This window comes from Thermomonospora cellulosilytica (assembly GCF_014138835.1).
In the GTDB taxonomy this organism is placed as follows: domain Bacteria; phylum Actinomycetota; class Actinomycetes; order Streptosporangiales; family Streptosporangiaceae; genus Thermomonospora; species Thermomonospora amylolytica.
This window is the reverse complement of sequence record NZ_JACJII010000001.1, coordinates 3,733,804-3,791,474: the sequence shown is the minus strand read 5'-3', so window position 1 is coordinate 3,791,474 and position 57,671 is coordinate 3,733,804. Positions and strand designations below refer to the sequence as shown.

The 57,671-nt window shown below is 74.1% G+C and carries 48 protein-coding genes (2 of these 48 only partly in view); 18 read left to right on the top strand and 30 right to left on the bottom strand.

All coding sequences use genetic code 11. The annotated features are described in order from the left end of the window. The 3 genes from HNR21_RS17875 to HNR21_RS34725 form a co-directional block, all read left to right on the top strand. Positions 1-624: the 3' portion of a hypothetical protein gene (locus tag HNR21_RS17875; RefSeq protein ID WP_119731100.1), read on the top strand. The gene continues 27 nt to the left of window position 1, outside the view; the window shows 624 of its 651 coding nt (coding positions 28-651); the start codon falls outside the window, past its left edge; its stop codon occupies positions 622-624. Continuing rightward, positions 621-3,773 carry a coiled-coil domain-containing protein gene (locus tag HNR21_RS17870; protein ID WP_312881080.1) on the top strand — a complete coding sequence of 1,051 codons (3,153 nt, stop codon included), beginning with the start codon at positions 621-623 and terminating at the stop codon, positions 3,771-3,773. The genes HNR21_RS17875 and HNR21_RS17870 overlap by 4 nt, the downstream gene beginning before the upstream one ends. 213 nt (positions 3,774-3,986) lie before the next feature. Further along, the gene (locus tag HNR21_RS34725; protein WP_220500200.1) at positions 3,987-5,822 is read left to right on the top strand and encodes a serine/threonine-protein kinase; all 1,836 of its coding nucleotides are present in this window, start codon (positions 3,987-3,989) and stop codon (positions 5,820-5,822) included. 248 nt (positions 5,823-6,070) lie between these two features. Here the strand turns inward: HNR21_RS34725 and HNR21_RS17860 are convergent, their stop codons facing one another. The 4 genes from HNR21_RS17860 to HNR21_RS17845 form a co-directional block, all read right to left on the bottom strand. Beyond that, a complete protein-coding gene (locus tag HNR21_RS17860; RefSeq protein WP_182706081.1) occupies positions 6,071-6,907 on the bottom strand; it encodes an ATP-binding cassette domain-containing protein in 837 nt (278 codons plus the stop codon). After that, positions 6,904-7,947 carry an ABC transporter permease gene (locus HNR21_RS17855; RefSeq protein ID WP_182706080.1) on the bottom strand — a complete coding sequence of 348 codons (1,044 nt, stop codon included), beginning with the start codon at positions 7,945-7,947 and terminating at the stop codon, positions 6,904-6,906. The genes HNR21_RS17860 and HNR21_RS17855 overlap by 4 nt, the downstream gene beginning before the upstream one ends. Beyond that, positions 7,944-8,933: a sugar ABC transporter substrate-binding protein gene (locus HNR21_RS17850; protein ID WP_182706079.1), complete on the bottom strand. Its 990-nt coding sequence runs from the start codon at positions 8,931-8,933 to the stop codon at positions 7,944-7,946. The genes HNR21_RS17855 and HNR21_RS17850 overlap by 4 nt, the downstream gene beginning before the upstream one ends. A gap of 148 nt (positions 8,934-9,081) precedes the next feature. Then, positions 9,082-9,939, bottom strand: coding sequence for an NAD(P)-dependent oxidoreductase (locus HNR21_RS17845; protein ID WP_182706078.1), 858 nt, complete (start codon positions 9,937-9,939; stop codon positions 9,082-9,084). Positions 9,940-10,123: 184 nt separating this feature from the next. On the opposite strand from HNR21_RS17845, the gene HNR21_RS17840 reads away from it, so the two are divergent. After that, positions 10,124-10,678: a VanZ family protein gene (locus HNR21_RS17840; RefSeq protein WP_233358788.1), complete on the top strand. Its 555-nt coding sequence runs from the start codon at positions 10,124-10,126 to the stop codon at positions 10,676-10,678. Here HNR21_RS17840 and HNR21_RS17835 read toward each other — a convergent pair. The 9 genes from HNR21_RS17835 to HNR21_RS17795 form a co-directional block, all read right to left on the bottom strand. Continuing rightward, the gene (locus HNR21_RS17835; protein ID WP_182706076.1) at positions 10,615-11,109 is read right to left on the bottom strand and encodes a nitroreductase family deazaflavin-dependent oxidoreductase; all 495 of its coding nucleotides are present in this window, start codon (positions 11,107-11,109) and stop codon (positions 10,615-10,617) included. The genes HNR21_RS17840 and HNR21_RS17835 overlap by 64 nt on opposite strands. Beyond that, complete coding sequence (locus HNR21_RS17830; protein WP_182706075.1) at positions 11,109-12,128, bottom strand: NAD-dependent epimerase/dehydratase family protein; 1,020 nt, start codon at positions 12,126-12,128, stop codon at positions 11,109-11,111. The genes HNR21_RS17835 and HNR21_RS17830 overlap by 1 nt, the downstream gene beginning before the upstream one ends. 248 nt (positions 12,129-12,376) lie before the next feature. Then, positions 12,377-14,773: an endopeptidase La gene (gene lon, locus HNR21_RS17825; protein WP_182706074.1), complete on the bottom strand. Its 2,397-nt coding sequence runs from the start codon at positions 14,771-14,773 to the stop codon at positions 12,377-12,379. Between the two features lie 916 nt (positions 14,774-15,689). Continuing rightward, on the bottom strand, positions 15,690-16,610 hold the full coding sequence (locus HNR21_RS17820; protein WP_182706073.1) for a bifunctional helix-turn-helix transcriptional regulator/GNAT family N-acetyltransferase: 921 nt from the start codon (positions 16,608-16,610) through the stop codon (positions 15,690-15,692). A gap of 69 nt (positions 16,611-16,679) precedes the next feature. After that, positions 16,680-16,985, bottom strand: a complete 306-nt coding sequence (locus tag HNR21_RS17815; RefSeq protein ID WP_182706072.1) for a DUF3817 domain-containing protein — start codon at positions 16,983-16,985, stop codon at positions 16,680-16,682. Positions 16,986-17,051: 66 nt separating this feature from the next. Further along, positions 17,052-17,411 (bottom strand): hypothetical protein, encoded by a 360-nt coding sequence (locus HNR21_RS17810; protein WP_119731110.1) that lies wholly within the window; start codon positions 17,409-17,411, stop codon positions 17,052-17,054. 56 nt (positions 17,412-17,467) lie between these two features. Further along, on the bottom strand, positions 17,468-18,553 hold the full coding sequence (locus HNR21_RS17805) for a glycosyltransferase (RefSeq protein ID WP_182706071.1): 1,086 nt from the start codon (positions 18,551-18,553) through the stop codon (positions 17,468-17,470). Further along, complete coding sequence (locus HNR21_RS17800) at positions 18,550-19,290, bottom strand: DUF2334 domain-containing protein (protein ID WP_182706070.1); 741 nt, start codon at positions 19,288-19,290, stop codon at positions 18,550-18,552. The genes HNR21_RS17805 and HNR21_RS17800 overlap by 4 nt, the downstream gene beginning before the upstream one ends. Next, positions 19,287-20,393, bottom strand: a complete 1,107-nt coding sequence (locus HNR21_RS17795) for a glycosyltransferase family 4 protein (RefSeq protein WP_312881078.1) — start codon at positions 20,391-20,393, stop codon at positions 19,287-19,289. Before HNR21_RS17795 ends, HNR21_RS17800 begins: the two co-directional genes overlap by 4 nt. Positions 20,394-20,538: 145 nt before the next feature. Between HNR21_RS17795 and HNR21_RS17790 the strand changes: the two genes are divergently transcribed. The 4 genes from HNR21_RS17790 to HNR21_RS17775 all read left to right on the top strand — a co-directional run bounded on the left by HNR21_RS17790 (position 20,539) and on the right by HNR21_RS17775 (position 28,443). Continuing rightward, the gene (locus HNR21_RS17790) at positions 20,539-21,912 is read left to right on the top strand and encodes a DprA-like winged helix domain-containing protein (protein WP_182706069.1); all 1,374 of its coding nucleotides are present in this window, start codon (positions 20,539-20,541) and stop codon (positions 21,910-21,912) included. A 108-nt stretch (positions 21,913-22,020) separates the two neighbouring features. Beyond that, a complete protein-coding gene (locus HNR21_RS17785) occupies positions 22,021-24,753 on the top strand; it encodes a DUF7824 domain-containing protein (RefSeq protein ID WP_182706068.1) in 2,733 nt (910 codons plus the stop codon). 296 nt (positions 24,754-25,049) lie between these two features. Then, on the top strand, positions 25,050-27,713 hold the full coding sequence (locus HNR21_RS17780; protein WP_182706067.1) for a DUF6493 family protein: 2,664 nt from the start codon (positions 25,050-25,052) through the stop codon (positions 27,711-27,713). Positions 27,714-27,900: 187 nt separating this feature from the next. Further along, complete coding sequence (locus tag HNR21_RS17775) at positions 27,901-28,443, top strand: methylated-DNA--[protein]-cysteine S-methyltransferase (RefSeq protein ID WP_182706066.1); 543 nt, start codon at positions 27,901-27,903, stop codon at positions 28,441-28,443. A 45-nt stretch (positions 28,444-28,488) separates the two neighbouring features. Here the strand turns inward: HNR21_RS17775 and HNR21_RS17770 are convergent, their stop codons facing one another. Continuing rightward, positions 28,489-28,917 carry a phage holin family protein gene (locus tag HNR21_RS17770; protein WP_119731118.1) on the bottom strand — a complete coding sequence of 143 codons (429 nt, stop codon included), beginning with the start codon at positions 28,915-28,917 and terminating at the stop codon, positions 28,489-28,491. Between the two features lie 436 nt (positions 28,918-29,353). Here HNR21_RS17770 and HNR21_RS17765 point away from each other — a divergent pair, with 436 nt between their 5' ends. Beyond that, positions 29,354-29,917, top strand: coding sequence for a hemerythrin domain-containing protein (locus HNR21_RS17765; protein WP_119731119.1), 564 nt, complete (start codon positions 29,354-29,356; stop codon positions 29,915-29,917). A gap of 109 nt (positions 29,918-30,026) precedes the next feature. On the opposite strand, the gene HNR21_RS17760 is transcribed toward HNR21_RS17765, so the two are convergent. The 6 genes from HNR21_RS17760 to HNR21_RS36640 form a co-directional block, all read right to left on the bottom strand. After that, complete coding sequence (locus HNR21_RS17760; protein ID WP_182706065.1) at positions 30,027-30,950, bottom strand: oxidoreductase; 924 nt, start codon at positions 30,948-30,950, stop codon at positions 30,027-30,029. A gap of 26 nt (positions 30,951-30,976) precedes the next feature. Continuing rightward, positions 30,977-31,465, bottom strand: coding sequence for a glutathione peroxidase (locus HNR21_RS17755; RefSeq protein WP_119731121.1), 489 nt, complete (start codon positions 31,463-31,465; stop codon positions 30,977-30,979). Between the two features lie 547 nt (positions 31,466-32,012). After that, a complete protein-coding gene (locus HNR21_RS17750; RefSeq protein WP_182706064.1) occupies positions 32,013-32,171 on the bottom strand; it encodes a hypothetical protein in 159 nt (52 codons plus the stop codon). 280 nt (positions 32,172-32,451) lie between these two features. Next, positions 32,452-32,607, bottom strand: coding sequence for a hypothetical protein (locus HNR21_RS17745; RefSeq protein ID WP_182706063.1), 156 nt, complete (start codon positions 32,605-32,607; stop codon positions 32,452-32,454). A gap of 85 nt (positions 32,608-32,692) precedes the next feature. Beyond that, a complete protein-coding gene (locus HNR21_RS17740; protein ID WP_119731122.1) occupies positions 32,693-32,974 on the bottom strand; it encodes a hypothetical protein in 282 nt (93 codons plus the stop codon). Positions 32,975-33,018: 44 nt separating this feature from the next. Then, positions 33,019-34,023: an LCP family protein gene (locus HNR21_RS36640; RefSeq protein ID WP_182708699.1), complete on the bottom strand. Its 1,005-nt coding sequence runs from the start codon at positions 34,021-34,023 to the stop codon at positions 33,019-33,021. Between the two features lie 367 nt (positions 34,024-34,390). Between HNR21_RS36640 and HNR21_RS17730 the strand changes: the two genes are divergently transcribed. Further along, positions 34,391-36,328 (top strand): ABC transporter ATP-binding protein, encoded by a 1,938-nt coding sequence (locus HNR21_RS17730; RefSeq protein WP_182706062.1) that lies wholly within the window; start codon positions 34,391-34,393, stop codon positions 36,326-36,328. Positions 36,329-36,473: 145 nt separating this feature from the next. Here HNR21_RS17730 and HNR21_RS36395 read toward each other — a convergent pair whose 3' ends face one another. Next, complete coding sequence (locus tag HNR21_RS36395; RefSeq protein ID WP_182706061.1) at positions 36,474-40,031, bottom strand: AAA family ATPase; 3,558 nt, start codon at positions 40,029-40,031, stop codon at positions 36,474-36,476. A 118-nt stretch (positions 40,032-40,149) separates the two neighbouring features. On the opposite strand from HNR21_RS36395, the gene HNR21_RS17720 reads away from it, so the two are divergent. The 3 genes from HNR21_RS17720 (at position 40,150) to HNR21_RS17710 (ending at position 41,503) form a co-directional block, all read left to right on the top strand. Then, on the top strand, positions 40,150-40,488 hold the full coding sequence (locus tag HNR21_RS17720) for an STAS domain-containing protein (protein ID WP_157996081.1): 339 nt from the start codon (positions 40,150-40,152) through the stop codon (positions 40,486-40,488). Then, a complete protein-coding gene (locus HNR21_RS17715) occupies positions 40,485-40,994 on the top strand; it encodes a MarR family winged helix-turn-helix transcriptional regulator (RefSeq protein WP_182706060.1) in 510 nt (169 codons plus the stop codon). The genes HNR21_RS17720 and HNR21_RS17715 overlap by 4 nt, the downstream gene beginning before the upstream one ends. A gap of 140 nt (positions 40,995-41,134) precedes the next feature. Then, positions 41,135-41,503: an anti-sigma factor antagonist gene (locus HNR21_RS17710; RefSeq protein WP_182706059.1), complete on the top strand. Its 369-nt coding sequence runs from the start codon at positions 41,135-41,137 to the stop codon at positions 41,501-41,503. 95 nt (positions 41,504-41,598) lie between these two features. On the opposite strand, the gene HNR21_RS17705 is transcribed toward HNR21_RS17710, so the two are convergent. From HNR21_RS17705 to HNR21_RS17685, 5 genes are read right to left on the bottom strand one after another with little or no spacing between them, the layout of a single operon-like run. Then, the gene (locus HNR21_RS17705; RefSeq protein WP_312881076.1) at positions 41,599-42,399 is read right to left on the bottom strand and encodes an SGNH/GDSL hydrolase family protein; all 801 of its coding nucleotides are present in this window, start codon (positions 42,397-42,399) and stop codon (positions 41,599-41,601) included. 59 nt (positions 42,400-42,458) lie between these two features. Continuing rightward, a complete protein-coding gene (locus tag HNR21_RS17700; protein WP_119731128.1) occupies positions 42,459-43,034 on the bottom strand; it encodes a GTP-binding protein in 576 nt (191 codons plus the stop codon). A gap of 37 nt (positions 43,035-43,071) precedes the next feature. Then, on the bottom strand, positions 43,072-43,527 hold the full coding sequence (locus HNR21_RS17695; protein ID WP_119731129.1) for a DUF742 domain-containing protein: 456 nt from the start codon (positions 43,525-43,527) through the stop codon (positions 43,072-43,074). Between the two features lie 41 nt (positions 43,528-43,568). After that, positions 43,569-43,979, bottom strand: coding sequence for a roadblock/LC7 domain-containing protein (locus HNR21_RS17690; RefSeq protein ID WP_119731130.1), 411 nt, complete (start codon positions 43,977-43,979; stop codon positions 43,569-43,571). Next, positions 43,976-46,969, bottom strand: a complete 2,994-nt coding sequence (locus HNR21_RS17685; RefSeq protein ID WP_182706058.1) for a sensor histidine kinase — start codon at positions 46,967-46,969, stop codon at positions 43,976-43,978. The genes HNR21_RS17690 and HNR21_RS17685 overlap by 4 nt, the downstream gene beginning before the upstream one ends. 819 nt (positions 46,970-47,788) lie before the next feature. Here HNR21_RS17685 and HNR21_RS17680 point away from each other — a divergent pair. The 5 genes from HNR21_RS17680 (at position 47,789) to HNR21_RS17660 (ending at position 53,040) form a co-directional block, all read left to right on the top strand. Next, positions 47,789-48,769 carry an ABC transporter substrate-binding protein gene (locus tag HNR21_RS17680; protein WP_182706057.1) on the top strand — a complete coding sequence of 327 codons (981 nt, stop codon included), beginning with the start codon at positions 47,789-47,791 and terminating at the stop codon, positions 48,767-48,769. A gap of 19 nt (positions 48,770-48,788) precedes the next feature. Then, positions 48,789-49,616: an ABC transporter permease gene (locus HNR21_RS17675; protein WP_182706056.1), complete on the top strand. Its 828-nt coding sequence runs from the start codon at positions 48,789-48,791 to the stop codon at positions 49,614-49,616. After that, a complete protein-coding gene (locus HNR21_RS36035) occupies positions 49,613-50,476 on the top strand; it encodes an ABC transporter permease (protein WP_182706055.1) in 864 nt (287 codons plus the stop codon). The genes HNR21_RS17675 and HNR21_RS36035 overlap by 4 nt, the downstream gene beginning before the upstream one ends. Then, positions 50,473-52,071: a benzoylformate decarboxylase gene (gene mdlC / locus HNR21_RS17665; RefSeq protein WP_182706054.1), complete on the top strand. Its 1,599-nt coding sequence runs from the start codon at positions 50,473-50,475 to the stop codon at positions 52,069-52,071. The genes HNR21_RS36035 and mdlC overlap by 4 nt, the downstream gene beginning before the upstream one ends. A gap of 195 nt (positions 52,072-52,266) precedes the next feature. Beyond that, entirely contained in the window at positions 52,267-53,040 is a 774-nt protein-coding gene (locus HNR21_RS17660; protein ID WP_182706053.1) for an ABC transporter ATP-binding protein, read from the top strand. A 22-nt stretch (positions 53,041-53,062) separates the two neighbouring features. Here HNR21_RS17660 and HNR21_RS17655 read toward each other — a convergent pair whose 3' ends face one another. The 4 genes from HNR21_RS17655 to HNR21_RS17640 form a co-directional block, all read right to left on the bottom strand. Further along, positions 53,063-54,712 (bottom strand): bifunctional 3'-5' exonuclease/DNA polymerase, encoded by a 1,650-nt coding sequence (locus HNR21_RS17655; protein WP_182706052.1) that lies wholly within the window; start codon positions 54,710-54,712, stop codon positions 53,063-53,065. An 18-nt stretch (positions 54,713-54,730) separates the two neighbouring features. Further along, positions 54,731-56,263, bottom strand: a complete 1,533-nt coding sequence (locus HNR21_RS17650; protein ID WP_182706051.1) for a metallophosphoesterase family protein — start codon at positions 56,261-56,263, stop codon at positions 54,731-54,733. Positions 56,264-56,342: 79 nt separating this feature from the next. Beyond that, positions 56,343-56,996 (bottom strand): hypothetical protein, encoded by a 654-nt coding sequence (locus HNR21_RS17645; RefSeq protein WP_182706050.1) that lies wholly within the window; start codon positions 56,994-56,996, stop codon positions 56,343-56,345. A 74-nt stretch (positions 56,997-57,070) separates the two neighbouring features. Next, positions 57,071-57,671, bottom strand: the 3' portion of a protein-coding gene (locus HNR21_RS17640) for a diacylglycerol/lipid kinase family protein (protein ID WP_220500199.1). The gene runs 305 nt beyond the window's last position; only the last 601 of its 906 coding nucleotides appear in the window; its start codon lies beyond the right edge, outside the window — the gene reads right to left on this strand; it ends in the stop codon at positions 57,071-57,073.

Here is a 57,671-nt window from a genome sequence, read left to right as displayed (position 1 = left end):
CGGCCGTACGACGAGAAGCGCCGGGCCGAGCTGGTCGCGGCGTACATGGCGGTGGAGCACGCCGCCGAGCCGGTGCCGGAGGTGCGGTTCCCCGCGCTGCGGGAGCCCGCGCTGCGGCGGACCCTGGAGCGGATGCTGGAGCTGTCGGGCCGGACGCTGATCAAGACCTCGCCGGCGCGGTGGATCTCCGGTTACGCCGACCGGGTGCGGGAGGCGCTGGCCGCCGACCCGGCGTGCGTCCCGCCGGTCTCCGACCGGGCGGTGCTGGCGCTGGTGCTGATCCACTCGGTGGCGATCCCGCGGGCCGAGGGCCTGCTGACCGACGACTCGTGGCTGTCGCCGTACCCGGCGCCGCTGGAGGAGCTGCGGCGCCGTTCCCAGCTGACGATCTCCGAGCTGGAGGGGGCGCTGCGGCGGCTGCGGGCGGCGGGACTGGTCGCGCACGTCAAGGCCGGGGCGGACGAGGCGTCGGGCGGGTACGTGCCCGGCCCGCAGTTCCACCGGCTGACCGAGGCGGCGCGGCGGCGGTTGCAGGAACAGCTGATTCTGGCCGCCGGGCCGGACTCGCCGCTGGCGGCGGCGATCCGGGCGCGGCGGCGCGGCATGCGGAAGGAACGGGCGTGACGGTCACGGGGGAGGTCACGGGGACGCTGTCCCTGCCGGGCGGGGACACCGAGAACGTGGTGGGCGACCGCGCGCTGATCGCGGTGCAGGCGATCAACATCTCGCGGCTGTCGACCCATCCGGTGCCGACCGTTCCGGGCACGCTGATCGTGGTGGCCGGGCAGGGCCCCAAGGACTCCAACGGGGCGGGCAAGTCCTCGTTCATCGCGGCGATCACCGCCCTGCTGGGCGACGAGCAGTGGCGGTTCGCGTCGGGCGCGCGGGCGGTGGCGGAGCTGCTGTTCAACGCCGAGCTGGCGGCGCAGGGCGAGAGCCGGTGGGCCAGCGCCGACCACGGCTACATCATCGGCGTCTTCGCCGGAGACACGGCAGGCCCAGAGGGACCGGCCCCCTTGACGGAACACGCCGGAGGGTCGGCGGGCTCGGCGGAGCACGCCGTCGGCGGGCTGGACGACGCGGTGACGGTGTGGCTGCGGGTGAACGTGGACGCGCCGCATCTGGAGATCCGCTGGCGGCACGGCGTTCACCTGGCGACGGCGCCGTCGGAGGCCGAGCGGGTGGCGCTGGCCGACCGGCTGTGGGCCCAGCTGCCGCGTTCGGCGGGGCGCCGCGACTTCGTGGCCAAGGACCTGGGCCGGGTGCTGTACGGCGGGCAGGTGCGCTGCGTGTCGTTCCTGTCGACCTCGGTGCGCAGCAAGGTCGCCACCAACCTGCTGTCGCAGCCGCTGAACGAGATCCCGCCGGAACGGATCTTCGGCGCGATCGCCGCGCTCACCGGGCTGGACCGGGAGCTGGAGGCCGAACGCAAGTCCCGCGCCGACGAGCACCGCGAGCGCGCCAAGGCCGCCGAGGCGCGCGAGCGGCTGGCCGAGTGGGAGGCCGAGGCCGAGGCGCTGCTCAGGACGTTCGACCGCCGCGACGCCGCCCGCCGGGAGGTGGAGGCGGCGCTGCGGCACTGGCGGACCCGGCAGGCCCGGCTGCTGGTGGACGCCGCCCAGGCCGACGCCTCCTGCGAGCGCGAGCTGGAACGGCTGCGCGCCGAGTCCGCCGAGCTGGCCGAGGCGATCCGGGCGGTGGACCGCGAGATCGAGGAGCTGACCAGCGGGGAGCTGGACGAGCGGCTGGCCGCCGCGTCCGCCGAGCTGGCCGAGCTGCGCGGCCGGGCCGACCGGATCGGCGAGGACAAGGCGGTGCTGCGGGACCGGCTGGAGGAGCTGCGCCGCCAGGTGTCGGCGCTGGAGGACCGGCGGCGCGAGGCCGACGACCGGGACGAGGACGCCGCGGTCAAGGAGCTGGCCGAGGCCGAGGCCCGCCGCGACGAGGCCCAGCAGCGGCTCGGGATGGCCAAGGGCCGGCTCGCCCAGGCCGAACGGGACCTGGCCGCCGCCGAGGCGGGCGAGAGCAGCGCCCCCGCGCAGATCCGGGCGCTGGCCGCGGCGGAGATCGCGGCGGTGGGGCTGCTGGACGTGATCGACCTGGCCCCGCGGGCCCGGGAGCGCTGGGAGAAGGCGCTGTGGCCGTACCGGGAGGCGGTGGTGGTCGCCGCATCGGACGTGCCCGCGGCCGTCGAGGCGCTGCGCGCCCTGCCCGGGTCGATGATCGTTCCGGCGGAGGGGCCGCTGACCGGCGAGGCGGCGGCGGACGGCCTGCCCGAGGGGGTCGGCTGCCGGGCGGCGCTGGGGACGTTCTTCGCGGCGCTGTCCGGCGAGGACGCGACCGGGGTCGTGGTGGTGGGCGGCTTCCCCGAGCCGGTGACCGGGCGGGTGGCGCGCGTGCAGGCGGCGCGGGCGGCGCTGGAGGAGGCCCGGGAGGCGGTCGAGACCGCCCGGCAGCAGGCCGCCGACGCCTCCGCCGAGGTCGCGCTGGCCGGGCGGCGGCTGGCCGGGGCGCGCGCCGCCACCGAGCTGGCCGAGGTCATGGAGACCATGGCCGAACTGCGGGAACGACTGGAGGCGCTGGCGTCGGGCGAGGCCAGGCTGGGTCCCCGGCTGGGCGCCGCCGAGCAGACCGTTCGGCGGCTGCAGGCCAAGGCCGACACCCGCGCGCTGGAGATCGACCGGCTGCGCGGCCGCCGCGAGGCCCACGAACGCACCCGCGACAAGACCCGCGAGCAGGCCGCCGAGCTGGCCGACCGGCGGGTGGCGCTCGGGCTGGAGGACCTGCAGCGGCAGTGGGGCGGTTCGATCGAGTCCGCCGAGGAGTGGCTGCTGGCGCTCGGCCAGGACGAGCGGACCTGGACGCCGGACGAGTGGTGGCACACCGCCGAGAAGCATCTCAGCGAGGCGCTGCGGCGGGTGTTCCCGGACGGCGTGAGCGACGAGGACATGCCGGAGGAGATCCGGTTCCTGCTGCGCGAACGGGCCGAGGGCGAGGGCCGCCGCACCGAACGCGAGCAGTCCACGTTCCCCCGGCTGGCCAAGGCGCTGGAGAGCTACCTGCGGCAGCAGGAGGACTACGAGCGGCACCAGCGGCGGCAGATCGAGGTGCAGCTGTCGGCCCGCCGGATCGACATGGAGAAGGCGCAGACCGGCGCGGAGGAGGCGGCGGACGCGGCGGCGGCGCACCGGGCCGCGCTGACCGCCGCGATCCGGGCGCGGCTGCAGCGGGTCGCCGAGGAGTTCGAGAAGCTGGACCTGGCCTACGGCGGATACGGGGCGACGCTGGAGTTCCCCACCCCCGAGCCGCCCGCCGACCCCGAGCAGGAGTGGCGCTGGCGGGTCGTGCCCAAGTGGCGGCGGTCCGAGGGCCAGCGGTACGTGCCGTACAACCGGCGCGCCAACACCGCCCTGATGGACGAGAAGGCGGTCAAGCTGGTGTGCGCGGCGGCGCTGGCCAGCTCGGGCGGCGGCCGGCTGGTCCTGGTGCTGGACGAGCTGGGCCGCAACCTGGGCAAGGAGCACCGCAAGGAGGCGGTGGCGCTGTTCCGCCGGATCGGCGAGACCCACGGCATCACGGTGATCGGCGCGCTGCAGGACGACATGGAGCCGTACGCCATCGACGCCTGCGGCCAGTACGTCAAGCTGCGCCGCTCGTCGGACGCCATGCCGTACAACGAACCCCCGGTCGTCGTCGGCTACGACGAGCACGAGGCCCGCGTCCGCCTGCTCGCCGAACACGTGAGCGCCACCCGCCCCAGCGTCACCGCCTGAACGCGCCCCGCCTCGCTCCACCGTCCGAACGCGGACCCGGGTCCATCCCGTCAGCCGAACGCGACCCCGCCCCGTGGCGCCGCCTGGACGAATCCTGTTCCGCCCCGCCGTCCGAACGCGGACCCGCCCCCGCGTCGCGGCCTGGACGCGAACCGGTTCCGCTCCGGTGGCGTCACAAAAGCGGCGTTTCCGGTGATGTGAAGGGACGGATCCGTGGCGGCGTGGGAGGTCTCCGGGTTCCGGGAGGTCCGGGAGCTCGGCAGCGGCGGGCAGGGCCGGGTGGTGCTGGCCGTGCACGAGGAGTCGGGCGCTCCGGTGGCGATCAAGTACCTGCCCGCGCAGGCCGGCGAGGAGGACCGCGACCGGTTCCGGCACGAGGCGCGGATGCTCGGCCGGGTCGGCAGCCCGCACGTGGCGCGCCTGTACCGGCTGGTCGAGAGCGAGCGCGGCACCGCGATCGTCATGGAGGCGGTGAACGGCGCCTCGCTCAAGGAGGTCCTGTCCCATCACGGGAGGCTGGAGCCGGAGGCGGCGCTGACCGTGCTCAAGGGTTCGCTGCTCGGGCTGGCCGCCGCCCACGCGGTCGGGGTGGTCCACCGGGACTACAAGCCCGCGAACGTGATCGTCCCGGCGGACGGGCGCAGCAAGCTCATCGACTTCGGCATCGCCACGCCCGCGGGCACCGCCTCGGGCGCCGGGACGCCCTACTACATGGCCCCCGAGCAGTGGCGGAACGAGCCCGCCTCCCCCGCCACCGACGTGTACGCGGCGACGTGCGTGTTCTACGAATGCATCGCCGGCCGCCGCCCCTACCCGGCCGCCGACCGCATGGCGCTGATGGCGCAGCACGCCACCGCCCCCGTCCCGGTCGACGACGTTCCCGAACCGCTGCGTCCGCTGGTGGTGCGGGGCATGGCCAAGAACGCGGCCGAACGTCCCCCGGGAGCCGCCGCGTTCGTCGACGAGCTGGAACAGGCCGCCCGCGCCGCCTACGGCGCGGACTGGGAGGACCGCGGCGTACGAACCCTCGCCGCCACGGCCGTCACCCTGGCCGCCCTGTTCCCGCTGGTCGCGGCCGGGTTGGCCGCCCCGGCCGGAGCGGGCCTGGTCGGCGCCGCCACCGGAGCCGGAGCCGCGGCCGGTGCGGGAGGGGCGACCGGAGCGGGAGCCGCGGGCACCGCCGCCGGGGTGGGAGGCGTCGCCGGGGCCGGAGGAGCGGGCACCGCCGGAGCAGGGGGCGCCGGTACGGGGCTGCTGGCGGGGACGGGCGCGAAGGTGGCCACGGCGCTCGCGGTGACCGCCGCCGTGGCCGCCGGAGGCGTCGTCTACACCGTCCAGAACGACGACCCCCCGGCCGCGCCGCCGGTGGTGAACGTCGCCGCGACGACCCGGACGCATTCGGCGAACCTGCCGGACATCAACCTGGTCGTGCAGGGCGCCGAGTACGCGGTCGTCAGCGGCCTGCCCGACCGGGCGGCGCAGCAGCGCATCAACCAGGCCCTGCGAGCCCCGGTCGACCAGGCCGTCGCCGACTACCGCGCCCACTGGCAGGAGGTCCGCCCCGACCTTGCCGCCGGCGGCGGTCCGGTGGGCCCTCCCATGCGGCTGAACATCAAGGTCTCCTACGGCCAGCGCGGCCCCCGCCTGCTGTCGGTCCGCTACATGATCGAGAATCCGGTGTACGCGGGCGGCGGGATCTCCCCGAGGGTCAAGTCCGTCAACGTCGACCTGACCCGCGGCCGGATCCTCACCCCGGCCGACATCTTCACCCCGGCCGCCCTCGCCGACGACGCGGCCCTCCTCTCCCGCCGTGTCCCCCCGCCCCCGCCGCTCGGCGACGGCCAGGTGGACTGCCCGTTCACGCCGATCTCCGGCCTGCGCCTGATCGGCGGCGTCGCCGCGACCGGCCCCATGTTCGCCTCCGACCGCCTGGTCTTCACGTTCCGCCAGCGCGAGCAGTGCGCCGGCGACCGCACCCGCGAGATCCCCTACCCCCAGCTCGCCGACCTGCTGAAACCCGAAGTCCTCCGCCTGGCCCAGGGCCGCTGACCACCCCCACTCCACGACCGAGCCCCGGACGCGAACCGACCAGGCAACACCCCGACCACCAGCCGCCCGGACGGACAACCGGGCATGACGTCCGCGACCCGGCACCGGTCGCTCAGGCGGGCGATCGGTCGGGGCGGTGGCCCTGTGCCGGGCGAGTGGATGGTCAAGGCGGCGGTGGGCCGGCGGCCGTCCGGACGGGCGGGCGACGGGGTGGCGAGTCGGTGCCCTGGGCGGCGGCGGGCGGGTGGTCAGGGTGGCGGGGGCTTGGTGTCGGTCTCCTCGGTGAGTTCGCGGGCGGCGGTACGGCCGGCGGCGATGGTCTCCAGCTCGTGGGCGAGCTGTTCGAGTTCGGCGCCTCCGGCCATCAGGGAGATCAGCTGGTCGCGGGTGATCTGATCCTTGGTGTGGTGGCCGATGCTGCGGCCGCGGTTGAGGATCAGGAAGCGGTCGCCGACCGGGTAGGCGTGGTGCGGGTTGTGGGTGATGAAGACGACGCCGAGGCCCTGTTCGCGGGCCTGGACGATGTAGCGCAGCACCACCCCGGCCTGCTTGACGCCGAGGGCGGCGGTCGGCTCGTCCAGCACCAGGACCTTGGCGCCGAAGTGCACGGCGCGGGCGATGGCCACGCACTGGCGTTCGCCGCCGGACAGGGTGCCGACGGGCTGGTCCACGTCGCGCAGGTCGATGCCCATGCGGGCCAGCTCCGCCTTGGTGGTGCGGCGCATGTACTCCACGTCGAGACGGCCGAAGCCGCGGCGCTTCTCCGAGCCGAGGAAGAAGTTGCGCCACACCGGCATCAGCGGGACGACCGCCAGGTCCTGGTAGACGGTGGCGATCCCCCGGTCGAGGGCCTCGCGCGGGGAGTCGAACGCCACCTGGCGCCCCTCGACCTCGTAGCTGCCGGCGTCGTGCCGGTGCAGACCGGCGATGATCTTGATCAGGGTGGACTTGCCGGCCCCGTTGTCGCCCAGCACGCAGGTCACCCGGCCGGCGTCGACCCGCAGGTCCACGTCGCGCAGCGCGATGACGTTGCCGTAGTTCTTGCCGACGCCGGTGAGCCTCACCAGCGGGGTGTCCGCGCTCATCTCGACAGCTCCGCCCGTCGCCGCACGACCAGGTTGACCACGGTGGCCAGCAGCAGCATCGCCCCCAGGAAGAACTTGAACCAGTCGGGATCCCACTCGGCGTACACGATCCCCTTGTTGGTCATCCCGAAGATGAACGCCCCGATCGCGGCGCCGATCGCCGAGCCGTACCCGCCGGTGAGCAGGCAGCCGCCGATCACCGCGCAGATGATGTAGGAGAACTCGTTGCCCACGCCCTCCCCGGACTGCACCGTCCCGTAGGCGAACAGCAGGTGCATCCCGGAGAACCAGGCGGTGAAGGCCACCCCCATGAACAGGGCGATCCTCACCCGGTCGACCGGCACGCCGACCGCGCGGGCCGCCTGCGGGTTCCCGCCGCAGGCGAAGATCCAGTTGCCGGCGCGGGTGCGCAGCAGGATCCAGGTGGCGACCGCGGTGAACAGCAGCCACCACAGCACCGTCACGTTCACCTGCACGCCGCCGACGTCGAGGTCGGCGGCGAACACCGCCCGCGCCGAGGCGAACCCGTCCATGTCGCGAATGGAGTCGGTGGCGACGTTGCCGGTGACCAGTTTGGTGACGCCGAGGTTGGCGCCCGCCAGCATGAAGAACGTGGCGAGGGTGACGATGAAGCTCGGCAGCCGGGTGCGGACGTACAGCACACCGTTCAGCAGGCCCAGGCCCAGCGTCAGCGCCAGCGAGATCGCCACCCCGGCCCACACGTTCAGGGTGAGCTGGTAGCTGAGCATCGCCGACAGCAGCGCCGCGGTGGTGACCATCACCCCGGCCGACAGGTCGAACTCGCCGCCGATCATCAGCAGCGCCACCGACACCGCCATGATCCCGAACGTGCTGCTGGCGTACAGCACCGTGGACAGCGACGCGGCCTGCAGGAACGAGTCGGCGACCAGGGCGAAGAACACGAACAGCGCGGCCGCGCCGAGCAGCGCCCCGACCTCCGGGCGGCCGGCCAGCCGCCGCAGCGGCGAGCGCCCGGCCAGGCGCTCGTCCGCCGCGACGTCCAGCACGGCCTGGCTCACCGGGTCCCCCGGTCGGCGAACGGGGCGACAGTGTCGGCGTTGTCCTTGGTGACGATCGCCGGTCCGGTCAGCACGGGCCGGCCGCCGCCGATGACGTTGCCGTTGGTCTTCAGCAGCCACAGCTCGTCCACCGCCAGGTAGCCCTGGAGGTACGGCTGCTGGTCGACGGCGAACCAGATGGACCCGTTCCGGATGGAGGCGATCAGGTCCTTGTTGAGGTCGAAGGTGCCGACCTTGGCGGAGCTTCCGGTCTGCTCGACCGAGTCGACGGCGGTGGCGGCGAACGGGGCGCCGAGGGTCAGGATCCCGTCGATGCCCGGGTCGCTCTGCAGCTTGGCGGTGATGGAGGACTTGACCTGCGGCATGTTGGTGCCCTGCACGTACAGGTTCTCCATCCGGCCGCCGAAGGTCTTCTCGGCGCCGGCGCAGCGGGCCTCGTGACCCACGTTGCCCTGCTCGTGGATCACGCAGACGGCCTTGGTGGCGCCGATCTTCTCCAGCTGCTCCCCGGCGGCCTCCCCGGCGATGGTCTCGTCCTGCCCGAAGTGGGCGACGGCGCCGAGCGCGGCCGACCTGTCGGCCCCGGAGTTGATCGACACCACCGGGATGTTCGCCGCCCTGGCCCGGGCCAGCACGTCCTTGAGGGCGTCCGGCTTGGCCAGGGTGACGATGATGCCGTCCACCTTCTGGTCGATGGCGGTCTGCACCAGCTGGGCCTGCTTGCCGCCGTCCGGGTCGGCCGAGTAGAGGAACTCGACGTTGTCCTTGGCGGCGGCGGCCTTGGCCCCCTTCTGCACGATGTCCCAGAACGTGTCGCCCGGCCCGGAGTGGGTGATCATCGCGATCTTCAGCCGCGGTCCGGCGCCGCCCGCCTCGGCGTCCTGCTCGGCCTTCTTTCCGCCCGAGCCGCTGCATCCGCCGAGCGCCAGTGCCATCGCCGCCGCCGCGGCGGCGGCGCGGGGGACGACGCCTGCCATGCGCTTCATCGGCCTCTCCGTTCTGTCGGGGTGGGAACACGTCGCGATCACAAATAATGGCCCTGCCCCCGGCGCCTCTGCTCACGCCGGGTCCGGGCTTGCGCACCTGTGGCCGACCGGAGACCTGCCCGGTCCATCCCGGTCGGCCCCGGTGCGCTCAGCCCGCCAGGTAGGAGGCCGCCATGTCCTTGTCGCCGTGTCCCTTCTCCAGCGCCCGCTCGAACCTGCGCAGGCCCCCGGCGGCCAGGTCGGCGTGGAATCCGGCCACCTCGGCCGCCTCCAGGATCAGCCGGGTGTCCTTGGCCGCGTTGGCCAGGGCGAACGCGGGCTCGTAGGCGCCGTTCAGCATGGCCGCCGCCTTGGTCTGGAAGTACCCGCTGTCCAGCGGTCCGCCGGTGACCACGTCGACCACCAGCCGCGGGTCCACGCCGAGCGCCTCGGCCAGCGCCAGGCTCTCGGCGGTGCCGTGGGTGAGCGCGAGGACCAGGCTGTTGAGCGCCAGCTTGAGGCGGCTGGAGTCGCCGGGCCGCGGCGAGACCCACACGGTGCGGCTGCCGATGGCGTCGAACACCGGCTGGACGTGGGCCCGGGCGTCCTCCGGGCCGGACGCCAGGATCACCAGACGGCCGCTCTCGGCGGGCTGCCTGGTGCCCTGCACGGGCGCGTCGTAGAAGACCAGGCGGTGCCGTTCGGCGAAACCGGCCAGCTCCTCGATCGCGGTCACGCCGACGGTGCCGAGCTGGATCCAGATCGCGTCCTCGGCGAGGCCGGGCGCGGCGTCCCGCATGACCCGCAGGGCGGTCGGCCCGTCCTTGAGGACGGTGACGACGATGCCGGCCCCGGTGACGGCCTCCGTGGGCGTGCCGGCCACCTCGATGCCGTTCGTTGCGGCCAGGGGCTCGGCCTTGGCGCGCGTGCGGTTCCAGACGCGGACCGCGAAGTCCCGGCTCAGGTTCCGCGCCACGGGTGCGCCGATGATCCCGGTGCCGAGCACGGCGATCTTCGTGCCGGTCATATGGTCTCTCCTTCGTCCGGAGGTTCGGTGCGGGTGTGCACAGCGTGTCCAGCATGGACCGGACGATGCGGGCCCGGAAGGAACCACGTCGATTGTGGAAAACCTGCGGATCCGCATATTCGCCGGGCGGAAGGGCACATGCCCCACCGGATCGCCCCGACCCTTCGACCCCCCGGAGGAGCGTGTGCTCACGTCGACCCGCCGACCCCCCACCGCCTCGGAACGCCGCCGGCCCCCCTGGTACGTGATCGTCCTGCGCGTCCTGGCCGTGCTCGTGGCGCTCGGCGCGCTCGGCGTCTTCTCCTACTACGCGGCCCGGCTGACGCTGAGCCCGGTGAACGACCGGGGCCAGGCGGGCGGCAACGTGGACCCGGGGCACTCGCTGCGGTTCTACCTGGACCAGCCCACCTGGGACGCGGCCCGGCAGATCGGCGGGAACATGGTGCTGCTGGCGCCCCTGGGGGTGCTGCTGCCGATCGTGTCGACCCGGCTGCGGGGGCCGCTGCGGCTGGCGCTGGTGGGCGCGATGGCGTCACTGGCGATCGAGACCGTGCAGGGGACGGTGGTGCTCGGCCGGGCGTTCGACGTGGACGACATCATCCTGAACACCGCCGGCGTGGTGCTGGCCTACCTGCTGGTCGGCCGCAAGCTGTCGCATCTGCTGCGCGGGCGGCCTCAGCCGGACGGGTCGGGGACCAGCCGGAAGACCCTCAGCTCCCGCTCGACCCGTTCGGCGTAGCGGTCGTACACCGGCCAGACCTCCAGCAGACGGGGCCAGATCTCGGCGCGTTCGCCCTCGTCCAGCAGGTGGGCGGTGACCTGCACGGTGCGCCCCTGGTAGCCGACGGTGGCCGTGGGCTCCTTGAGCAGGTTGGTGGTCCAGGCCGGGTGGCGTTCGCGGCCGAAGTTGCTGCCGACCACGATCCAGCCGCCGTCCGGTTCGGGCATGCAGGCCAGCGGGACCTGGCGGGGCCGCCCGCTGACGCTGCCGACGGTGGTCAGCAGCAGGCTCGGGACGACGAGCCGGCCGAGCATGACCCGCCCGCCGGTGATCCGGTGCAGCGCCCGGTCCACCGGTGGCACGACCTTCGGCCCGACGCGGGCGAACCAGCGGGCGCCGGACATCCGCTGCAGCGGCGGTCCCAGGATCTTGCGGATCAGGTCGGCCATCAGGTGCTCCTGGTGAAGGGGACGCGCTCGGCATCAAGGTGCCCTGCCTCCCCCAGCCAGCGCAACGAGTCGGCGAGGGTCTCCTCGACCGGACGGAGCTTCATCCCGAGGGCGTCCAGGGCGGGCCGGTCGTCGGTGGGCGTCAGCCGGATCATGAACTCGGCGGCGTCCCTGGTCAGCGGATAGTCGAACGACCGGACCCGTTTGGCCGCGTCCAGCAGAACACCCGCCGCCAGCAACGCCGCACCGGGCACGGGCAGCCGCCGGACCTTCGCCCCGGTCAGTTCCTCGCACAGGTCGGCGTACCTCCGCCACGTCAGGTGGTGCCCGCCGAGCACCCAGCGCCGCGCCCCCTGGCCGGGAACGACGCACCGGGCCAGCGCCTCCGCCAGGTCGCGGACGTCGATGACGCTCACTCCCCCGCGCGGCAGCGGCCACACCAGCCGCAACGCCGCCACCAGGCCCTCCATCAGGGAGTCCAGGACGGGCTGGTGCGGTCCGACGACCCCGCCCGGGTAGACGATCGTGACGGGCGCGCCCTCGTCCTGCAGACCCCGCACGTACCGTTCGGCGGCGACCTTGGAACGGCCGTAGGCGTTGCGCGGGCTGGCCAGCGGGCCGTCCGCGGTGATGACCGGATCGCGCGGCGGCACGAACACGGCGATCGTGGAGACGTGGACGACCGGGTCCAGGCCCCGGGCGACGGCCCCGCCGACGACGTTGCGGGTGCCGGTGACGTTGATCTCCACCAGGTCCCCGCCCCCGCCGGTGACGCCGACCGAGGCGGCCGCGTGGATCGCCGCCCGGCAGCCGTCCAGCGCCGCGGCGACCGCGTTCCCGTCGAGCATGTCCCCGGTGGCCAGTTCCACGCTCCCGGTGTCGACGCCGAGGGCGGCCAGCACGCGGGCGGCCTTGGCGGGGTCGCGGACGAGCAGCCGCGGGGTGTGCCCGGCGTCCAGGAGTGCGGCGACGGCATGGGATCCCACGAAGCCTGTGGCCCCGGTCACGAAGACGCGCATGGGCGAAACCTAGTGCGCGCCGGCGAACGCGGCCTCATCAGGCCCGTTCACCGGGACGCCGGGGAGGGGTCACCCGGACGCCACTTCGGGAGTGTCCTATGCCACACAAGAATGCACCCGCGGTAAGGAACATTGTGGGCACCCCGCGCGTCTACTCGTTGGGGTGGAACGGAGCAGGGCCCCTCGCCTGGGGTGGGCGAGGGGCCCTGTCCTCTTTCCGGGCCCCGGGCCGGCCGGTCAGGGCCGGGTCAGGCGGCCGCCGCGGCGGTCGCGGCCGGTTCCAGCGCCAGGTCCAGCACCTCCCGGACGTCGCCGACCGTGAACACCGTCAGCTGCTCCAGAACGTCGGCCGGGACGTCGTCCAGGTCGGGCTCGTTCCGCTTGGGGATCAGCACGGTGGTGATCCCGGCGCGGTGCGCGGCCAGCAGCTTCTGCTTGACCCCGCCGATCGGCAGCACCCGGCCGGTCAGCGACACCTCGCCGGTCATCGCCACGTCCGGGCGCACCTGCCGGCCCGACAGCAGCGACGCCAGCGCGGTCGTCATGGTGATGCCCGCGCTCGGCCCGTCCTTGGGGACCGCCCCGGCGGGCACGTGGATGTGCACGCCCCGGTCCTTCAGGTCGCCGACCGGCAGTTCCAGCTCCGCGCCCCGCGACCGCAGGTAGCTGAGCGCGATCCGGGCGGACTCCTTCATCACGTCGCCGAGCTGGCCGGTGAGCGTCACCCCGGTGTCGCCGGTCTCCGGGTCGGCCAGCGACGCCTCCACGTAGAGCACGTCCCCGCCCGCTCCGGTGACCGCCAGGCCCGTCGCCACGCCCGGCACTCCGGTGCGCCGTTCGCCCTCGCTCAGCGCCGTCTCCGGGGTGAACCTGGGCCGCCCCAGGTAGCCCCGCAGGTCGGCGGCATCGACCCTCACCGGGAGGGTCGCCGTGCCCAGCGCCACGTTCGCGGTGATCTTCCGCAGCACCCGGGCGATCGACCTCTCCAGCGACCGCACGCCCGCCTCGCGGGTGTACTCGGCCGCCAGCATCCGCAGCGCGTCCTCGGCGAACACGGCCTCGCCCGGCTCCAGGCCCGCCTTCTCCAGCTGGCGCGGCAGCAGGTGGTCGCGGGCGATGACGACCTTCTCGTCCTCGGTGTAGCCGTCGAGCCGGACCAGCTCCATGCGGTCCAGCAGCGGGCCGGGGATGTTCTCCAGCACGTTCGCGGTGGCCAGGAACAGCACGTCGGACAGGTCGAGCTCGACCTCCAGGTAGTGGTCCCGGAACGTGTGGTTCTGCGCCGGGTCCAGCACCTCCAGCAGCGCGGCGGTCGGGTCGCCCCGGTAGTCCGCGCCGACCTTGTCGATCTCGTCGAGCAGCACCACCGGGTTCATCGCCCCGGCCTCGCGGACGGCGCGGACGATCCGGCCGGGCAGCGCGCCGACGTAGGTGCGGCGGTGGCCGCGGATCTCGGCCTCGTCGCGCACGCCGCCGAGGGCGACGCGGACGAACTTGCGGCCCATCGCGCGGGCCACCGACTCGCCCAGCGAGGTCTTGCCCACGCCGGGCGGGCCGACCAGCGCCAGCACCGCGCCGGAACGGCGTCCGCCGACGACGCCCAGGCCCCGGTCGGCGCGGCGCTTGCGGACGGCCAGGTACTCGATGATGCGTTCCTTGACGTCCTCCAGGCCCGCGTGGTCGGCGTCCAGGACGGCCCGGGCGCCGGCGATGTCGTAGGCGTCCTCGGTCCGCTCGTTCCACGGGATGTCCAGGACGGTGTCCAGCCAGGTGCGGATCCAGCCGCCCTCGGGCGAGGCGTCGGAGGCGCGCTCCAGCTTGTCGACCTCCTTGAGCGCGGCCTCGCGGACCTCGTCGGGCAGGTCGGCGGCCTCGATCCGGGCGCGGTAGTCGTCCTCCTCGCCGGCGGACTCGCCGGTCAGCTCGGCCAGCTCCTTGCGGACGGCGGCGAGCTGCTGCCGCAGCAGGAACTCCCGCTGCTGCCTGTCCATGCCCTCCTGGACGTCCTTGCGGATGGTCTCGGCGACGTCCAGTTCGGCCAGGTGGTCGCGGGCCCAGCCGGTCACCCGCTCCAGCCGCTCGACCACGTCGGGGGTCTCCAGCAGCTCGATCTTCTGCTCGAGGGTCAGGTACGGGGCGTAGCCGGCGTTGTCGGCCAGCAGGGACGGGTCGTCGATCCGCTGCACGACGTCCACGACCTGCCAGGCGCCGCGCTTGCTCAGGATCGCGCCGACCAGGGCCTTGTACTCGGTGGCCAGCTCCCGGGCGCGCGGCCCGCCGGACGGGACGTCCACCTCGGCGCCCTCGACCCACAGCGCCGCCCCGGGCCCGGTCGTCCCGGTGCCGATGCGCACGCGGGACACGCCGCGCACCACGGCCCCGGGGCCGCCGCCGGGCAGCCGGCCCTCCTGTTCGATGACGCCCAGGGTGCCGACGGCCGCGTACCGTCCGTCGATCCGCGGCACCAGCAGCACCCGGGGCTTGCCGGCCGACCGTATGCCGGGGCCGCGCGGCCGTTCGGCGACCCGCGCCGCCTCGACCGCGGCGCGCACCTCGGCGGCCGACAGATCCAGCGGCACCACCATCCCGGGCAGCACGACCTCGTCGTCCAGGGGCAGCACCGGCAGGGTCAGGGTCTCGCTCATGCTCACTCCATCACTCGGGGGCCCACCAAAAGGTTGAGTCATCTCCACTCAAGAAACCGGAGCCGAGTTTTGTTTCCCCGATCCGTTCGCCCTGAGCGATCACCAGGGACCGCCACCGGATCCGCGGAACACCCGGCCGCGTCGGGCGATCGGGGCTTTGCCGGGGGCGGACGGGCGGGGAGCCGGGCGCCCGTTCCCACGAATCTTCGTTGACCTGCGTTTACGTCACCGTGACATCCGGGTACCTACAGCAACGAGACAGCGACGCAGGGTGATGGAGAACCCCTCGGACCGGCAAAGACGGTCCGGCTCCGCACCCCGTCACCAGGAGGGTCGGATGCGGCGGACGGCACGGAGGGCGGCCTCGCTCCCCGGACTTCGGTCGGGGAGCGGGACCGCCCGCGCCGCACTCCCGGCCACGCGGTGCCCGGTCCGGACGACCGAGGATGCTCCCGGCACGACGCTCCCCCGTTCACCACGTCGGCCCTTGCCGCGCACCCGCCACATCGCCTCGCGCGGCGCGGTGCGCGTAGACCGGGACACACCTCGGATCCTCGGCCGTCCCGGACCAGCCTCCCGGCCCCGCCGTGCGGCGTCCCCGCCGGCGTGGCGCACGCGGTGGACGCCGGTGCCGCACGCCCCCGCGGCACCGGCGCCCCGCCTCGCACCTCGGGGTGGCGTATCTGGCCCGGCACGCCACCCCGAGCCGGGCCGCCGGGCCCTGTCCGGTCGCTTCCCATCGCGGCGCAGGGAGGGGGGTGGTCGCCTGGCACCTGGGATGCGCCCGTGAGACGGCGCGGCGGACCGGCCGGCGCGTGAACCGGACCGGCCGCCTTGAGCGATCACTTCGACCGTTGCGACCCCTTGGGCCCCGCGGAGTCCCCGTCTCCGCGGGGCCGTGCGCATGCCCGGACGGTCACAGGGGGCGGCGCCAGTACTGGCCGACCAGGTCCCGGCCGAAGCTGTGATGGGGCTCCTGCGACTCCAGCACGAACCCGGCCCGCTCGTAGACGCGCCGCGCCGCCGTCAGGCAGTCGTTGGTCCACAGCATCATCTCGGCGTACCCGGCCCCGGCCGCGAACCGCAGGCACTCGTCGACCAGGCGGGTCCCCACGCCCCTCCCCCGGGCGGACGGCTCCACCAGCAGCAGCCGCAACTGCGCCACCGTCTCCTCCCTGCGGACGCAGAAGACCGCGCCCACCCGTTCCCCGTCGAGCTCGGCGATCCAGGCGCGCTCGCGTCCGGGGTCGTGGTCCGCGGCGAAGTCGGCCACGATGCGGGCGACCAGGGCCTCGTAGGTGTGGTCCCAGCCGTATTCGGCGGCGTACAGCTCGCCGTTGCGCTGCACCACCCAGCCCAGGTCGCCGGGGCGCGGCTGCCGCAGCACGACGGGGGACCGCGGCGCGGGCTCGGCCAGCAGGTTCTGCACCGTCCGCATCGCGGTCAGCAGCCGGGCGCGGTCGGTCTGCGGGACGCGTTCCAGCAGCGCGCCGATGTCCTCGCCGGCCCGTTTGTCGAGCATCTCCTGCACGTCCCGGCCGGCCGGGGTGAGCCGGGCGACCTGGCGGCGGGCGTCACCGGGGGCGCGTTCCCGGACGATGAGCCCGTCGGACTCGAAGCGGGCGAGCATGCGGCTCAGGTAGCCGGGGTCCAGGTCCAGGTCGCGGCGCAGCGCGGCGACCTCGGCGACCTCGCGCCGCCCCAGCTCGAAGATGACCCGGGCCTCGGTCAGCGAGTAGGGCGTGTGCAGCAGCCCCTCGCCGAGCACCCCGATGATCCTGGTGTAGCAGCGGTTGAAGGAGCGGACGGCGGCGATCTCGTCGGCGGTGACGGGCACGGCGGCCTCCTCGGCCTATTCTTTGACTGGGTCAAAGAATAGGCCGGGCGGTTCCGCCCGGTCCAGGGGTCAGGAGCCGGCCAGGGCCCGCGCCTCGCGGACGATCCTGCGCTCCACGTAGAACGCCAGGAACGGCAGCAGGCCCGCCGACACCATGATCAGGAACTGCTTGAGCGGCCACTTCGCCCGGCGGTGCAGGTCGAACGCGGCGACCAGGTAGACCATGTAGAGGAAGCCGTGGGTGGGCGAGATGAACGCCGAGGGCGTCGGGTTCCCGCCGATGTAACGGAACGGGACGGCCACGAAGACCAACAGCAGCAGCATCACCCCGACCACGATGGACAGGATGCGGTACCGCTCGATCGCCGCTTCCACGGGTCACTCCTTCGTCGACGGGGCAGGCGGGAGCCGGCCCCGGGCACAGATCGGTCGGCGACGGCCTCAGCCGCGCCGGCTCTGCTGGGCGTTCAGGCGGGCGAGGTAGCGGTTGTAGGCCGCCAGGTCCTCGTCCTCCTCCTCCTGGGACCGGATGATCTCGTCCTTGGCGGGAGGCGGCTCCGGCTTGAGCGGCATCGGCTCGCGGGGTTTGCCGTCGTCGTTCAGCTCGTCGCGGATCATCTTGACCCACATCACCACGACGAAGATCGCGAAGACCGGCCACTCGAAGACGTAGGCCCAGCTGCGGTCGTTGCCCTCCTGGGCCCGGCTCAGCTGCCACCACCCGAACCACAGGAACGTGGTGAACAGGGCGAGGGCGAGCGCATGCAGGCCGAGCCAGCCGGGGGTGAAGAACCGTCGCACGGTTCGAGAGTACCCCCGGGGTGCCGAGGTCCCGTCCCATACCCGGTGTGACGTGGTCAGGGACCGGCGAGCACCTCGAGCATGCGGGTCACGGCCCGCTCCCACGGATACCGCTCGGCGCGGGCCCGTGCCGCCGCCCGCCGCACCGGTTCCGGAACGCGCAGCAGCGCCTGCACCCCGTCGGCGAACCCGGCCGGACAGGCGGGCGCGACGATCCCGGCCCGCGGGGCCAGCAGTTCCCCGGCCGCCCCGGTGTCGGCGGCCACCACCGGAGTGCCGCAGGCCATCGCCTCCAGGACGGCCAGGCCGAACGCCTCGACCGGGCAGGTGGCCAACGCCACGTCGGCGGCGGCGAGCAGGCGCGCCACCTGGATGCGGCCGGGCACGTGCCCGTGGAACGTCACCGGCAGGCCCAGCGCGGTGGCCGCCCTGTGCAGCCGCCGCCGTTCAGGGCCGTCCCCGATGACGTCCAGCCTTACGTCCAGGCCGCGTGCCCTCAGCTCCCGGGCGGTGTGCAGGGCGAGCCACGGGTTCTTTTCCTTGGACAACCGCCCCAGGTGGACCAGCCGTACGGTGTCGTCGCGTTCGCGGTCCATGGGGCGGAACGTGGCCAGGTCCACGCCGAGCGGCACGCGATGCACCGAGCGTGCGCCGACACGGGCGAACTCGGCCGCGGCGAACCTGGAGGGCGTCACGATGGCGTCGAACATCCCGGCGAGGCGGCGGTTCCACCGGTCGGCCATCGCGTCCAGGGGCACCCAGCCGGGCACGCGCGGCGACAGGATCGCGTCCAGCCGTTCATGGGACAGCAGCACCGCGCGGGCCCCGTGGCGACGGGCCCACCGTGCGGTCACGGTGAGGGTGGCCTTGTCGGAGACCTCGATGACGTCGGGCCGCACCCGCGAGAGCACACGCAGCACCGGCCCCGGGTCCAGCACGATCCGGTATCCGGGTGCGACCGACGGCCCCGGCACCGTCACCACCGTTCCGGCGGCGGTCACCGAACGGGTGTAGGCACGGCCCGGGATCACCAGGGTCCGCTCATGCCCGGCCGCCGCGTACCCCTGGCCGAGCATGTTGACCGCCGTTCGCAGGCCCCCGGACACCGGGCTGTAGAGGTTGGCCAGTTGAACGATCTTCACCGGGGTCCTCGTTCGATGAGGGAGCGATAGGTCACCGGCCTGCCCCCGGCCGCCAGGGCGAGGTCTATGGCCTCCAACGCCGCCTCCCGCAGCCCCGGCCTGGCGAGGTCCGCGGGGTGCAGGGCGATCCGGAACGGGGTCCCGGTACGGGCGAAGAACCTCGCGGCGGCCACCATCAACCGGGCCCCCGTACGTTCACCCGCGCCTCCGGGACGATGGGACAGCGCGGGCATGCGCCGGGACGGCCCGCCGGTCAGATCGTGCACGGCCAGGTGGCTCGTCCAGTAGGCGAACCCCAGCGAGGCCAGTGCCCGCCGGGTGCCGGGGGAGGCCAGCCATCCGGGCGGAGTGAACCCCACGACGTCCATCCCGGCCCCGTTCAACTCCGCCAGCCCCTGCCGGAGCAGTTCGGCGGCGTGCTCGGTGGTGAGGGACCAGAACTCGCCCGCGCCCCGCGCCAGCACCTGGTTGACCGCGTTCCTCCACGGCGGGCCGCCCGGAACGCCCTCGTGCCGAAAGCCGTGCAGGGACAGCTCGTGACCGCGTTCCGCCGCCTCATGCAGGCAGGCCACCAGCCGCCGGTCCTCGGCCAGCCTGGGACCACCGCCGTAAGGGCCCGGGATGAGCAGCAACGTGCAGGGCACTCCCCTGGCGTCCAACGCCGCCAGCCACTCCGCCGTCTCCCCACCGGTGGCCGGCGCCACATCATGCACCGACACCACGAACTCAACGCTCATGCGGCCTGCTCATGGGGAGTAGTGCCGTACATGACCTCGGTGTAGTGGCCGATCGCCTGGTCGCAGATGACGTCCCAGCCGCGTCCCTGTGTCGAGCGGTGGGCGTTGCGGCTCATGCGCATGCGCAGGACGGGGTCGGCGACCAGGGCGTGGACCGCCGCTCTCAGTTCGGCACCGTCGTCCGGTGCGTACAGCAGGCCGTTGTGCCCGGCCTGCACCAGGTCCAGCGGGCCGCCCGCCGCCGGGGCGACCACCGGGACACCGCTGGCCAGTCCCTCCTGGACGGCCTGGCAGAACGTCTCGTGCGCGCCGGTGTGCACGAACACGTCCATGGAGGCGACCAGTTCCGACAGTTCCCGCCCGGTGCGGAATCCGGCGAACACCGCGTCCGGCAACATGCGCTGGAGCCGCTGGCGTTCGGGCCCGTCGCCGACCACGACCAGACGGGCGCCGGGGATGCCGGACAGGTGGGCGAGCAGGTCCGGGCGTTTCTCGGCGGCCAGCCGGCCCACGTACCCGATCAGGGCCTCGCCGTCCGGTGCCAGGCGGGCGCGCAGCGACGCCGACCGGTGGCGCGGGTGGAAGCGCTCGTGGTCGACGCCGCGGGCCCACAGCGCCAGCCGCGGCACTCCGCGCCGTTCCAGCTCCGCCAGCACCGGTGTGGACGGCGCCAGCGTGCGGTCGGCCCGCCGGTGCAGGTGGCACAGCCAACCCCAGATCAGCGGGGTGGCGGCGCCCAGCCCGTAGCCGCGGGCGAACCCGGCCAGGTCGGTCTGGAACACCGCGACCGTGGGCACGTCCAGCCGCCGCGCCGCCGCCAGCCCGCCCGCGCCCAGCACGAACGGCGAGGCCAGATGGACCACGTCGGGGGCGAAGTCCCGGAGCGCGGCGTGCAGCCGCCCGGTCGGCAGCCCCACCGGGAACGAGCGGTAGAAGGGCAGGCGGACGCCCGGCACCAGCTCGACGGGCTGGTCGGCGTAGCGGGCGGGGCCGGGGGCGGGGGCGACGATCAGGACCTCGTGCCGGCGGGCCGCCAGGTGCTCGGCGAGCCGGCAGACGGAATTGGTGACCCCGTTGATCCTGGGCAGGAACGACTCGGTCACGATCGCGATTCTCACGGCGCTAGAGCGTGACCGGGCCGCCCGAAGTCCCGGCCGACCCCGGGCGAACAACAGGCGAACGTCCAGGAGCGGATCACGGGTGCTCCGATTCGCCGAAAATGTCGGCGGTGGTGGATAGCTTCCGGCCATGTCCACCGCACAGACATATGCCTACAGCCGTCCCTCCGGGCTGACCGGCGACCTGCTCGGCCTGTCGACCTCGGGCGGCACCACCGAGGCGGGCCCGCAGGCCCACCCGCACTTCTTCAGCGGTCTGCTGACGCAGGCGGCCCCCGCGGCGGCCGGGCTGCTGGCGCTGGCCGACGTCGCCCAGGCGCGGTACCACCAGCCCCGGCCGACCGCCATGCGCGACCCGGTGGTGACCTGCAACGGCGACCGGCTGCGGATGGAGTCGTTCTCGGCCTGCTGCGGCGTGTACGCCCGGCTGGACGTGCTGGAGGGCGCGCTGGACGGCGAGGTGGTGGCGCGCGGCACCACCAACGTGGACGTCAACGGGCCGCTGCGGGAGGCGCTGGCCCGGGTGGGCGGCTCGGACCCGCTGCACCTGGCGGTCGGCGCGGACGAGCTGGCGGTCACCACGCTGGACGGCGCGGTGGTGGAGAAGAAGGTGCCGCTGCCGCAGCGGTGGCTGCGCGGGTTCGCCGAGGTGCAGGTGATCGCCTCGGGGTTCGACCTGCGGGCGGAGCTGGGCCGCAACGAGGCGGTGCGGTTCCTGCGCGGCCTGCCGAGGCAGCCGAACCTGGTGCTGTGGGCGGCCCCCGCCGGGCGGTCGCTGCGGACGGCGTCGCGGGCCGTTCCGGGGGCGGTGTGCCTGGCGGGGCCGCACCGGCTGGCGACCCTGCTGCCGCTGCTGCGGTTCGCGCGGGCGCTGCGGGTGTACGGGCCGCCGGTCGCCACCGGGTCGGCCCCGGTGGCCAGCGCCTGGGAGCTGGAGCTGCCCGGCATGCGGTACGTGCTGACGCTGTCGCCGGAGGTCTACCGCGGGTTCTCCGGGGAGGGCGCGGTGCTGGACGCGCTGGCCACCGACGAGGCGGCCGACGACGCCGACCTGGTGGGGGCGCTGCTGGCGTTCGAGCCCCGGGTCGAGCCGGACCTGCTGGCCGAGCGCTCCGGGCTGCCGATCGACCGGGTGCGGGCGGCGCTCACCCAGCTCGGCACCTCGGGCCGGGTGGGCTACGACACCGCCGAGGCCGCCCACTTCCACCGGGAGCTGCCCTACGACCCCGACCAGGTCGCCGCGATGAATCCGCGGCTGCGGGCGGCCCGCGCGCTGGTCGACGAGGGCGCCGTCCGGTTCACCGAGCCCGGCCTGGCCGTGGTGACCAGTGACGGCCGGCCCCGCCAGGTCCGTTTCGACGGCGACCGGGTGTCGTGCACCTGCCCCTGGTGGGCGGACCACCGCGGCAGTCGAGGCCCCTGCAAGCACGCGCTCGCCGCCACCTTGGCCCGCCGCGCCGGACAGGAGACCCGCTCCTCCTCCGCCACGGAGGCCGGCGTATGAGCGAGCCGCAGGAGCACGGCACGCCCCACGGCGATTCGATGGATGAACGGGGAACACGCATGAGCCGGCACGTCCGTGAAGTCGTTCGGCGGCGCGAGGTGTCCAGCGATGTCTGACTTCTCGCGATGGCCTTCGGTCCTGGTGCGCCTGGCGCGAGGGGACACGGGCCTGATGAAGGCGCTCAACGCACTGCGGCGCGCGATCCGGCGCGGCACCTTGGACGACGTGGCGGCCGTGGTCGGCGCCATGGGCGCCGCCGAGCGGCGTGCGGTGGGCGAGCAGATGCCCGCCCTGCTGAAGGCGGTGCGCAAGGAGTACCGCTGGATCGACGGGGATCAGGCGTCCCGCCTGCTGCTGGCCGGGGCCGGCACCATCAGCGGCCCGGCCGCCGCGGCCGCCTGGGTGTGCCGGGCCGAGCTGCGTTCCTGGGGCGGGCCGCAGGCGGAGACCGCCGCACGGACGGTGGCGAAGGTCCTGAAGGTCCGCTCCCCCGAGTGGCGGGCCGACTTCACCCGCCGCGTCGCCGAGCGGATGGACGGGCGCCGCCGCGACGAGCCGGACACGCTGCTGTGGCACCTGGTCGACCGGCTGGCCCGCGACGCCGGAGACGGCCCGCCGCCCGGTGAGGCCTACCTGCTGGGCTGGCTGATGTGGGGGCCGCCGCCGGGCGCGACCGACGGGGATCCGTTCCTGGAGGCACTGGTGCCCCGGCTGTTCGAGGCGGACCTGGTCGGGGAACGGCTGCGCTGGGAACTCACCGCGAACCCACCGCAGCGGACCCGGCTGGCGGACCTCGTGCGGCTCGCCGGCGAGGGCCGGCTCGGGCGCGAGGCCCTCCTGGACGGCTGTCTGGGGCGGATGCTGCGCGGCGGCCGGGACGGCGATCTGCGCTGGTTCGCGGCCCTGCACGACCGGCTGGAGCCGACCGTCTCCGAGGCCGAGGCCCGGTTGCGCGACCATCTGCGGCTGCTGCCGACCGCGCCGGTCTCGGTGGCGGAGATGGCGTTCCGGCAGGTCCAGCGGGTGGACGAGGCGTCGGCGCTGGACGGCGCGTCGTTCGCCGAGGCCGCCGAGGCGCTGCTGTTCCGCCCCGAGAAGAGGCTGGTCCGCGCCGCCCTGACCTGGCTGAACAAGACCGCCCGCACGCGCGGCCGGGTCGACGCCACCCTCCAGGCGGTCACCGCCGCCTTCGCCGTCGAGGACCTGGTCCTGCGGGAACGCGCGGTCAAGATCGCCGTCCGGCACGCCCCCAAGGCGGGTGAGCAGGCCCGGGACGCCGTCCGCGCGGCCGCCGCCGACCTGCCCGCCGACCTGCGCGTCCTCGTCGCCGAGTGCTGCGGCCCGGTCGACGCCGCGCCCGCCGGGCCGCCGCCCGTCCCGGCACCGCCCCCGTTCGTCCCCCAGCCCCGGCCCGTGCCGATCACGTCACCGGCCGAACTGGCCGAGGAGGTGAACGCCGTGCTGGCGGGCTACGCCGAGCATCCGCTGCCGGTGCTGGAGCGCCTGCTGGCGGGGATCACCGAGCAGGCCCGCCATGACGCCGACGCGACCCGGCGGGCCTTGAAGACGGTGGTTCCCGAGTGGGCGCGGGACTACTCGAACGCCGCCCACGGCGGCTGGGTGAACACGTTCAGCGCAGTGCTTCACGCGGTCTCCGCCGTCCTGTTCCCCGAGCACCGGTCCACCGCCCCCGGGGACGCCGCCCGCGAGGCGTTCCTGCACGGTCGCAAGATCTTCGCCGAGTACCACAGCGACCCGCTGCCCTCGCGTTTCATCTCCTGGCGGGTCCATGCGGCCGTCCATGCGATAGGCCGGACCCCCACCCTGCTGGCGACTCCGACGGAGGCCAACGGCCAGATCGACCCCGACGTCCTGGTGCACCGCATGGCCCTGCTGGAGCGGGCCGGCTTCGAGCCCGACGAGTCCGACCTGGAACAGGCGCTGCTGCGGATCCCCCGCGAGATCGACCCCGGCGCGGTCGCCCGGGTCCGTGCCCTGGCCTCCCCCGCGGCCAAGACCCTGGCGGAACGGCTGGCGGCGGGAGCCCTTCCCGATCCCGTGGTGACCTGCTCGGCCCGCACGCTCCCCAGGCCCGGCCGATTCTCCGCTCCGCCCTACGGCCACCGGGACGTGCCCACCGCCCGTGTCCTGCCCTCCATCGTCATGCCGGAGGACGCCTCACCGGTCACCGCCCGCCTGTGCCGCCTGCCGGTGTACGACGAGTGGACGTGCATCCCGGTCGGGCACATCCGAGGCGACATCACCTCCTGGCCGTTCCTGTTCCCCTCCCACCGGGAGGTCGCCGCCGCGCATCTGCTGCCCTTCCTGCCCGATTGGACCGAAAGCCGCCACGGCCAGGGAGCCGCTCTGCTGTCCCTGGCCGAGGCCGACGGTCCCGCCGGCCCCGCGACCGCCCACGCCCTCGCGTACGGCCTGGCCGCCCGGCACAAGCAGGAACGCTCCGCCGCGGTGGACGCCCTGCTCGTCCTGTCCGCCCGAGCCCACCTGCCCGCCGCCGAGCTGGGAGCGGCCGTCCCCGCCCTCCTCGCCATGGGGGAGATCAAGCTCAACCGCGTCGTCGACGCCCTCGCCGACGCGGCCACCGCCGGCGCCCACGCCGACGTCTGGACGATCGTCCGGACGGCGCTCCCCGATCTCCTGCCCGCGCCGGGCCGGCGTCCCGCGACCGGCCTGGCCGACCTCATCGCCCTGGGCGCCCGGACCGCCGAGACCACCCGTGCCCGAGCCTCCATCCCCGCCCTGGCCGCCCTGGCCTCCCGCGGCGGCACCAGCCGCCTGGCCCGGGAGGCCGCCCGCCTCCACACCCTCCTGACCACCTGACCCCATGCACCACCCCGTACACCACCCGAACCCCCGCGCCCGCCCCAGAGGCGGGCGGCGCACAGGTCCGACGCCCTCCAGCGGCCCCCTGCCCCCGGCCCCATCCAGCGGACGTCCGCCCGGCCGGGTGCGCGATGCCGGGCAACCGCAAAAGCGCGGGCACCGAAACCGCCGTCCCGCAGTGAACGCGTTCGCCCTTGTCATGTCCGTGGGCACCGGCTCGCGGTGGTCATGCGCTCGCATCGGCGTTCGTGCGGTGGCGGGAGCGGTTCCGAGCCGAGAGAGATGAGCGTTCCATGGAGTACTGGGAGAAACTGAGCCACGCCGTCAAGACCGGCACCTGGGATCAGGTGGCCCAGGTGGTGCGGAAGATGGACGGCGGGGAGCGGCATGCGGCGGCGCGGCGGCTGCCGAAGCTGCTCAAGGAGATGCGGGACGAGAACGAGTTCCGCTGGCTGGACCAGCAGCGGTCGCTCGCCCTGCTGGTGGCGGGGGCCGGGACCGTCGGCGGGGCGGCGGGAGCCGCGACCTGGGTGTGCCGCGCCGACCTGCGGACGTGGGTGCACGACGACGAGGCGGCGCGGATCGCGAGGACGATCGCGGAGCTGTCCGCCGACCGGGGGCCCGAGTGGCGGGCCGACTTCGTCCGGCGGGTCGTGGAGCGGATGGAGCGGCGGACCGACGCGCAGGCGCCGCTGTGGCACATCGTGGACCGGCTCGCCCGGGACGCGGGGGAAGAGCCTCCGGACGGGAACGCGTACGTGCTGGGCTGGCTCGAGCAGGGGCCGGACCCGAAGCGGCTCGGGAACGACCCGTTCCTGGACGTGCTGGTGCCCCGGTTGTTCGAGGTCGACGGGGTCGGGGAGCGGCTGCAGTGGGAGTGCAGCGCGCATCCCCGGGTGACGACCTGGCGGTCCACGCTGCTCCGGCTCACCGCGGAGGGACGGATCGAGCGCGAGACGCTGCTGGACGGCTGTCTGCGGCGGCTGCTGCGCGGCGGCCGGGACAACGCTCTCCGCTGGTTCGTGCACCTGCACGACCTGCTGGAGCCGACCCCCGCCGAGGCCGAACCGCGGCTGCGGGACCATCTGCGGCTGCTGCCGACCGCGCCCGGCCCGGTGGCCGAGATGGCGATGCGGCAGGTCCGGCGGATCGACGAGAACGGACGCCTGGACGAGGCGTCGTTCGCCGAGGCCGTCGACGCGCTGCTGTTCCGCCCGGAGAAGAAGCTGGTCCGCGCCGCCCTCGTCTGGCTGAACACGACCGCCCGCACGCACGACCGGGTCGACGCCACCCTGCGGGCCGTCACCGCGCTGTTCACCCACGACGATCTCGACCTGCGGGAACGCGCGGTGAAGGCGGCCGTCAGGCACGCCGCCCGGGCGAGCGGGGAGGCCCGCCGGGCCGTGCGCGACGCCGCCACCGAGCTTCCCGCGGACCTGCGCGCCCTCGTCGCCGGCGCCTGCGGTCCCGTCGAGGCGCCCGCCGCCGAGCCGCCGCCCGTCTCCGGGCCTCCGCCGTTCGTGCCCGCTCCCCGGCCCGTCCCGATCGGCTCCCCCGCCGAGCTGGCCGAGGAGCTCTCCGCCTGTCTGCGGCACAGGGATCCCGCACTGCCGGTGGTCGAACGGCTGATGGCGGCCCTGGTGGAGCACGTCCACCGCGATGCGGACACCACGCGCGAGGTGCTGACGCGGCTGGTCCCGGAACGGCTGCCCTGGGTGCGACCGCACCATCCCATCCGGTTCTCCGACGACCCGCTCGACTGGCTGGCCACCGGCCTCCAGATGGCCCTGTACCCGTCTCACCGTCCCGCCGATCCGACGGTGGCGGCGCGCTACTCCTTGCGTGAGGGCCGCGCGCCCTCCGGCCCCTCTCCCCTGCGCCGTTTCGCGATCTGGAGGATGCTCGTCGCCGCCCACTCCGTCGGGCTCGCCCCCACCCTGCTCGCGACGCCGACCGAGGCGAGCGGCCACATCGATCCCGGCACACTGGTCGCCCGGATGGAACTGCTGGAGGAGGCCGGCGCCGAGCCCGCCGAACCCGACCTCGCACAGGCACTGCTGCGGCTCCCCCGCGACACCGGCGCCGACGTGATCACCCGGGCGGAACGGCTGGTCTCCCCCGCGGGCAAGGCCCTGGCCGAACGGCTGGCCGCCGGGGCCTACGCCGACCCCGTCGTGACCTGCCGGGGCCACGTCCTCGACGACCGGTTCAACCAGTACCGCCCGGACCCGCGCTTCTTCTTCCTCGCCCGGGTGAGGCCGCAGGAGGAGACGGGCCACCCCCTCACGGACTGGATGCTCCGGCTGCCCGCCGCCGGCGACGACTGGGAGCATGTGCCGCCCGTCTCCTTCGGCAACGGCGACATCGCCTGGTGGCCGTCGCTGCTGCCCTCCCACCGTGAGGTCGCCGCCGCCCATATGCAGTTCCATCTGCAGGAATGGACCGACGAGAGCAGTGCCGGGCAGGGCGCGGCGCTGCTCGGGCTCGCCGAGGCGCACGGCCCCACCGGCCCCGCGACGGCGGCGGCCCTCGCCTACGGCCTCGGCTGTGCGGACCGGGCCGAACGCTCCGGTGCGGTCGACGCCCTGCTGGCGTTCAGCGGCCAGGGCGCATTGCCCGCCGCCGACCTGGGCGTCGTCATCGGCGCGGCCGGCGCCGCGGACCGCCTCAAGCTCAACCGGGTCGTGCAGGCCCTCACCGACGCCGTCCACGCTGGCGCGTACACCGACGTCTGGACAGTGATCCACGCGGCCCTCCCCGCCCTCCTGCCCGAGCCCGGCGAACGCGCCCCCGTGGGCCTGCCCGACCTGATCGCCCTGGGCACCCAGACCGCCGAGATCACCGGGCTCCGCACCCCGCTCCCCGAACTCGCCTCCGTGGCGGGCCGCGGCGGCTCCAGCCGCCTCGTCCGCGAGGCCGCCCGCCTCCACCGCCACCTCACCGGCGAAGGCCGGTGAACACCCTTGATCAACACGGTGCCCGGCCGGGACGGCAGGCCATGCCACAAGCCGACGGAACTCGATGGTCGGGTGGCCGGGTGAAGGCCGATGGGCGCCCGGGGCGGAGGAGATGAGGATCTCCGGGCGCGGATGACCGGGGTGGGCGAGGGTGTTGAGTAAGAAGGTCCGGTGAGGGAGGTCGAGCATGGGCGGGACGGTCGCGTTCGGGACGGTGGACACGCCGCTGGGGCGGATGCTCGTGGCCGTCAGTGAGACGGGGGTGCTGTCGGTGGACTTCCACGACAGCCCCGCCGCCCGGGCTCGCACGGTGGAACGGTCGGGGCTCGTTCCCGTGGAGGACCCGGGCCGTACCGCCGCGGCCACCGAACGGCTCGCCGCCTACTTCGCCGGAGAGTTGCGGGACTTCGCGCTGCCGATCGACTGGCGGCTCACCACGCGGGTGCAGCGCCAGGTCCTGACCGGCCTGTACGAGACGGTCCCGTACGGCAGCGTGGTGACCTACGGGCGGCTCGGCGAACGCAGCGGCACCAGCGTGCCCGCCCGGGCCATCGGGCAGGTCATGGGCGCCAACCCGATTCCCGTCATCGTCCCCTGCCACCGCGTCGTGGCGGGGAACGGGCTGGGCGGCTACAGCGGCGGCACCGGCCTGGACGTCAAACGCTGGCTCCTCACCCTCGAGGGAGCCCTGCCGCCCACCCTCGACTGGGACCCCGCCAAGGGTCCCTGAGCGGGCCCCCGCGGCGATCCCAGTGCCGGGCGGCGACCCGGACGGTCAGCGGTGGGCGTGCTCCCTGACCACCTGAACGTCCTTCTTCACCGACTCCATCGTGCGCGCCGGTGCGGCGGGCGTGGCCTTGCGCGTCTGCGCGCGTCCCATGAGCGCCAGGACCCCGGCGACCACCAGCAGCACCACCGTCACGATCAGCGCCGACAGCCAGGCCGGCATGACCGTGGCGAGGGCCAGAATGATCGTCGCCAGCAGCACGCCGACCGCGTACAGGCCGACGAGCGCGGCCGCCCCGAGCATCCCCGCGCCCTTGCCGGCGCGCTTGCCCTTCTCCGTCAGCTCCGCCTTGGCCAGCCGGATCTCCTGCTGGACCAGGTTGCGGACCTGGTCCGACAGGCGCTTGAGCAGTTCGGCCGTCGACCTGTCCTTGAGCGGTTCCGTCGCCGGCCTCTCGTCCACCAGCTTCGTTGCCACGGCTCACCTCCTCAGGATGCGCGCCGAGCCATACCCGCCCTTCCGGATTTATGCGTGTTGCTTGTGGGGGGGCGACCCCCCACACCCCCCGCGGCGGTCCGGGCATCCTCGCCGTCCCGTCCTGCGCTCGCCTGGGGGCTCGCTCCGGACGGGCCGGCTGCGGTGCCCGGACCGCTCAGGTGAACCGCCGCTCCGCTGGAGCTCCGCGGCGGTTCACCTGAGCTGCCGCGCTTCGGTTGCTGTGGAAGTTCTGGGGGCTCCGCCCCCAGACCCCCGGCTGGATTAGCGGGAGCTTCGGTGGGTGGAATGGCGGGAACTGCGGTGGGCGGATTGGTGGGAGCTTGGGGTGTGGCGGAGTGTGGTGGGGTGCTGGGCGGCGTCGTTTGGGGGGTGGGGGGGTGGGTATTGACGGGCGGCCGTCTGGAAAGGAGCGTTCATGGCGAGCGGGCAGCGGGATGTGATCGCGGTGCTGACCGAGGATCATCGGGAGGTGGCGCGGCTGTGCGCCGAGTTCGAGGGGCTTCCCGCCTCGGCGGCCGGGCGGCGGCGTGAGGTGGTCGACCAGGTGATCATCGAGCTGGCGCGGCATGCCGCGGTCGAGGAGGAGTACCTGTATCCGGCCGTGCGGCGGTACGTGCCCGACGGGGACGCGATCGCCGAGAAGGAGATCGCCGACCACGCCGCCATGGAACGGGCGATGAAGGAGCTGGAGGAGCTCGAGGTCGACGACGCCCGGTTCGACGAGGCGTTCGCGCGGCTGGCCCGTGAGGTGCGGATGCATGTGGCCGACGAGGAGGGCCGGCTGTTCCCGCAGCTGGAGGCCGCCTGCGACGAGGAGACCCGGATCCGGCTGGGCGCCCGGGTCGAACGCGCCAAGAAGTTCGCCCCGACCCGCCCGCATCCCGTCGCCCCCGACAAGCCGCCCCTCAACAAGCTGACCGACGCCGGAACGGGCCTGCTCGACCGCGCCCGCGACCTGATCAGCCGCCGCGGCAGGTAAGCCGGCCGTCCCGCACTCGTCCCCATCGGTCCCGGCGACACCGCACCTGACGGTCCGGCCCCTTCCTCCTCGACGTTCCGGGTGGGCGGGGGCCAGGGAGTCGGCGGGGTCAGGGGGTGGGCGGGAAGGTGTAGGTGACGCCGGTGAGGGTTTCGGAGATCTCCCAGAGGCGGCGGGCGGTTTCCGGATCGTTCGCCGCGGGGGGTGTGCGGACCTCGGTGGGGAGGCCGCGTTGCTGGAAGGGGCCGCGGGGGCCGTAGTAGGCGCCGCTGCGGGCCTCGGGAGCGGTGGCGGCGTAGAGGGTGGGGAGGGCGCCGATGCTGTCGGGCTGGGCGAAGATGCGGTTGCCCAGGGCGGCGAAGCGTTCGCCCAGGCGGTCGCCGGACATGCGGGGACCGGCGAGCTGGAGGTTGGTGGCGGCGTAGCCGGGATGGGCGGCCATGCTGGCGAGGGCGCCGGAGGCGCGGCGGTGCAGTTCGCCGGCGAACAGCAGGTTGGCCAGTTTGGACTGGGAGTACGCGCGCCAGCGGTGGTAGCGGCGTTCGCCGTGCAGGTCGTCGAAGTCGATGCGGCCCGGCCGGGCGAGCATGCTGGAGACGGTCACCACGCGCGGCGACGGGGCGGCCAGCAGCGCCGGGAGCAGCAGGCCGGTCAGGGCGTAGTGGCCCAGATGGTTGGTGCCGAACTGCATCTCGAAGCCGTCGGCGGTCGTCCGCCGCGGGACGGCCATGACGCCCGCGTTGTTGACCAGGATGTCCAGCGGCCGGCCGGCCTGCCCGTCGGCGAACGCCCGTACCGAGGACAGGTCCGCCAGGTCCAGGGATCCCAGCACCGCGGTGGCGTCCGGGACCTCGGCCTTCAGGCGCGCCAGGGCGGCCTCACCGCGTTCGGCGCTGCGGCAGGCGAGCACGACGGCCGCGCCGTGCCGTGCCAGCTCCAGCGCCGTCCGGTATCCGAGCCCGCTGTTGGCGCCGGTGACGATCGCCCGCCGCCCGGTCAGATCCGGGATGTCGCCGGCCCGCCAGCCGCCCATCGCCCGTCTCCCCCGGCCGCCGCCCGTCAGGCGGGCAGCGCCCGCTCGATCGCGGCGACCAGCGCGTCGTCGTCCGGCTCGGTCTGCGGCGCGAACCGCCCCACCACCGTGCCGTCCGGCCCGACCAGGAACTTCTCGAAGTTCCACCGGATGTCCCCGGTGTACCCCGAGGCGTCGGCCACGTCGACCAGCTCCCGGTACAGCGGATGCCGCCCCTCCCCGTTGACCTCGATCTTCTCGGTCATCGGGAAGGTCACCCCGTACGTCGTGGAGCAGAACTCGGCGATCTCCTCCGCCGTCCCCGGCTCCTGTCCGAGGAACTGGTTGCACGGCACCCCGAGCACCGTGAACCCCCGCCCCGAGTACCGCTCGTGCAGCTCCTCCAGCCCCTTGTACTGCGGCGTCAACCCGCACTTGGAGGCCACGTTCACCACGAGAACGGCCTTGCCGCGATACTGCCCGAGGTCGGCGGACCCACCCTGCAGGCTCTGAATCTCCACGTCGAACACCGACATGCCGCCGATCCTAGGAGATCCCCCCAAGATCCAAAAGAGCCCCCCGCGAAGACCGCACAATGCCGGATCGCGGACACCGCCGTCCCCGTGAGAGCCCTCCGCCCTCCAGAGGACCGCGACCCGACAGGACACCGACCGCGAAACCCGCCCCGAGCACGGAGCCCCGACAGCGCCCGCACCCGTCGCCGATTCCCCGACCAGCGAAAACGGCACCTTCACGGGAACACCGGCCCGCGCCGACGCCCTCGGATATCAGACAGCCCGAAACAACCGAAAACGATCGGCCCAAATCCCCTTCATCGGGAATGGACCAGACCGAACCCCCGTCCGAAAGTCGGGCGGGTGCCTGGGGGCGGAGCCCCCAGAACTTCCACATCAACGTGGGAGAACCCCACAGATGAACCGGAGCGGAGCTTCGGTTCATCTGAGGCGGTCGGACCACCGCAGCGGCAGGCCCCGAGCGAGCCGCCAGGCGAGCGCAGGGGCCTGACGCGAGGATGGTCCGATCCGCCCGCGGAGGGCGTGGGGGGGCGCCCCCCACAAGCAATCACGTCCCGATGGAGCTCACGAACTGTGACAGCGAGTTCCCGGCGTCACCCAGAGCGGAGATGGTGTTGTTGACCACGTCGGCCGCGGCCTGGGGGTCCGTCCACAGGTAGAAGATGACGAAGGCGATCGCCGCATAGCGGAGGTGCTTCTTGTTCATCCCGTCGCCGTCCCTTGTGTCGTGCAGTGGCACACCGACCCATGTCAGATGTGCCCATCCGCATGTGCCCGCAAAGAGACTGTAAGCCCTTCGTGCCGCGAGAGGTACGTGGTCAACGATCGAGTCGTACCTTACCCATCGGTCACCCTGCGATGATCGGCGACGATGAGATGGATCACATCAGGGCGAACCGGCGGATCCGGCGGCGGGACCCGTTCCGGGGCGACGAAACAGCCCCGCGCCTGCGTCAGGCACGGGGCTGGAGATCTGCACCACGCGATCAGGGGATCGCGCTGACGAAGGTGGACATCGACTCGGCGGCGTGGCCGAGCCCGCCCATCGCGTTCGACACCAGGTCGGCCGCGCCGTGCGGCCGGGTGATGATGTACCAGGCGGCGAAGGCCAGCCCGGTCACCTTGATCCACTTCTTGTTCATGGTCCCCCACTCTCCGTGCACATATATTCACGCACGGTGTTTCCGGGCGGTAGGGGGACATGCGCCAAGACGCGGCAAAGACCGCTCAGCGCACCGGGGCCAGATAGTCCAGGTAGACCGGGCGCAGCGCCTCGGCCAGCTCGCCCTCGCCGGCGTGCAGGAACTCGTTCACCAGCGCCGACACGTGCATCATGTCGGCGGTGCCCTGCTCGGGATGGCCCACGGCGGCCTCGGCCGCGGGGATGTCGCGCAGCAGCCGCCACAGGAAGCCCAGGTCGCCGCGGGCCAGCGCGAGCTTGATGGCCCGGTCGTGCAGTTCCCGGGTGGGCAGCCGATCCAGTTCCTCGTATTCGCTGACGTCGGCCATGCAGGCGATCTAACCGGCGTCGCGCCCGTTAACCATTCCGCAGGTCACCTGCGCACGACGCTGGAGGGGACCGGCTCGTCCTCGCGCAGGGCCTCGAAGAGAGCCTCGGACTTGGCCCTGTCCCAGCGGACGAACGACCCGGCCGCCGCGGAGCTGCCGAACCCGCCGACCGGGACGGTGGTGGTGACGCCGTCGCCGCCGCTGAGGCTGCGCATCGCCCACATCAGCCGCACCAGGTCCAGCAGGTGGTCGCCCTCGTCCACGGTGAAGTTGGAGGTGGAGTTCAGCGCCAGCGGGATGCTGCGGAACGGGTTGAACAGCACGCCCGGGCTGGTCGCCTTGTCCATCAGCGCGGCGAAGAACCTGCGCTGGTTCTGCACCCGTTCCAGGTCGCCGTTGGCGAACTTGCGGGTCCGCACGAAGCCGAGGGCCTCGGCGCCGCTGAGGGTCTGGCACCCGGGGCGCAGGTTCAGGCCCGCCTTGGGGTCGCGCAGCGGCTGCTTGAGGCACATGTCCACACCGCCGACCGCGTCCACCACGCCCACGAACCCGCCGAAGCCGATCTCGGCGTAGTGGTCGATGCGGATCCCGGTGGCCTGCTCCACGGTGCGCACCAGCAGCTTGGGCCCGCCGAACGCGTACGCGGCGTTCAGCTTGTTGGAGCCGTGCCCTGGGATCGCCACGAACGAGTCGCGGGGCAGGCTGACCAGGGTGGTGCCGCCGTCGCCGTAGTGCAGCAGCATCATCGAGTCGGTACGGCGGCCGGCCGCGTTGCCGGTGCGCAGCTTCCTGCGGTCGTCGGCGTCCAGGCCCTCGCGGCTGTCGGAGCCCACCACCAGCCAGTTGGTGCCCGGGGTGTCGGCGGGACGGCCCGAGTAGTCCGGCAGCGCGTCGATCCGGTTGAGCCGGGAGTCGAGGTAGAAGTAGCCGCCGACCACCAGGACCAGCACCGCGACCAGCAGCCACGCCACCACGCGCCCGGGACGGCGCCGGGGCGGGCGGGGACGTCGCGGTGCGGCGGCGGGCGGACGGCGGCGCGGCGGCGGCATCTCGTCGCCGTAGCCGGGCGGCGGAGGCGGCGGCGCGTCGTTGTAGCCGTACTGGCCCTGCCGCGCCACCGACGGGTCGAAGCCGTACGCCTCCCGGCCGTAACCGCGCGGCGCGTACGGGTCGTCCGCCGCGCCCTGAGGGGGCAGCCGCTCGGTCGGCGGCTCGACCCCGGGGTCGCGCCGCCCGCGTGTGCTCCAGGCCTCGTCCGTCATGCCCGACACGATATTCAAACCCGCACGTCCGCGCGTCCATCTCCGGCATGACAGGCAAGTGCGACCTCTCGGTGCGATGTGTGATACCTGCCACGGTTCTCCTCATCCCCGCAGGCACACTGAACCTGGGCGACAGGGGCGTACGAGGGGTGCGATGGGCGTGTGGCGACTGCTGCGGTCACGGCGGCGCGGGCGGAACGGCCCCGAGGCCCCGGCCGACCTCCCGGAACTGGTCGAGCTGAAGTGGTACGCCCGGCATGCGGAGATCGCCGAGACCGGGATGCGGACCGTGGCCCGCCGCCTGCCGGTGCTGATCGGGCAGGCGCTGCGGCTGGCCTGGCGGGCGGGCCCCGCCGACACCGTGGTGGTCGTCTCGTTCAACCTGGTGGCCGGGATGTTCACCGCGTTCGGGCTGCTGGCCACCACCGGGGTGCTGACCGCGCTGTTCGCCGCCGGGCCCACGCCGGAGCGGGTGCGGGCGGCGCTGCCGTCGCTGGCGCTGGTCGCCGTCGCGGCGGCGCTGCGGGCGGGCTTCCAGGCCGGTGCGGGCTGGGCGCAGTCCCGGCTGCGGCCCAAGGTGGACCGCATCATCGAGATGCGGCTGTACGAGCTGACCTCGGCCGTGGAACTGGCCGCCCTGGACGACTCCGACTTCCTGGACGACCTGCAGCGGGCCGACAGCCGGGGCTCGGCGGCGGCGGCGCGGGTGGTGGAGAGCACCGTGGACCTGCTCACCGCGGCGGTGGGGCTGCTGGCCGCCGCGGGGACGCTGGGCGTGCTGCACCCGCTGCTGCTGCCGTTGCTGCTGCTCACCGCCGTTCCGGAGGCGTGGGCGTCGGTGCGGTCGGCCAGGATGCGGTACCTGACGATCCTGGCGCTGGTGGGCGCGGCCCGGCGCAAGTGGATCCTGTCGGACCTGATGATCGACCGCGAGCACGCGCCGGAGATCCGGTCGTTCACGATGCGGGGCTTCCTGCTGCGGCAGTACGACACCGTCGCCGCCTACCAGCGGGACCTGGAACTGGATCTGGCGCGCCGGCAGACCGCCGCCCGGGTGGTCGGCGAGGCGCTGCAGGGGCTGGCGCTCGGCGCGGTGTACGTGACGCTGGGCCTGCTGCTGTGGCGGGGGACGGTGCCGCTGGCGGTGGCGGGCACGGCGGTGCTGGCCGTCCGCACCGGGCAGTCCGCCCTGGCCAACCTGGTGTTCGCGGTCAACTCCTGCTACGAGGAGGGCCTGTACTTCGGCGACTACGTGCGGTTCTGCGAGGAGGCCGAACGCCGCGTCCCGGCACGGCCCGAACCCGCCCGCCCCGTGCCGGTGCCGTTCCGGCGGATCACGGTCGAGAACGTCACCTTCACCTACCCCAAGGCGGACAAGCCGTCGCTGCAGGGCGTGTCCGTCGAGCTGCGGCAGGGCGAGGTGGTGGCGCTCGTCGGGGAGAACGGGTCCGGCAAGTCCACCCTCGCCAAGATCATCGCCGGTCTCTACACCCCCGACCAGGGACGGGTGTGCTGGGACGGCGTGCCGCTGGACGAGATGAACCCCGAGGACCTGTGGGAGCGCATCGCGGTGATCGCGCAGGACTACACCCACTGGCCGATGACCGCCCGGCACAACATCACCATGGGCCGCCCGACCGCCCCCGCGCCGGACGGCGGGGAGAGCCCGGCGGTGCTGGCGGCCGCCCGCCGCTCCGGCGCCGACGAGGTGGTCTCCGGCCTCGCCGACGGGTACGACACGCTGCTGGACCGCCGGTTCAAGGGCGGCGCGGAACTGTCCGGCGGGCAGTGGCAGCGGCTGGCGGCGGCGCGCGGGTTCTACCGGGAGGCGCCGCTGCTGGTCTGCGACGAGCCGAGCGCCGCGCTGGACGCCCGCGCCGAGCACGCGCTGTTCGAGCGGATCCGCGAGCACGCCGACGGCCGCACCGTGCTGCTGATCACCCACCGGCTGGCCAGCGTCCGCTACGCCGACCGGATCTACGTGCTGGAGCACGGCCAGGTCACCGAGCACGGCGACCACGACACCCTGATGGCGCTCGACGGCCTGTACGCCGACCTCTACACCCTCCAGTCCTCCGCTTATTCCTTGTAGGGGGGCGACCCCCTACAACCCCCGCACGCGGCCTGTCCCAAGTGGCTGTGGAAACTCTGGGGGCTCCGCCCCCAGACCCCCGGCTTCTCCAGGTTCTCCAAGTCCTGCGGGCAGGAGCCTTTACAGGTACGGGCCGGGGAACCTTCTACAGGTAGGAGCCGGGGAAGGGGGGTTCGCCGGGTTTGCGGGGCGGTAGGTCCTCGGGGCGCAGCAGGCGCACCTCGGCGGGGTCGGGTTCGCCGTCGCCGCTGGTGATCCGCTGTGCCTGCCGGGAGATGGCGGCGTCCAGCAGGTTGCGGATCAGCCGGGCGTTGCCGAACGAGGCGCCGCGCGGCTCGGCGGCCAGCCGGGCGCGCAGCTCCTCCACCACCCCGTCGGCCGGTGTGAAGCCGTTCTCGGCGGTCATGAACTCGAAGATCGACACCAGCTCGTCGTTGGTGTAGTCGGGGAAGTGCAGCACCTTGGGGAACCGGGAGTCCAGGCCCGGGTTGGAGCGCAGGAAGCGTTCCATCTCGGCCTCGTACCCGGCCACGATCACCACCAGGTCGGAGCGGTGCTCCTCCATCAGCTTGAGCAGCTCGGCGACCGCCTCGTGGCCGAAGTCGCCCTGGTCGTGCCCGGCCATGGTCAGCGAGTACGCCTCGTCGATGAACAGCACGCCGCCCAGCGCCCGCTCCACCGCCGCCCGCACCCGCGGCGCGGTCTGCCCGATGTACTCGGCGACCAGGTCGGCGCGGGACACCTCGACCAGATGCCCGGACGACAGCAGCCCCAGCTTGGCGTAGACGGCGGCGATCAGCCGGGCGATGGTGGTCTTGGCGGTGCCGGGGTTGCCGGTGAACACCATGTGCCGGGTCGGGGAGCCGATCGGGATCCCCGCGTCGCGGCGGATCCGTTCCGCCTTGGCCTCGGCGACCAGCAGGCCCACCTCGTGCTTGATGGTGTCCAGGCCGATCAGGCGGTCGATCTCGGTCAGCGGGTCGCCCTCGGCCGGCGAACCCGCCCAGGCCGCGCCCAGCGAGTCGGGCAGGTCCTCCAGCAGGATCTCCGCCAGCGACTCGCCGTCGTCGACCATCCCGTCGGCCAGCACCCGGCGGCCCTGCTGCGCCACCGCCCGGTCCAGCAGCCGCACCATCAGCCGGGCGTTGGCGAACCCCCGGTCGCGGGGCGCGGCCTGCACCAGGTCCCGCACCCGCGACTCCACCCCGGGCCCGAGGGTGAAGCCCTCGTCGGCGGCCTTGGCGGTGAACACCTCGACCAGCTCGTCGTCGGTCAGGTCGGGGAACCGCACCGTCTTGGGGAAGTGGGCGGCCAGCTCCTCGTGGGCGCGCAGCAGCCCGTTCAGCTCGGCCTCCGGGCCGGCCAGCACCACCACCAGCTCGTCGGGGTGCGCGGTCAGCGCGGCGGCCAGCGCGCCGACCGTCTCGCGCAGCCGGGCCGCGTCGGCGGCGCCGGGAGTGGCGGCCAGGGTGTGCGCGTCGTCGACGAACAGCACGCCGCCGAGGGCGTGCTCGACCGCCCGGCGCACCTTGGTGCCGCTCTCCCCGGTGAACTCCCCCACCAGGTCGGCGCGGTCCACCTCGACCAGGTGCCCGCCGGCCAGCACGCCCAGATCGGCGTAGATCCGGCCGAGGATCCGGGCGACCTTGGTCTTGCCGGTGCCGGGGTTGCCGGTGAACACCAGGTGCCGGGGCCGGGCGGCGACCGCCATTCCGGCCTCGCGGCGCAGCCGGGCCGCCTTGGCCTCCGCGGCCAGCGCGCTGACCTCCCGCTTGACCGGCTCGATCCCGGCGCAGGCGGCCAGCTCGGCCAGCGGGTCGGCGTCCGCCGTCCGGCCGGGGATGAGCCGCTGCGGCAGGTCGGCGGCGGTGACCTCGACGGGCGTCCCGCGCGCCGCCGCGCTGGCGGTGCACTGCTCGGCCAGGTGCTCCACCAGCCGGGCGCCGCGCAGGTTCAGCAGCGGCGGGGTACGGGTCAGCAGCACCCCGGCGGTGCGGGCGACCTCGCGGTCCACCGCCGCGCCCCGCGCGGTCACCGCGCGGCGGAACAGCTCGGCGTACTCCTCCTCGCCGAAGTCGCGGGTCCGGGTGACCTCGAACGACCGCAGCAGGGCCGGGTTGCCGTCGAACAGGCGTTCCTCGCCGCCCGGCCGGCACAGCGCCACCACGTCCAGCTCGGGGCTGCGGGCCATCAGCCGGCGCAGCTCCTCGGCCACCGCCGGGCCGCACCGCTCGTAGGTGAACAGCTTGTCCAGGTCGTCGACGACCATCATGGCGCGGGCCTCCAGGCACTCGCGCACCCTGGTCTGCAGCCACAGCACCGCGTCGCTCACCGGCAGGGTCGGGAAGACCTGGTCGGAGACCCAGAAGGTCTGCCGGACGGCGCCGCGTTCGACGAGGGCGCGCTCCATCTCGGCGACCGCCGTGCCCTTGCCGGTGCCCTCCGGCCCGGCGATCAGCAGCCGGACCGGCCGGCCGGCCGCCCGCGCGTCGATCGCCCGGCGGACCGCCTCGGCCAGCTCGGGCTGCCCCACGATCCCCTCGACGGCCCGGGCGCCCTCGTCGGCCTCCTCGGAGCCGGCGGCCTCCGGGGCGGCGGGCCGGGCGAACCGCTCCACCAGCGGGTTGGCGACCACCCGGCGCGGCGCGTACAGGCGGCGCAGGTCGGCCTGGAACGCCCGGACCGGCACCCGGGACCGCGGGGTGGTCGCGGTGTCCGGCAGGCCCTGCACGCAGCCGGTGACCCGGACCGCCATGTCCAGCCAGGCCCGGCAGGCGTCGGCCTCCCCGGCCACCAGGGCGCGGGCCAGCCAGGCGCGGATCTCGTGCTGCCAGGCCTCCACCGCGAAGTCCGCCCGCAGCGCCCGCAGCCGTTCGGCGACGTTGTCGTAGCGGCCGGTGCCCAGGGCCACCGCCAGCTCGGCGGGCGCGGCGGTCTGCCCGGCCTGCAGCAGCAGCCGGGCCAGCGCGGTGTCGGCCGGGTCGCCCTCCCCCACCGCGTCGGCCAGCCGCTGGTGCGCGGCGGCGAACCCGGCGCACGCCCACTCCAGGTAGCCCAGCGGTCCCGCCAGCTCCGGCAGCAGCGTCAGTTCCTCGTCGGTGACGTCGGCCGTCCACCGCTTCTCCAGCTCGCCCTGCGGGACGGTCAGGTCGAGCTCGCGGATCTCGGGGTCGGCGGCGCGGCGCTCGAACAGCGCCACCAGCGCCCGTCGGCGCGGCTCCAGCGGCTCCAGGCCCTCGAACACGTCCAGGCAGTCGCGGGCCAGCGCGTACATGACGGTGCGGCGCTCGCGGTCGTCACCGGCCGGTTCGGGCAGCCACAGCCCGGGGGGCCGCCAGCGCCCGCCCTGCGACAGCCAGGCCAGCGGGTCGCGCACCGCGGGCTCGGGCCGGGCCAGGAACGGCGACAGCAGCTCGTAGTCGATGTCGCCGCGCGAGCCCGCCCGGATCGCCGCCGCCCCCAGCAGGAAGGTCAGCAGGGACCACAGCTCGGCGCCGGCCGCGGTGGTGCCGGGGCCGTAGAAGTCGCTGAGGGACCGCTTGAGCGTCTCGACCCGGGGGTCGCCGTTCAGCGCGGCCGCCCGGTCGGCCAGTTCCTCGTACAGCCCGTCGGGCACCCGCCAGGGCCCGTGGGAGTACACGTCGAGGACGGGTTCGTCGGTCAGCAGCAGTTCCAGATGCTCCGGCAGCCGTGGCGGGCTCACGCTCGTCGTCCATTCTCGGTACGGGATGGGGGTCACGGACCACGTAGATTCGCGAGCCACCCTACGTGAGATGTGTCTTGGCCGAGCCGCGCCGAAGCGCTCTATGCTCGTCATCGACGTGAGCGAGCTTCCCGACTTCGACGACGGATCGTTGCGAATAGAGCGCACGGTCCGCCCGTTCGGGCTGTCCCTGGCCGGGGAGATCGACGATCTGACCTATCCCGCGCTGGTGTCGGCGCTCGATCGGCTGGCCGCCGAGCCGGAGTACGGCGATCTGCATCTGGACCTGTCCCGGGTCGGGTTCTGCGACTTGGCGGGCCTGCGCGCGATGGTCGGCCTGGCCGAACGGCTGGAGGCGGGCCGCCGGGTGGTGCTGCACGCCCCCGCCCCGCCGCTGCGCACCGTGCTGCACGTCGTCGGCTGGGACGACGTGCGCGGACTGGTGGTGGAGGGGTGATCCCCCACAGGGACGACCCCGTGCCGGGGGCGGACGCGGGACGACGGGCGGCCGGCGGAGCCGGCGTCTCGGCGGACATCGCCGAGGACATCGCCGCGGCCGTCGAGGCGGGCGCGGAGATGCTGCAGGAGGTCTGCGACCGGGCGCTGGAGGAACTGGGCGGCACGGTGCCGCCGACCCAGTTGCGGGCGCTGCTCATCGTGGACCGCCACCACCGGCTGAACCTGGGCGCGCTGGCGCACGAGATGCGCGCCTCCAACTCGGCCACCAGCCGGCTGTGCGACCGGCTGCAGGCGTCCGGGCTGATCGTGCGGGAGTCGGCGGCGCGGGACCGCCGCGAGGTGGTGATCTCGCTCAGCGACGCGGGCCGGCGGCTGGTGGACTGGGCCCGCGGGCGGCGGCGCCGTGAGCTGGCCCGGATCGTCGACGGGATGAGCCCGGCCGGCCGCGAGGCGCTGCTGGACGGGCTGGCCGCCTTCCGGGCCGCGCTCGACGGCTCGACATGACCGTCTCTTTAACCACATCACCGGACAAAGACGACCCGCCCTGTTGGCAGTGCCCCGGGGGTCCGGGATAGTTGATGCATGGAAACAACCGCCGGGTGTCCGCGGCGGTTGGTCGCTTCTACCGGGAGGAGGAATCCCCCGTGCGGCAACTGACTGTCACCACCCGCGGGCGAGAGGGCTGCGCCGTCGTCACCCTGCGGGGCGAACTCGATATCGCCAGCGCCGACGAGCTGCGCCGCGGCCTGCAGGCCGCCCGCCGCGCCCACGGCGACCACCTGATCCTCGACCTCGACGAACTGGAGTTCATGGACTCCCACGGACTCTCGGTGATCATCAACTGCCACAAGGCGGTCACCGCCGGGCAGGGCAGCCTGGCGCTGACCGGCGCCCGCCCGATCGTCCGGCGCACCCTGCAGATCACCGGGCTGGACCGCCGGCTGACCCTGTACGACACCGTCGAGCAGGCCGCCGCCTCCCTCCGCCACCCGGCGGACGCCCCGGCCCCCTGACCCGTCCCCCGACCCCGGACGCCCGCGTCCCGCCCGCCGCGCCGGGACGGGGCGGGGGCGTCCGGCCCTCAGTGCTCCTCAGCGCCGCACCGGCCTCACAGCGGCAGCGGGTCGGGCCGCTTGGGCGGGCGGCCGTCGCCGCTGGACCGCCCCTGGATCCGCCGCTGCACCCAGGGCAGGAAGTAGGTCCGGGCCCAGTACAGATCCTCACGGCGCTGCTCGCGCCAGTCCCGTACGGCCGCCGCCGGCGGCCACGGCTCGCGCCAGTCCCCCTCCGCCGGGACGCCGAGCCGCTCGCACACCAGCAGCGCCAGCCTCCGGTGCCCCTCCGGCGACAGGTGCAGCCGGTCCTCGTGCCAGGCCCGCGGGTCGTACAGCACGCTGCGCGGCCACAGGTCCACCAGCAGGCAGCCGCGCCGGTCGGCGATGGCCCGCAGGTGCATGTTGTAGGTGGCGGCCTTGCCGCGGATCCGGCGGCCCGAGCGCAGCCCGCTGGGGTCGAAACCGGTGAAGATCACCACCTGGGCGCCGGTGCCGCGCAGCCGCCGCACCGCCTCGTCGAACATCACCGCCAGCGCGTCCGGGTCCGCGCCCGGGCGGAGCATGTCGTTGCCGCCCCCGCAGAACGTCACCAGGTCGGGCCGCAGCTCCACGGCCCGCGGGACCTGGTCGGCCACGATCTGGTGCAGCAGCTTGCCGCGCACGGCCAGGTTGGCGTACCGCAGCCCGGGGCGGTGCGCCGCGATGTGCTCGGCCAGCCGGTCGGCCCAGCCGCGGAACCGGTCAGGGTCGACGGGGTCGGGGTCCTGGAGCCCCTCGGTGAAGCTGTCGCCGATCGCCACGTACGTGTCGATCCCGCCGATGCCCGGCGGTGTCGTGCTCGCATCACTGGTCACGTCAGCACATGGTGCAACAGGGACAAATGCCTACGCGACCGTAACCGCGGCGGCCGGGATCAGGTCCAGCCGGGACCCGCGCCGACCGCCGGTCCGGTCGAGTGCACCTGCAGGGCGTGCTGCACCAGCACGATCAGCGCCTGCTTGGTGGACTCCCGGCTGCGGGCGTCCACCTGCACGATCGGGATGCCGGGGCCGATCGTCAGCGCCTCGCGGATCTCCTCGTTGGTGTGCGGGAACTCACCGTGGAAGCCGTTGACCCCCACGATGTACGGCAGGCCCGACTCCTCGAAGTAGTCCAGCGCGGCGAAGCAGTCCGACAGCCGCCGGGTGTCGACCAGCACCACCGCGCCGATCGCCCCGCGCACCAGGTCGTCCCACATGAACCAGAACCGGTGCTGGCCCGGGGTGCCGAACAGGTAGAGGATCAGGTCGCTCTCCAGCGTGACCCGGCCGAAGTCCATGGCCACCGTGGTGGTGGTCTTGTCCGGCACCGCGGTCAGGTCGTCGATCCCGGCACTGGCGGCGGTCATCACCGCCTCGGTGGTCAGCGGCTGGATCTCCGAGACCGAACCGACGAAGGTGGTCTTGCCCACCCCGAACCCCCCGCCGACCACGATCTTGACCGAGGTCATGGCGGGGCCCTCCCCGCCCGGGAGCGGCAGGCCGGCGTCAGAGCTTTCGTAGACCACTGAGCACCCTTTCAAGCAAACGGACATCGGGCTGCGCGTCGGCCGGGCGCGACTGGTGCAGGCGCAGCAGCCCCTCGTGCGCCATGTCGGCGATCACCACACGGGCCACCCCGAGCGGCAGGCGCAGCAGGGCGGAGACCTCCGCCACCGACCGCCAGGAACGGCACAGGTCCATGATCGCCCGGTACTCCGGGGTCAGCGTGGTCACGTCCCTGGGGGGGTACGGCGCCGCCGACACCAGCGCCTCGATCGCCAGGTCGTAGCGGGGCCGGGTGCGCCCGCCGGTCACGGTGTAGGGGCGCACCAGCGAACGCCGGTCGCCGTGGGCGGGCTGGGCATGGTCGCCCGCCCACCCGGGATCGCCGGATCGCCCCGGGCCGGCGGGTCCGCCGCCGCCCGGTCCGGCACCGAAATGCTGCCTGCCGTGGTCCACCACGGTGCCTTCCGTCGGAGCCTGTCAGGTCTTCGGTCGCCGGGTCACCCGCGGGGCGGCCCGGCCCCCAGTTCGGTGCGCAGCGCCGGGGTCAGCACCCGGCCGACGCGCTCCACCAGCAGGGTCATCTCGTACGCCACCAGCCCCAGGTCGCAGTCCGGCGCGGCGAGCACCGCGAAGACCGCCCCGGAACGGATGGCCATCACGAACAGCAGCCCCCGTTCCATCTCCACCACGGTCTGGCTGACGCCGCCCGCGTCGAACAGCTGGGCCGCCCCCTGGGTCATGCTGGTCAGCCCCGCGGCGATCGCCGACAGCTGGTCGGCGCGCTCGGGCGGGAACCCGTCGGAGTAGGCCAGCGGAAGCCCGTCGGAGGACACCACGACGGCGTGCGCGGCCTTGGGCACCCGCTCCACGAAGTTGGTCACCAGCCAGTTGAGATCCTGCCGGCTCACGCGGATCCTCCCCTCTCTGTGTCGCCCTGTGCAGGCCCGGATCCACCGGGACCCGGCGGAATGATCTCATCGGAGCCGCCCGGCGGCGGCTCCAGCCCGGAACGGGCCTCCGACCGGCCTCGGCGGACCCCGCGCTGCAGGCTGGAGAACCGGTCGCGGACCACGTCGGCGGGCTTGTGCGGCGGCGCGGGCCGCGCCGGCCCGGCGGCGGGCTGCTGCGGCGCCGCCAGCGTCTGCCGGGCCTGCCGCACCGCGCCCGGCACCCGGTTGCGCCCGGGCACCCGCTTGGGCAGCCCGGCCTTGGTGACGCCGCCCGCGGCCGGCTCGCGCACCGCCTCGGCGGCCTGCCACCCGGCGTCGCCGGGCGACTGCCAGCGGCGCTCCTGTTCCCGGGCGGAGCCGGCGGAGCGGCGCTGGAACCACTCCGACTCCATCGCGTCGAAGATCGGCGAGCGCTCGGCGGCCGGGGCGGGCGCGGCGGGCGCCGGATCCTCGGCCGCGCCCCACGACACGCCCGGCTCGGCGGGCGGCCGCTGCGGGCCGGTCGGCGGGCCCCCGGCGTGCGCCGCGGGCGCGGGCCCGGACGGCGGTCCCGGCGGCGGGACGGACTCGGGGGGCGGGAAGCCCGGCAGGCGCGCGGCCAGCGTGGGCTCTCCGATCGGCGGCTGCTGCGGTCCGGTGTCCGACACGATGGGCTGCGGTCCCGTCTTGTCGTCCGGCATCCGGTGGCGCGGCCCGGGCGCGGGCTCGCGGCCGGAGGCCGGGGGCGGCGGCGCGCCCACCACGGGCTGGGCGCCGGTGTTGCCGGTGGGCCGCGACGGCGGGGACGGGTCCCCGACGGCCGGCAGCGGCCCGGAGTCCCGCAGCTGCGGCTGCGGCCCGGTGCCGAAGCCGTCGCGGCGGGACGGCCGGCCCGTGCCCGTCGTGGGGAGCGGGCCGGTGGAGTCGGTGGCCACCCCGGCGGCGACCGGGGTGGGCGTCCAGGCGGCGCTGGCGGCCGGGACGTCGGCGGCCGGATCGGCCGGGGCGATCCCGGCAGGCGCCTCGCCGCGGGCGATCACGGCGGCCGGCAGCAGCACGAACGCGGTGATGCCGCCGGACAGCGCGGGCCGCAGCTCGACCCGGATGCCGTGCCGCTGGGCCAGCCGGCCGACCACGAACAGGCCCATGCGGCGGGCCGCGGAGAAGTCGATGACCGGCGGGTTGGCCAGCCGCCAGTTGGCCTGCTCCAGCTCGTCCGGCGGGATCCCGACCCCGTTGTCGGTGATCTGCAGCATCGCCCCGCCGCCGGACAGCAGATGGCCGGAGACTGTGACCTTGGTGTGCTGCGGGGAGAACACGGTGGCGTTCTCCACCAGCTCGGCCACCAGGTGGACCAGGTCGTTGACCGCCTGGCCGGTGACCGACACCTCGCCCTGCACCCGCAGCGTGACCCGCTCGTACTGCTCGACCTCCGACAGCGAGGCGCGCACGATGTCGATCAGCGGGACCGGCTGGTTCCACCGGCGCACCTGCTCCTGGCCGCCGAGGACCAGCAGGTTCTCGCAGTTGCGGCGCATGCGGGTGGCCAGGTGGTCCAGCCGGAACAGGCTGGCCAGCTGCTCGGCGTCCTGCTCGCCCTGCTCCAGCTCGTCGATCAGGCGCAGCTGGCGCTCGATCAGCGACTGCATCCGGCGGGACAGGTTGACGAACATCGCGTTGACGTTGCCGCGCAGCACGGCCTCGTCGGCGGCCAGCCGCACCGCCTCCCGGTGCACCTCGTCGAACGCCCGGGCGACCTCGCCGATCTCGTCGGTGGTGTGGATGTCGATCGGCTCGACCTCGATCCCGCCGGCCGCGGCCTGCGGGTCGCGCAGCCGTTCCACCAGGCCGGGCAGCCGGGTGCCGGCGACCTGCAGGGCGCTCTCGCGCAGCCGCTGCAGCGGGCGCACCAGCGAGCGCGCCATCAGCGAGGTGACCAGCAGCGCCAGCAGCACGATCAGCGCGGTGACCGCGGCGTCGGCCAGGGCCGCCATGCGCGCCGCCGACCGCTGGTCGCGGGCGCGGTCCAGCAGCTGGTCGCCGAGCCTGCGCTCGGCCACCCGCATCTGGTCGATCATCGCGGTCAGCGCGGCGCCCAGCGTCGTGGCCCCGCTCCGGGTGGCCAGGTGCTGGGGCAGCCGGCCCCCGCGGGACTGGGCGGAGGCGATGGCCTGCTGGCGCATCTCCCGGGCCCGGTCGATCTGCGCGCCGACGACGGTGTCGTCGTACATCTGGCGCTGTTCCAGCGATCCGGCCTGGCGGAAGACGGCCAGCTCGCTGTCCTCGCGGGCGCGCGCGCCCAGCAGCGCCGCCAGCTCGTCGCTGGACAGCCGGCCGGGCCTGGCGCCGATCGCCAGCAGCGCGCGCTGCTGGGACACCTGCTCCTTGGCCCGGCCCACGGCGGCGATGGCGCGGCTGGTCTCGGCCAGCCGCTCGTCGGCCACGTCCTGGGCGACCCCGTCGACGACGCCGATCAGCTCGTCGATGGACTCGGAGTACTTCTCCAGCACGGTGAACACCGGCACGCGGGTCTCGGTCGCGATGGAGCGCAGCGACCGCACCCCCTCCAGCCGGTTCAGCACCCGGCGCGCGTCGGCGGACGCCTCGGCGGAGAACGAGCCGTCCACGCCCAGCGCGGTCTCGCGGACCTGGGCGATCACCGCGTCCACCTTGGCGTACTGGGCGCGCAGTCCCTGCAGCCGCTGCTCGGAGCGGCCGTCGACGATGTAGCCCACCGTGTGGTCGCGCTCGGTGGAGAACTCCTGCACCAGGGCGGTGACCCCGTTGGCGAGCCGTGCCATGTGCTCCACCCGGCCGTAGGCCTCCGCGCTGGCGACCGAGCCGGAGATCCGCAGCCCGCCGAGCACCAGCACGGCAATGGTCGGGATCAGCACCAGGACGGCCAGCCGGCGGCGGACCCGCCAGTTGCGCAGGCGCAGCCCGCGACCGCGTGCGGGCGGCTCCGGCACGGCCCCCGCGTCCCCGGACCGGGGTGCCTGGTCCGCACCTGTCTCGATCGATTGCATCCGGCGTTAACACCCTCCCGCTCACATGCCGTATCGGCAGAAGAGGGACCACCCCGGGGGCGTAGGCGCAGCGTCTTTCTGCCTTCCAGCGCGTGACATTGGAGCACATCCCCGACGGGCCCCGCAAAGATTGCGAGAACCCGGCGGACCCGACGATCCCCTCTAAAGCACTTTCCGCCTGAATGTCCGATTATTTGCACCCACCCGATCACGGTACGTGAACATCGATCAATGATCGTCACCTGCCGTGACGACAAACTCACCCAGGCGTGACAAAACACACAATGACCAGGAAGAACTGCCGGGAAGATTGGCCAATTGGCCATCCGTTCCGACAATGAGAAAGGTCGGACTGTCATCCGGTAAGCCGTGGCCGATGCCCGGAAAACGCACCACCGACCCCGGGAAGCGGCACGCACGCCGCTCACCCGACGTCACGGACCGATCACGGCGGCACCGCTTCCCGCTCGCGGTTCGGCGGTCCGGGAGCACAGAACCGCCGTACCGGCGGGCGATCCGGAGCTGGACCGGTCCTATCGCAGGTCCGCCGCGCGACAGGCCCACTCCGTTTCCAAGGCCGCCCGAAGCCCCCGATCACGAGAACGTCACCCATTCTTGGGCACTCCGCGCACCTCGGCGGAATTGCGGTACTCTCCGGACCGCCCCTCATGATCACGGCTCGGAGGGCGCGGCCCCGCGACGGGCGCCGCCCGTTCACCCCGTTTCCCCGAGCCAATCCCCGTGCGAGATTAAGGAGCTCCCATGAGGCAATCCCGCCGTCGTTTCGGCGCTCTCGCGGCACTACTCCTGGTCGGTTCGCTCACCGTCGGCTGCGGTGGCGGCGACTCCGGATCCGGTGGCGACGGGCTGGAAAAGGAGACCATCACGGTGGCCGCGCTGCCGCTGGTGGACGGGGCCGCGCTGCACGTCGGGCTCAAGCAGAAGCTGTTCGAGGCCGAGGGCCTGAAGGTGCAGGTCAAGCCGGTCCAGCAGAGCATCCAGGCGCTGCCCGCGCTGGCCAAGGGCGACGTGGACGTGATCGCCGGCGCCAACTACGTCACGTTCCTGCAGGCCCACGAGAAGGGGACGCTCAAGCTGAGCATCCTGGCCGAGGGCGCGGCACTGACCCCGAACATGATGAACGTGCTGGTCACGCCGGACTCCCCGATCAAGTCCGCCAAGGACCTGGAGGGCAGGAAGGTCGCGGTCAACATCCCCAACAACATCCAGTCGCTGACCCTGAACGCCATCCTCAAGGCCAACAACGTCGACCCGACCAGGATCCAGTACATCCAGGTGCCCTTCCCGCAGATGGGGGCCGCGCTGGAGAAGGGCCAGGTCGACGCGATCCACGTGGTCGAGCCGTTCCTGTCCGACACCCAGAAGAAGCTGGGCGCCCGGGTCGTGGTCAACGGCGGCGGCGAGCCGGTGACCGGCGTCCCGATCAGCGGCTACGTCACCACCCAGGACTTCGCCGCCAAGAACCCCAAGACCGCCGCGGCGTTCCAGCGCGCCATGCTCAAGGCCCAGCAGGCGGCGGCCGGCGACCGCAAGCGGGTCGAGGAGGTGCTGCCGGGCTACGCGCACATCGAGCCGCAGGTGGCCTCGGTGATCACCATGCCGGACTTCCCGACCTCGGTGAACACCACCCGGCTGCAGCGGATCGTGGACCTGATGACCACCGCGGGCCTGCTGAAGAGCAAGCCCGACCTGAACACCATCGTGTTCCAGTCCAAGGCCTGACGGCCGTCCCGTTCCCCTCATGACGACACAGACCGTCTCCGCCCGGTCCGGCCGGGCGGCCCGGCCCCTCACGCGCACCGGACGGTGGGCGCGGGGGGCCGTCGGCGTGGCCGCCCTCTTCGCCGCGAGCGAGCTGCTCGGCCGCGCCGGCATCGTGGACCGTTCCTATCTGCCGCCGGCCTCCTCGGTCGTGACCCGTGCGGTCGAACTGGCCGGCGACACCCTGTTCCTGCAGTACCTGGCCGACACGCTGACCGCCTGGGCGGCGGGCCTGGGGCTGGCGATCGCCGTGGCCGTCCCGCTGGGCCTGCTGCTGGGCAGCGTCCCGGCGGTCAACGCCGCCACCCGGGCGATCGTGGAGTTCCTGCGGCCGATCCCGTCGGTGGCGCTGATCCCGCTGGCCGGGCTGCTGCTGGGCTCCGGCCTGGAGATGAAGGTGGCGCTGATCGTGTACGCCGCCACCTGGCCGATCCTGTTCAACACCATGTACGGCCTGGCCGAGGTCGACCCCGCGGGCAAGGACACGCTGCGGGTGTTCGGGTTCGGGCGGCTGGAGATCCTGCTGCGGGTCTCGCTGCCGTCGGCGGCCCCGTTCATCGCCACCGGGGTCCGGCTGGCCGCGGCGGTCGCGCTGATCCTGGCCGTCGGCACCGAGATCATCTCCGGCTTCGGCGATGGCCTGGGCATCTTCATCGCGCAGGCGTACTCCGTCCCCGACGGGGCGCGCGACGTGCTGGCCGGCACCGTGTGGGCGGGCGCCCTGGGGCTGGTCATCGACGCGGCCCTCGGCGGGACGCAGCGCCGGATGTTCCGCTGGCACCACGTCCGCCAAGGCGGCACCACATGACCACGACCACCACCCCCTCCCCCGCCGTGCCCGTCGCCCCCGGGCAGGGCCGCCGGGCCGCCCGGGTCATCGGCGGGCTCACCCACCGCTGGCTGCCGTTCGCGCTGCTGATCGGCGTCTGGGAGCTGGCCACCCGGGCGGCCGAGAGCCCGTTCTTCCCGCCGCCGTCCCGGATCGCGTCCGCGACCCACGAGCTGTGGCTGTCGGGGCCGGTGAGCCGGCTGTTCCTCACCGACCTGGCGATGGACAACCTGCTGCCGAGCCTGGGCCGGATGGTCCTGGCGCTGGCGATCGCGGCGGCGGCCGGGATCGCGCTGGGCATGGCGCTGGGCCGGTCCGAGCGCGCCATGGCCTACCTGGACCCGCTGCTGCAGTTCTGCCGGGCGATCCCGCCACCGACCCTGGTGCCGGTGTTCGTGGTGCTGTTCGACCTGGGCACCCAGATGCAGGTGGCCTCGATCGTCTTCAGCGTGATCTGGCCGATCCTGCTGAACACCGCCGACGGCGCGCGGTCGGTCACCCCGCTGCAGATGGACACCGCCGAGGTGTTCCGGCTGTCGGCGGCCGACCGGATCCGGCACATCATCATCCCCTCGGCGCTGCCGAAGATCTTCGCCGGGCTGCGGCTGGCGCTGTCGCTGTCGCTGATCCTGATGGTCTTCTCCGAACTGCTGCCGGGGACCGTCAACGGCATCGGGTTCCAGCTCACCGACGCCCAGAGCCGTTCGGACATGCCGGCCATGTGGTCGGTGATCGTCCTGCTCGGCGTGCTGGGCTACCTGCTGAACACCCTCCTGCTGGCGGTGGAACGACGCACGCTCGGCCGGCGCCGCCCGGCCGACGGAAAGGGCAACGCATGACGTACACGGTCCGCGACGCGTTCTACGACTTCTGCCGGAGCGTCGGGATGACCACCATGTTCGGCAACCCGGGCTCCACCGAGCTGCGGATGTTCCGCGACTTCCCCGACGACTTCGGTTATGTGCTGGCGCTGCAGGAGACGGTGGCGGTGGCCGCCGCGGCCGGGCACGCGCTGGGCACCGGCCGGGCCGGGCTGGTCAGCCTGCACTCGGCCGGCGGCGTGGGGCACTCGCTGGGCGCGGTGTTCAACGCCTACCGGGACCGGGTGCCGGTGGTGATCCTGGCCGGGCAGCAGTCCCGGCCGATGATCCGCCACCGCCCGTTCCTGGGCGCCGACGAGCCGGCCGCCTTCCCCCGGCCCTACGTCAAGTACAGCCACCAGCCCGAACGCGGCGAGGACGTGGCCGAGGCGATCGCCGAGGCGTACCGGATCGCGATGACCCCGCCGCGCGGCCCGGTGTTCGTGTCCGTTCCCGAGGACGACTGGGACCTGCCCGCCGAGCCGGTGCCGCACCGGGAGGTGCGCGCGGACTTCACCGCCGACCCGGCCGCGCTGCGGGAGGTGGCCGACGCGCTGAACGCCGCCCGCTCCCCGGTGATCGTGGTCGGGCCGGGCGTGCAGGACGAGAACGCCCAGGACCTGGTCGTGCAGCTCGCCGAACGCGCCAACGCGGGGGTGTGGATCAGCCCGCTGTCCGGGCGGTCGGGGTTCCCCGAGGACCACCGGCTGTTCCAGGGTTTCCTGCCGCCGGTGCGCTCCCAGCTCGCCGCCCGGCTCGACGGCAACGACGTGATCCTGGTGCTCGGCGCGCAGGTGTTCACCTACCACGTGCACGACGAGGGCCCCTACATCCCCGAGGGCGCGCGGCTGTTCCACTTCGACTGCGACCCGGCGCAGACCGCCTGGTCCCCGGTCGGCACCAGCGTGCTGACCACTATCCGGGGCGGGGTGCGGGGGCTGCTGGAGCTGGTGGAGCGATCCGACCGCCCGGCTCCCCCGGTCCGGGCGCGGCTGGCCGTGCCCGAGGCCACCGACCCGATCCCGCCGGAGCTGCTGGTGGAGACGCTGCGGGAGGTGATGCCCGCCGACGCGGTGCTGGTGGAGGAGGCGCCCAGCAGCCGGGACCTGATGCACGCCCGGCTGCCGATCACCCGGCCGGGCGGGTTCCTGACCACCGGCAGCGGCGCGCTCGGCTGGGGCCTGCCGCTGGCGGTGGGCCGGTCGCTGGCCTCCTCGGGCGAACGGATCGTGTGCCTGATCGGGGACGGCTCGATCATGTACTCGGTGCAGGCGCTGTGGACCGCCGCCCAGCACCGGGTCCCGATGACCGTGGTGGTGATCAACAACCGCGGGTACGGCGCGGTCAAGGCGCTGGGCCGCCGCATCGACCTGCCCACGGTGCCCGGCACCGACATCCACGACCTGGACTTCGTGCAGGTCGCCCGGGGGATGGGCGTGCCGGGCCGGACGGTGACCAAGGCCGCCGACATCGAGCCGGCGCTGCTGGAGGGGCTGGGGCACGACGGGCCGTTCCTGGTGGACGTGACCGTCGCGGCCGACGACTCCCCGGCCTACGAGCCGTGGGCGCGTTGAGCGTCCGGTGAACGCACCGTGCGGCGGCGGACCGGCGGGCCCGCCGCCGCACGGTGGGCCTGCCCGGGCGGTCCGCCAGGCGTCCCGGCGCAGTGCCCCGCAAGCTCGGGGAAGAAGAGATCGGATGAGGCGGGGATGTGACATGCTTTGTCGCGTTCGCCTGGTCCGCCGTCGAGGATCGCTGGGGGATCTCCCTTGCTCGAAATTCAGAACCTGACGCACGCCTACGCCGACGGCCACGTGGCGGTCAGGGACGTCAACCTGACCGTGCAGGACGGCGAGCTGGTCAGCATCGTGGGGCCGTCCGGCTGCGGCAAGTCCACCCTGCTGCGGTGCATCGCCGGGCTGATCCGGCCGACCGAGGGGCGGATCGTCCTGGACGGCACCCCGGCCGACGGGGTCCCCGACAACCTCGCGGTGGTGTTCCAGGACTACAGCCGTTCGCTGTTCCCCTGGCTGTCGGTCCGCGACAACGTGGCGCTGCCGCTCAAGCGGCGCGGCATGTCCAAGGCGCAGCGCCGCGAGGCGGCCATGGAGGCGCTGGAGTCGGTCGGGCTGGCGCACGCCGGGACCAAGTACCCCTGGCAGCTGTCCGGCGGCATGCAGCAGCGGGTGTCCATCGCCCGCGCGCTGGCGTACCGGCCGTCGCTGCTGCTGATGGACGAGCCGTTCGGGTCGGTGGACGCGCAGACCCGCGAGGACCTGGAGGACCTGACCCTCAAGGTGCGCGGCAGCGACGGCATGACGATCCTGCTGGTCACCCACGACATCGACGAGAGCGTGTACGTCGGGGACCGGGTCGTGGTGCTGGGCGCCTCCCCCGGCCACGTCCGCGCCGACCTGCCGGTGGACCTGCCGGGCCCGCGCGACCAGATCTCCACCCGCGAACTGCCGGAGTTCGTCCGGCTGCGCGCCGAGGTGGGCCGGCTGGTGCGCGGCGCGGGCGAGACCGCCGCGGTCGCCAAGTAACCGCCGGGCGGCGACGAGGCGGTCACTTGGCGTCGGCGTAGCAGTCGACGACCGCGGTCTGCAGCGGGAACGCGACCGGGGTCGGCCCGAACACCATCCGCCCGGCCTGCGCGCCCGCCTCGCGGATCGCGGCGGCGACCTGCTCGGCGACGTCCCGCGGGGTGTGCACGATGACCTCGTCGTGCTGGAAGAACACCAGGTGCGGGCGGCCCGGCAGCTCCCGCAGCCGCCCGCGCAGCAGCGCCAGCAGCACCAGCGCCCAGTCGGCGGCGCTGGCCTGCACCACGAAGTTGCGGGTGAAGCGGCCCCGGCTGCGCAGCGCCGACCCGGCCCGGCCGCCGTCGTCCTCGTCGGCGGTCAGGTCCCGCCACGCGGCCGAGGGCGGCGGGCAGGTGCGGCCCAGCCGGGACCGCACGACCCGGCCCGCCTCGCCGTCCCGGGCGGCGGCCTCCACGTAGCCCAGGGCCTGCGGGAAGCGGCTGCGCAGCACCCCGAGCAGCTGGGTCGCCTCCCCGCCGCCGCCCCCGTACATCGCCGACAGCAGCGCGATCTTGGCCTTGTCGCGGGCGTCCGGGCGTCCCCCGAACGCCTCCGACAGCGCCGCGTACAGGTCGCCCTGGGCGGCCGCGGCGGCGAACGCGCGGTCTCCGGCCAGCGCGGCCAGCACCCGGGGTTCGAGCTGCGCGGCGTCCGCCACCACCAGCGCCCATCCCGGGTCGGCGACCACCGCGCGGCGCAGCACCCGGGGGATCTGCAGCGCCCCGCCGCCCCGGCTGGCCCAGCGTCCCGACACCACCCCGCCGACCACGTACTCGGGGCGGAACCGGCCGTCCTTGACCCAGGCGTCCAGCCACGCCCAGCCGTGCGCGGCGTGCAGCCTGGCCAGCTCCTTGTACTCCAGCAGCAGCGGCACCGCCGGATGGTCGACGCGGCGCAGCACGTGCGCCCGGGTGGACGGCACCGGCACCCCGGCGGCGGCGAACGCCTTGAGCAGCTGCCCCGGGGAGTCGGGGTTGACCGGCTGCCGCGCCCCGAACGCCGCGCTGATCCGGTCGGCCAGCTCCTGCAGGCGGCGGGGCCGCAGCCCGGGGGCGGGCCGGGGGCCGAGCAGCTCGGTGAGCAGGGCGTCGTGCCGGTCGGCGCGCCACGGCAGCCCGTCGTGCGTCATCTCGGCGGCCACCAGCGCGCCCGCCGACTCGGCCGCCGCCAGCAGCGGCAGCCGGCCCGCCGCGGCCAGCCTGCGGAGCTGGTCGGCGTGCACGGCGACCAGGCGTTCCAGCTCCCGCCCGGCGTCCGGGGCCTCCTCGAACAGCGACGGCTGCGCGCCGGTCTCCGGTTCGGGGGCGTCGTCGGGCACCGGCTCGCCGCGCAGCCTGGCCCACGCCGCCCGCACCGAACGGGGCTCCCCGTACCGGCCCGCGTGGCCCAGCAGCAGCGTCTCGACCAGTTCGGCGTCGTGGCAGCGGGCGACCCGGACCCCGGCGGCCAGCAGCCTGGGGTACAGCGACGCGGTGGAGGCCCACACCCAGCGGGGCCGGTCGGCGCGTTCCCGTTCGGCGACGGCGGCGCACAGGTCCGCGACCCGCTCGGGCGGCCCGGCGGGTGAGCCGTCGTCGGCCAGCGGGTGCAGCAGCCCGCCCCCGTCGGCCGTCGCCGTCACCGCGATGCGCACACGCCCATTGAACCCGGTTCAGCGCAGCGGGATCGTCACCGAGTCCTCCACCGGCGGGCGGTCCTCGTGCTCGCCGCAGCCGGTCACCCCGAAGCAGCGGATCGTGAGGGCGTCGGGGGTGACGTCGACGCGCAGGAAGTTCTTGAAGAACGGGGGCCGGTCCCAGTCGGCGAACTCCGACCGGAAGTGCTGCGGCACCTTGCGCACCGGCAGCCGCCGCATCCGGTGGCGTTCCCGGGTCCCGCACGGCACGCCCAGCAGCGCGGCCACGATCCGGGCCCGCCGGGACGGGGCGACGCCGCGGTCCCCGGCGCGGGTGGCGTCCATGCCGAGCCGGTGGGCGACCACCGCGGTCGCCTGCTGCGGGGACAGCTCCAGCCACCTCATCCGCAGCCACCGCGCGTACAGGCGGCTGTAGCGCGACAGCGAGTCGCCGCGCAGCGGGTAGCAGCGGAAGTCGCCCTCCTCGACCAGCGTGGTCCTGGGGATGACGTGGGTGGCGTGCATGAACGCGCCGCCCCCGCCGGAGACGACGTACTCGATGGTGCGGCCGTCGCCCAGGCGCCTGCTGTAGCGCTGGTAGTTGTGGATGTCGCCGCCGACCGCCGCGACGTAGTGGTGGGCGGGGTCCTCCACGATGTCGAGGATCGTGGTGGTCTCGCCCTCCAGCCGTCCGGGCTTGACGCGCCCGTCGACCAGCAGCGGCTTGCCGGTGACCAGCAGCTTGGGCTTGTCCCCCGCCGAGACCTCGCGCAGCCAGGCGGCCTGGTCGCGGTCCAGCCCGCCGGTGATGCCGGTGTCGATCCCGACGATCCGCAGCGACGGGGAGTCGATCGCCCAGTACGGGCCCGGCTGGACGGCCTGCTGGCCGGGCGCGCCCCGGAAGCGCTCACGGGCGGCCTTGAGGGCGGCCTCGTCGACCGGTGCGGGCCTGCGCCACAGCAGCCGGGCCAGCCGTCCGGTCGCGCCGCGCCAGGGCGGCGGCTCGTGCTCGCCGGGCAGGTCGCAGAACACGTGCATGAAGCCGCGCAGCCCGTCGTACCAGTCGTGGTTGCCGGGGATCGCGTAGATCGGCCCGGGGTAGCCGGCGTAGGGGCGGAAGAACTTGGCCTCGTAGTCGGCGGCCTCTCCCCCGGGATAGATGACGTCGCTGCAGATCACCATGAAGTCGGTGTCGCCCCCGGCGGCCAGCATCGGCGGCACCACCGCGTACTGCGACCGGTCGCCCTCCCCGGTGTCGCCCAGCAGCAGGAACGAGAACTCCGCCTCCTCGCGCCGCATGGTGAACGACGGATCGGGGTCGCGCCGCCGCAGCTCGCGCACCCAGGCGCGGCGGATGTCGCCGCTGGGGTCGCCGAACGCCTTGGCCACCCAGTCGTTGCGGGACCGCCACAGCACGCCGGGGTGCCGCCAGGAGAACCGGCGCACCTCCCCCGCCGCCGGCAGCAGGTCCAGGAAGCGTCCCGGGCTTCCGCACCCCCAGCCCGCACCGGCCTCGGAGGTCCGTGACGTCTCGGGTTCGGCGGGGGGTCGGGCGTCGTCGGCGCGCACGGATCTCCTCGGGGACGGTGTGCGGACACCGCAACCTTGCGGGGGCCGCCCGCTTCAGGTCAACTGTCCGCGCCGACCGTCATCGGGGGCGGCGAGGGTACTCCGGGTAGCCGTTCGGGCGCCGCTCGTACTCGCCGGTGACGGGGAACCGGTTGCCGCCGTCCGGCTGGTGCGGCACGGGCGGCTGCTGCGGGGGCCGCGCCGGGCGGCGGTCCGCGGGGGCCTGCGGATGGTGGCGCGCGGCGGGCGGCTGCCGGTAGGGCTGCTGGTCGCGAGGCGGAGGAGCGGCGCGGTGCCGGACCGGCGGGGGCTGCGGCGGCTGGTGGTGCGCGGGCGGCTGGGGACGCGGAGGCTGCGGAGGCGGGGCCGGGGCCGGGGCGGGCGACGACAGGCTCTTGAGGGCGTCCAGCGCCTGGGTCGTGGGGCCGGGGCCGTCGTCGTCGGGACCGGGCGGGGCGTGCCTGCCGCCGGCCGGCGCCTCGGCCCGGCCGTCCGGGGCGGCGTGCCGACGGCCCCGCGGCGGCGAGGAGGGCATGGCCTGCGACAACGACTCCATGAACGCGGGCACGTCACGGGCCGACAGCCGGAAGGTCCCGCTGCAGACGCCGCCGTTCCAGATGCTGATCACCATGACCTGGGCATCGGAATGCCAGCTGAGCCGCAACGCTCGGTCCTTGCCCCGGTCGTCGAAGAAGACCTCCCCGTCCCGGGGCAACGGGTTCGCGCCAGACATGGCGTTCATAGTGACCGTGCCCAGAGCGCTTGTCCAGCGCGGGCCCCGGAAGCGGTGATCGTCATCACGTCCCGTCATGCCGCGGCGGGCGGGGCCAGCACACGCAGCGCTCCGGGCAGCACACGGGCGGTGACGGGCAGGCCGCCCAGCAACTCGCCGTCCGCGCCGTACCGCAGCCGCACCCTGGCCGGGGCCGTCTGCTCGATCCGCACCTCGCGGCCGCGCAGCACCTCCACCTCGGGGCGCCGCACGTGGGTCCCCTCCGTCAGCTCCTGCATCACCTTGAAGAAGAGCAGCCGCGACGACCGGTTGAGGATCACCACGTCCAGCAGGCCGTCGTCCACCCGCGCCTGCGGGGCCACCCGCCGCCCGAACCCGTAGTAGCCGGAGTTGGCCGCGACGACGGTGTAGCCCTCCCGTTCGTAGGCGACCCCGTCGACGGTGACGCGGTAGCCGACCGCGGGCCAGGTCGCCACCGCCCGCATCCCGCCGAAGTAGTAGGCGGCGGCCCCGCGCAGCCGCGACCGGTTGGCGTAGTGGTTGGCCAGCGCGTCGACCCCGGTGTAGACGCTGCCGAGCACCGGCACCCCGTTGGCCTCGATGGCGTCGATCCTGCGCGGCTCGCCGTACAGCAGCAGCGCCGCCATCTCCTCCGCGCCGGCGGGCAGGCCGAGC

Bases quoted from the DNA above. Each gene is read 5' to 3' on its own strand.
- HNR21_RS17860 (WP_182706081.1), bottom strand. From the start codon at position 6,907: ATGAGCGCGGACACCCCGCTGGTGAGGCTCACCGGCGTCGGCAAGAAC.
- HNR21_RS17850 (WP_182706079.1), bottom strand. From the start codon at position 8,933: ATGAAGCGCATGGCAGGCGTCGTCCCCCGCGCCGCCGCCGCGGCGGCG.
- HNR21_RS17845 (WP_182706078.1), bottom strand. From the start codon at position 9,939: ATGACCGGCACGAAGATCGCCGTGCTCGGCACCGGGATCATCGGCGCA.
- HNR21_RS17835 (WP_182706076.1), bottom strand. From the start codon at position 11,109: ATGGCCGACCTGATCCGCAAGATCCTGGGACCGCCGCTGCAGCGGATG.
- HNR21_RS17830 (WP_182706075.1), bottom strand. From the start codon at position 12,128: ATGCGCGTCTTCGTGACCGGGGCCACAGGCTTCGTGGGATCCCATGCC.
- lon (WP_182706074.1), bottom strand. From the start codon at position 14,773: ATGAGCGAGACCCTGACCCTGCCGGTGCTGCCCCTGGACGACGAGGTC.
- HNR21_RS17800 (WP_182706070.1), bottom strand. From the start codon at position 19,290: ATGAGCGTTGAGTTCGTGGTGTCGGTGCATGATGTGGCGCCGGCCACC.
- HNR21_RS17790 (WP_182706069.1), top strand. From the start codon at position 20,539: ATGTCCACCGCACAGACATATGCCTACAGCCGTCCCTCCGGGCTGACC.
- HNR21_RS17785 (WP_182706068.1), top strand. From the start codon at position 22,021: ATGTCTGACTTCTCGCGATGGCCTTCGGTCCTGGTGCGCCTGGCGCGA.
- HNR21_RS17780 (WP_182706067.1), top strand. From the start codon at position 25,050: ATGGAGTACTGGGAGAAACTGAGCCACGCCGTCAAGACCGGCACCTGG.
- HNR21_RS17775 (WP_182706066.1), top strand. From the start codon at position 27,901: ATGGGCGGGACGGTCGCGTTCGGGACGGTGGACACGCCGCTGGGGCGG.
- HNR21_RS17765 (WP_119731119.1), top strand. From the start codon at position 29,354: ATGGCGAGCGGGCAGCGGGATGTGATCGCGGTGCTGACCGAGGATCAT.
- HNR21_RS17760 (WP_182706065.1), bottom strand. From the start codon at position 30,950: ATGGGCGGCTGGCGGGCCGGCGACATCCCGGATCTGACCGGGCGGCGG.
- HNR21_RS17755 (WP_119731121.1), bottom strand. From the start codon at position 31,465: ATGTCGGTGTTCGACGTGGAGATTCAGAGCCTGCAGGGTGGGTCCGCC.
- HNR21_RS17750 (WP_182706064.1), bottom strand. From the start codon at position 32,171: ATGAACAAGAAGCACCTCCGCTATGCGGCGATCGCCTTCGTCATCTTC.
- HNR21_RS17745 (WP_182706063.1), bottom strand. From the start codon at position 32,607: ATGAACAAGAAGTGGATCAAGGTGACCGGGCTGGCCTTCGCCGCCTGG.
- HNR21_RS17740 (WP_119731122.1), bottom strand. From the start codon at position 32,974: ATGGCCGACGTCAGCGAATACGAGGAACTGGATCGGCTGCCCACCCGG.
- HNR21_RS36640 (WP_182708699.1), bottom strand. From the start codon at position 34,023: ATGCCGCCGCCGCGCCGCCGTCCGCCCGCCGCCGCACCGCGACGTCCC.
- HNR21_RS17730 (WP_182706062.1), top strand. From the start codon at position 34,391: ATGGGCGTGTGGCGACTGCTGCGGTCACGGCGGCGCGGGCGGAACGGC.
- HNR21_RS17700 (WP_119731128.1), bottom strand. From the start codon at position 43,034: ATGACCTCGGTCAAGATCGTGGTCGGCGGGGGGTTCGGGGTGGGCAAG.
- HNR21_RS17680 (WP_182706057.1), top strand. From the start codon at position 47,789: ATGAGGCAATCCCGCCGTCGTTTCGGCGCTCTCGCGGCACTACTCCTG.
- HNR21_RS17675 (WP_182706056.1), top strand. From the start codon at position 48,789: ATGACGACACAGACCGTCTCCGCCCGGTCCGGCCGGGCGGCCCGGCCC.
- HNR21_RS36035 (WP_182706055.1), top strand. From the start codon at position 49,613: ATGACCACGACCACCACCCCCTCCCCCGCCGTGCCCGTCGCCCCCGGG.
- mdlC (WP_182706054.1), top strand. From the start codon at position 50,473: ATGACGTACACGGTCCGCGACGCGTTCTACGACTTCTGCCGGAGCGTC.
- HNR21_RS17645 (WP_182706050.1), bottom strand. From the start codon at position 56,996: ATGTCTGGCGCGAACCCGTTGCCCCGGGACGGGGAGGTCTTCTTCGAC.